At 69.0% G+C, this 56,596-nt stretch carries 48 protein-coding genes, 2 tRNA genes and 2 pseudogenes (2 of these 52 only partly in view); 19 read left to right on the plus strand and 33 right to left on the minus strand.

The window, feature by feature from the left end:
* Positions 1-1,237, minus strand: partial view of a 3-phosphoshikimate 1-carboxyvinyltransferase gene (gene aroA, locus NPA30_RS09200; protein ID WP_256802329.1) — the 5' portion only. Its footprint begins 110 nt before the window's first position; 1,237 of the gene's 1,347 nt are visible here — the first part of the coding sequence; the start codon lies at positions 1,235-1,237; its stop codon lies off the left edge, out of view.
* Between the two features lie 347 nt (positions 1,238-1,584).
* On the opposite strand from aroA, the gene NPA30_RS09205 reads away from it, so the two are divergent.
* Both NPA30_RS09205 and NPA30_RS09210 read left to right on the plus strand, forming a co-directional pair.
* Positions 1,585-1,980: a TIGR02300 family protein gene (locus NPA30_RS09205; RefSeq protein ID WP_256802330.1), complete on the plus strand. Its 396-nt coding sequence runs from the start codon at positions 1,585-1,587 to the stop codon at positions 1,978-1,980.
* Between the two features lie 161 nt (positions 1,981-2,141).
* Positions 2,142-2,217 (plus strand) — tRNA-Ala (locus NPA30_RS09210).
* Positions 2,218-2,330: 113 nt separating this feature from the next.
* Here NPA30_RS09210 and NPA30_RS09215 read toward each other — a convergent pair.
* A complete protein-coding gene (locus NPA30_RS09215; RefSeq protein WP_256802331.1) occupies positions 2,331-2,564 on the minus strand; it encodes a hypothetical protein in 234 nt (77 codons plus the stop codon).
* A gap of 450 nt (positions 2,565-3,014) precedes the next feature.
* Between NPA30_RS09215 and NPA30_RS09220 the strand changes: the two genes are divergently transcribed.
* Entirely contained in the window at positions 3,015-6,413 is a 3,399-nt protein-coding gene (locus NPA30_RS09220; RefSeq protein WP_256802332.1) for a hypothetical protein, read from the plus strand.
* Positions 6,414-6,655: 242 nt separating this feature from the next.
* Here NPA30_RS09220 and NPA30_RS09225 read toward each other — a convergent pair whose 3' ends face one another.
* The 4 genes from NPA30_RS09225 to NPA30_RS09240 all read right to left on the minus strand — a co-directional run bounded on the left by NPA30_RS09225 (position 6,656) and on the right by NPA30_RS09240 (position 8,688).
* The gene (locus NPA30_RS09225) at positions 6,656-7,273 is read right to left on the minus strand and encodes a ribonuclease D (RefSeq protein WP_256802333.1); all 618 of its coding nucleotides are present in this window, start codon (positions 7,271-7,273) and stop codon (positions 6,656-6,658) included.
* Positions 7,274-7,373: 100 nt separating this feature from the next.
* Positions 7,374-7,772, minus strand: coding sequence for a type II toxin-antitoxin system VapC family toxin (locus NPA30_RS09230; protein WP_256802334.1), 399 nt, complete (start codon positions 7,770-7,772; stop codon positions 7,374-7,376).
* The gene (locus NPA30_RS09235; RefSeq protein WP_256802335.1) at positions 7,772-7,972 is read right to left on the minus strand and encodes a type II toxin-antitoxin system VapB family antitoxin; all 201 of its coding nucleotides are present in this window, start codon (positions 7,970-7,972) and stop codon (positions 7,772-7,774) included. The genes NPA30_RS09230 and NPA30_RS09235 overlap by 1 nt, the downstream gene beginning before the upstream one ends.
* A 631-nt stretch (positions 7,973-8,603) precedes the next feature.
* Positions 8,604-8,688 (minus strand) — tRNA-Leu (locus tag NPA30_RS09240).
* A 248-nt stretch (positions 8,689-8,936) separates the two neighbouring features.
* Here NPA30_RS09240 and NPA30_RS09245 point away from each other — a divergent pair.
* Positions 8,937-9,935 (plus strand): complex I NDUFA9 subunit family protein, encoded by a 999-nt coding sequence (locus tag NPA30_RS09245; RefSeq protein ID WP_256802336.1) that lies wholly within the window; start codon positions 8,937-8,939, stop codon positions 9,933-9,935.
* 40 nt (positions 9,936-9,975) lie between these two features.
* Here the strand turns inward: NPA30_RS09245 and NPA30_RS09250 are convergent, their stop codons facing one another.
* Positions 9,976-10,863, minus strand: coding sequence for an undecaprenyl-diphosphate phosphatase (locus tag NPA30_RS09250; RefSeq protein ID WP_256802337.1), 888 nt, complete (start codon positions 10,861-10,863; stop codon positions 9,976-9,978).
* A gap of 288 nt (positions 10,864-11,151) precedes the next feature.
* Here NPA30_RS09250 and NPA30_RS09255 point away from each other — a divergent pair, with 288 nt between their 5' ends.
* The 5 genes from NPA30_RS09255 (at position 11,152) to NPA30_RS09275 (ending at position 14,757) form a co-directional block, all read left to right on the plus strand.
* Entirely contained in the window at positions 11,152-11,844 is a 693-nt protein-coding gene (locus tag NPA30_RS09255) for a glutathione S-transferase family protein (RefSeq protein ID WP_256802338.1), read from the plus strand.
* 14 nt (positions 11,845-11,858) lie between these two features.
* Complete coding sequence (gene queG / locus NPA30_RS09260) at positions 11,859-13,019, plus strand: tRNA epoxyqueuosine(34) reductase QueG (protein ID WP_256802339.1); 1,161 nt, start codon at positions 11,859-11,861, stop codon at positions 13,017-13,019.
* The gene (locus NPA30_RS09265; protein WP_256802340.1) at positions 13,016-13,318 is read left to right on the plus strand and encodes a hypothetical protein; all 303 of its coding nucleotides are present in this window, start codon (positions 13,016-13,018) and stop codon (positions 13,316-13,318) included. The genes queG and NPA30_RS09265 overlap by 4 nt, the downstream gene beginning before the upstream one ends.
* A 185-nt stretch (positions 13,319-13,503) precedes the next feature.
* A complete protein-coding gene (locus tag NPA30_RS09270) occupies positions 13,504-14,178 on the plus strand; it encodes an SDR family oxidoreductase (RefSeq protein ID WP_306228811.1) in 675 nt (224 codons plus the stop codon).
* A 189-nt stretch (positions 14,179-14,367) separates the two neighbouring features.
* Entirely contained in the window at positions 14,368-14,757 is a 390-nt protein-coding gene (locus tag NPA30_RS09275; protein WP_372338776.1) for a septal ring lytic transglycosylase RlpA family protein, read from the plus strand.
* A 318-nt stretch (positions 14,758-15,075) separates the two neighbouring features.
* On the opposite strand, the gene NPA30_RS09280 is transcribed toward NPA30_RS09275, so the two are convergent.
* The 4 genes from NPA30_RS09280 to NPA30_RS09295 all read right to left on the minus strand — a co-directional run bounded on the left by NPA30_RS09280 (position 15,076) and on the right by NPA30_RS09295 (position 19,688).
* Entirely contained in the window at positions 15,076-16,533 is a 1,458-nt protein-coding gene (locus tag NPA30_RS09280) for a RimK family protein (RefSeq protein WP_256802341.1), read from the minus strand.
* A 142-nt stretch (positions 16,534-16,675) separates the two neighbouring features.
* A complete protein-coding gene (locus NPA30_RS09285; protein ID WP_256802342.1) occupies positions 16,676-17,848 on the minus strand; it encodes a peptidase C39 family protein in 1,173 nt (390 codons plus the stop codon).
* 85 nt (positions 17,849-17,933) lie between these two features.
* Complete coding sequence (locus tag NPA30_RS09290) at positions 17,934-18,269, minus strand: HNH endonuclease (protein ID WP_256802343.1); 336 nt, start codon at positions 18,267-18,269, stop codon at positions 17,934-17,936.
* A gap of 21 nt (positions 18,270-18,290) precedes the next feature.
* The gene (locus NPA30_RS09295) at positions 18,291-19,688 is read right to left on the minus strand and encodes an MATE family efflux transporter (RefSeq protein WP_256802344.1); all 1,398 of its coding nucleotides are present in this window, start codon (positions 19,686-19,688) and stop codon (positions 18,291-18,293) included.
* Positions 19,689-19,893: 205 nt separating this feature from the next.
* Here NPA30_RS09295 and NPA30_RS09300 point away from each other — a divergent pair, with 205 nt between their 5' ends.
* The 6 genes and pseudogenes from NPA30_RS09300 to infB all read left to right on the plus strand — a co-directional run bounded on the left by NPA30_RS09300 (position 19,894) and on the right by infB (position 28,755).
* Positions 19,894-22,326: a putative bifunctional diguanylate cyclase/phosphodiesterase gene (locus tag NPA30_RS09300; protein ID WP_256802345.1), complete on the plus strand. Its 2,433-nt coding sequence runs from the start codon at positions 19,894-19,896 to the stop codon at positions 22,324-22,326.
* A gap of 254 nt (positions 22,327-22,580) precedes the next feature.
* The gene (gene rimP, locus NPA30_RS09305) at positions 22,581-23,174 is read left to right on the plus strand and encodes a ribosome maturation factor RimP (RefSeq protein WP_256802346.1); all 594 of its coding nucleotides are present in this window, start codon (positions 22,581-22,583) and stop codon (positions 23,172-23,174) included.
* Positions 23,175-23,297: 123 nt separating this feature from the next.
* Entirely contained in the window at positions 23,298-24,899 is a 1,602-nt protein-coding gene (gene nusA, locus NPA30_RS09310) for a transcription termination factor NusA (protein WP_256802347.1), read from the plus strand.
* Between the two features lie 29 nt (positions 24,900-24,928).
* Positions 24,929-25,600, plus strand: a complete 672-nt coding sequence (locus NPA30_RS09315) for an RNA-binding protein (protein ID WP_256802348.1) — start codon at positions 24,929-24,931, stop codon at positions 25,598-25,600.
* A pseudogene (locus NPA30_RS19655) lies at positions 25,597-25,707 on the plus strand (hypothetical protein); the annotation flags it as partial. The gene NPA30_RS09315 and the pseudogene NPA30_RS19655, both read left to right, overlap by 4 nt.
* Before the next feature lie 504 nt (positions 25,708-26,211).
* Entirely contained in the window at positions 26,212-28,755 is a 2,544-nt protein-coding gene (gene infB / locus NPA30_RS09320; RefSeq protein ID WP_407944103.1) for a translation initiation factor IF-2, read from the plus strand.
* 146 nt (positions 28,756-28,901) lie between these two features.
* On the opposite strand, the gene NPA30_RS09325 is transcribed toward infB, so the two are convergent.
* From NPA30_RS09325 to htpX, 10 genes are all read right to left on the minus strand, one after another.
* A complete protein-coding gene (locus NPA30_RS09325) occupies positions 28,902-30,245 on the minus strand; it encodes a DUF4153 domain-containing protein (RefSeq protein WP_372338784.1) in 1,344 nt (447 codons plus the stop codon).
* Between the two features lie 411 nt (positions 30,246-30,656).
* On the minus strand, positions 30,657-31,016 hold the full coding sequence (locus NPA30_RS09330; protein WP_256802351.1) for a winged helix-turn-helix domain-containing protein: 360 nt from the start codon (positions 31,014-31,016) through the stop codon (positions 30,657-30,659).
* Positions 31,009-31,620: a hypothetical protein gene (locus NPA30_RS09335; protein WP_256802352.1), complete on the minus strand. Its 612-nt coding sequence runs from the start codon at positions 31,618-31,620 to the stop codon at positions 31,009-31,011. Before NPA30_RS09335 ends, NPA30_RS09330 begins: the two co-directional genes overlap by 8 nt.
* Positions 31,621-31,732: 112 nt before the next feature.
* A complete protein-coding gene (locus tag NPA30_RS09340; RefSeq protein WP_256802423.1) occupies positions 31,733-32,401 on the minus strand; it encodes a DoxX-like family protein in 669 nt (222 codons plus the stop codon).
* Complete coding sequence (locus NPA30_RS09345; protein ID WP_256802353.1) at positions 32,401-33,123, minus strand: NAD-dependent epimerase/dehydratase family protein; 723 nt, start codon at positions 33,121-33,123, stop codon at positions 32,401-32,403. The genes NPA30_RS09340 and NPA30_RS09345 overlap by 1 nt, the downstream gene beginning before the upstream one ends.
* Positions 33,048-33,515 (minus strand): DUF2269 family protein, encoded by a 468-nt coding sequence (locus NPA30_RS09350; protein WP_256802354.1) that lies wholly within the window; start codon positions 33,513-33,515, stop codon positions 33,048-33,050. The genes NPA30_RS09345 and NPA30_RS09350 overlap by 76 nt, the downstream gene beginning before the upstream one ends.
* Before the next feature lie 11 nt (positions 33,516-33,526).
* Positions 33,527-35,143, minus strand: coding sequence for a bifunctional phosphoribosylaminoimidazolecarboxamide formyltransferase/IMP cyclohydrolase (gene purH, locus NPA30_RS09355; RefSeq protein WP_256802355.1), 1,617 nt, complete (start codon positions 35,141-35,143; stop codon positions 33,527-33,529).
* A gap of 175 nt (positions 35,144-35,318) precedes the next feature.
* Positions 35,319-37,013, minus strand: a complete 1,695-nt coding sequence (locus NPA30_RS09360) for a heparinase II/III family protein (RefSeq protein WP_256802356.1) — start codon at positions 37,011-37,013, stop codon at positions 35,319-35,321.
* Between the two features lie 172 nt (positions 37,014-37,185).
* Entirely contained in the window at positions 37,186-38,571 is a 1,386-nt protein-coding gene (locus tag NPA30_RS09365) for an RsmB/NOP family class I SAM-dependent RNA methyltransferase (protein ID WP_256802357.1), read from the minus strand.
* On the minus strand, positions 38,568-39,605 hold the full coding sequence (gene htpX / locus NPA30_RS09370; protein WP_256802358.1) for a zinc metalloprotease HtpX: 1,038 nt from the start codon (positions 39,603-39,605) through the stop codon (positions 38,568-38,570). Before htpX ends, NPA30_RS09365 begins: the two co-directional genes overlap by 4 nt.
* A 158-nt stretch (positions 39,606-39,763) precedes the next feature.
* Here htpX and NPA30_RS09375 point away from each other — a divergent pair, with 158 nt between their 5' ends.
* Both NPA30_RS09375 and NPA30_RS09380 read left to right on the plus strand, forming a co-directional pair.
* The gene (locus NPA30_RS09375; protein ID WP_256802359.1) at positions 39,764-39,997 is read left to right on the plus strand and encodes a DUF1674 domain-containing protein; all 234 of its coding nucleotides are present in this window, start codon (positions 39,764-39,766) and stop codon (positions 39,995-39,997) included.
* A gap of 222 nt (positions 39,998-40,219) precedes the next feature.
* Positions 40,220-40,735 (plus strand): thermonuclease family protein, encoded by a 516-nt coding sequence (locus NPA30_RS09380; protein WP_256802360.1) that lies wholly within the window; start codon positions 40,220-40,222, stop codon positions 40,733-40,735.
* Positions 40,736-41,192: 457 nt separating this feature from the next.
* On the opposite strand, the gene NPA30_RS09385 is transcribed toward NPA30_RS09380, so the two are convergent.
* From NPA30_RS09385 to NPA30_RS09425, 8 genes and pseudogenes are all read right to left on the minus strand, one after another.
* A complete protein-coding gene (locus NPA30_RS09385) occupies positions 41,193-42,728 on the minus strand; it encodes an ABC transporter substrate-binding protein (protein ID WP_256802361.1) in 1,536 nt (511 codons plus the stop codon).
* 185 nt (positions 42,729-42,913) lie between these two features.
* Entirely contained in the window at positions 42,914-44,230 is a 1,317-nt protein-coding gene (locus NPA30_RS09390) for a TRAP transporter large permease (protein WP_256802362.1), read from the minus strand.
* Positions 44,223-44,813, minus strand: coding sequence for a TRAP transporter small permease subunit (locus tag NPA30_RS09395; RefSeq protein ID WP_256802363.1), 591 nt, complete (start codon positions 44,811-44,813; stop codon positions 44,223-44,225). The genes NPA30_RS09390 and NPA30_RS09395 overlap by 8 nt, the downstream gene beginning before the upstream one ends.
* Before the next feature lie 64 nt (positions 44,814-44,877).
* Entirely contained in the window at positions 44,878-45,891 is a 1,014-nt protein-coding gene (locus tag NPA30_RS09400) for a TRAP transporter substrate-binding protein (RefSeq protein WP_256802364.1), read from the minus strand.
* A 194-nt stretch (positions 45,892-46,085) separates the two neighbouring features.
* The gene (locus tag NPA30_RS09405) at positions 46,086-47,459 is read right to left on the minus strand and encodes a lyase family protein (protein ID WP_256802365.1); all 1,374 of its coding nucleotides are present in this window, start codon (positions 47,457-47,459) and stop codon (positions 46,086-46,088) included.
* A 16-nt stretch (positions 47,460-47,475) separates the two neighbouring features.
* Positions 47,476-48,938 (minus strand): annotated as a pseudogene (locus tag NPA30_RS19680) (amino acid ABC transporter permease/ATP-binding protein).
* Positions 48,939-48,947: 9 nt separating this feature from the next.
* Positions 48,948-49,775 carry an ABC transporter substrate-binding protein gene (locus tag NPA30_RS09420; RefSeq protein WP_256802368.1) on the minus strand — a complete coding sequence of 276 codons (828 nt, stop codon included), beginning with the start codon at positions 49,773-49,775 and terminating at the stop codon, positions 48,948-48,950.
* 117 nt (positions 49,776-49,892) lie between these two features.
* On the minus strand, positions 49,893-50,801 hold the full coding sequence (locus NPA30_RS09425; protein ID WP_256802369.1) for a LysR substrate-binding domain-containing protein: 909 nt from the start codon (positions 50,799-50,801) through the stop codon (positions 49,893-49,895).
* A gap of 151 nt (positions 50,802-50,952) precedes the next feature.
* Between NPA30_RS09425 and NPA30_RS09430 the strand changes: the two genes are divergently transcribed.
* Entirely contained in the window at positions 50,953-51,363 is a 411-nt protein-coding gene (locus tag NPA30_RS09430; protein WP_256802370.1) for a DUF4260 domain-containing protein, read from the plus strand.
* 120 nt (positions 51,364-51,483) lie between these two features.
* Here NPA30_RS09430 and pnp read toward each other — a convergent pair whose 3' ends face one another.
* The 4 genes from pnp to rbfA form a co-directional block, all read right to left on the minus strand.
* On the minus strand, positions 51,484-53,622 hold the full coding sequence (gene pnp / locus NPA30_RS09435; RefSeq protein ID WP_256802371.1) for a polyribonucleotide nucleotidyltransferase: 2,139 nt from the start codon (positions 53,620-53,622) through the stop codon (positions 51,484-51,486).
* A gap of 307 nt (positions 53,623-53,929) precedes the next feature.
* Positions 53,930-54,199, minus strand: a complete 270-nt coding sequence (gene rpsO, locus NPA30_RS09440; protein WP_256802372.1) for a 30S ribosomal protein S15 — start codon at positions 54,197-54,199, stop codon at positions 53,930-53,932.
* Between the two features lie 169 nt (positions 54,200-54,368).
* Positions 54,369-55,352 (minus strand): tRNA pseudouridine(55) synthase TruB, encoded by a 984-nt coding sequence (gene truB, locus NPA30_RS09445; protein WP_256802373.1) that lies wholly within the window; start codon positions 55,350-55,352, stop codon positions 54,369-54,371.
* Entirely contained in the window at positions 55,352-55,780 is a 429-nt protein-coding gene (rbfA, locus tag NPA30_RS09450; RefSeq protein ID WP_256802374.1) for a 30S ribosome-binding factor RbfA, read from the minus strand. The genes truB and rbfA overlap by 1 nt, the downstream gene beginning before the upstream one ends.
* A gap of 298 nt (positions 55,781-56,078) precedes the next feature.
* On the opposite strand from rbfA, the gene NPA30_RS09455 reads away from it, so the two are divergent.
* Positions 56,079-56,596 carry the 5' portion of an acyloxyacyl hydrolase gene (locus NPA30_RS09455; protein ID WP_256802375.1) on the plus strand. Its footprint extends 67 nt past the window's final position, so the window shows 518 of its 585 coding nt (coding positions 1-518); the start codon lies at positions 56,079-56,081; its stop codon lies beyond the right edge, outside the window.

Genomic DNA, 56,596 nt, shown 5'->3' on the forward strand with positions numbered 1-56,596 from the left:
CGCCGAGCACCAGGAAGCTCATCGCGATGCGGTGATCGAGATGGGTGGCGACGGTGCCGCCGCCGAGGCCGCTGCCGTCGGGACGCCCGGTCACGCGCAGCCAGTCGCGCCCCTCCTCATGGGCGACGCCGTTGGCGGCGAGGCCCGCGGCGACCGCCGCCAGGCGGTCCGACTCCTTGACGCGCAGCTCGTCCAGCCCCTGCATCAGCGTCTCCCCCTCGGCGAAGCTCGCGGCCACCGCGAGCACCGGATACTCGTCGATCATGAAGGGCGCGCGCTCCGGCGGCACGGTCACCCCGCGCAGTGCCGAATGCCGGACCCGGAGGTCGGCGACGCTCTCGCCGCCGGCGTCGCGCTCGGCCAGCGTCTCGATCGAAGCACCCATCTCGAGCAGCGTCTGGATGAGGCCGGTCCGGGTCGGGTTCATCAGGACGTTGCGGATGACGATGTCCGATCCCGGCACGATCAGCGCGGCGACGAGCGGAAAGGCGGCCGAAGACGGATCGCCCGGCACCACCAGATGCTCGACGGCCGTCAGCCGTCCCTGGCCCTCCAGCCTGATGTGCCGGACGCCCGCCGCGTCGGTCTCCACCTCAAGCGTGGCGCCGAAGCCGGCGAGCATCTTCTCGGTGTGGTCGCGCGTCATCACCGGCTCGATCACCGTGGTGACGCCGGGCGCGTTCAGCCCGGCGAGCAGCACGGCCGACTTCACCTGTGCGGACGCCATCGGCACGCGGTATTCGATCGGCGCGGCGACCCGCGGCCCGTGGATCGACAGCGGCAGCCGGTCGCCGGACCGTGCGACGACCTGCACGCCCATCTGGCGCAGCGGGTCGAGGACGCGGCCCATCGGCCGCTTCGACAGCGAGGTGTCGCCGACGAAGGTGGCGCCGAAGTCATACGGTCCGACGAGGCCCATCGTCAGCCGGGCGCCGGTGCCGGCATTGCCGAAGTCGAGCGGCTCGGTGGGCTCCAGCAGGCAGCCGTTGCCGACGCCGTCGACCACCCAGCTCGCGCCGTCGCGGCGGATGCGCGCGCCCATCGCGGTCATCGCCCTGCCGGTCGCGATCACGTCCTCGCCCTCGAGCAGGCCGGTGATGCGGGTGGTGCCGGCGGCGAGGCCGCCGAACAGGAAGGCGCGGTGGGAGATCGACTTGTCGCCGGGCACGGTGACGGTGCCGCTCAGGGCAGGCGCCCGCGCCGAGCGCATCGGTCGGATCGTGCTTGCATGCGCCATCTTCCGTCTCCGTTTTCCGCTTTGCGGGCCGGTCTTGCGGCACTGCCCGCTCCGTTGCCGTCGCCGCCGACGATCCGCATGCGGGCCGGCTCGGACGGCGGCTTGCGTTAGCATGCGTCGGGCGGCTTCGTCACCACGCGTCAAGGGCCGGCGCAACGGCTTTGACAAGGGCCCGGCGAGTGCGTATGGACCAAAAAATCCCAGCGCAGCCTGCGATAGCGGCGACCCGCTGCTCCGCCCGACGCGCGGGGCGCAGGACCGTCTTCCGCGCCGGCGGCAGGCCGCAGGACGCGGCGGCCGTCAGGCCGGCGGGACGGGCGCGGCACCACAGGATTCACGAGGCGACGATGGCCAAACCCGAACTCGGCACCAAGCGCATCTGTCCGGAGACCGGACGCAAGTTTTACGACCTGAACAAGGACCCGGTCGTCTCCCCCTACACCGGCACGAGCTATCCGCGCAGCTTCTTCGAGAACGAGGTCTCGCGACCCGAGCCGGAGGACGAGGAGGAGCAGAACGAGGTCGATCTGGTCGAGGCCTCGGAGTCGCCCGAAACCATCTCCCTCTCGGACGTCGAGGACGAGGAGAAGAGCGGCAAGGACGATGATCTGCCCGATATCGACGATGACAGCGACGATGACGTCGACGACGCCAACGACGACACCTTCCTCGAGGAGGAGGACGAAGGCGACGACGATCTCGCCGACGTCATCGGCGGCGGCCGCGAGGACGACGAGGACTGATCGCGCGCGAGCCGCCGGCAGTTTTGCGGCCGGCTGGCGCATTCGGATCGGGACGTGAAGTTTTGACTTGATCTTGCCCGGCGGCTTCAGTAGAAGCCGCCGTCATGCAGCGAAGGCACCCCAAGCCCTTCGCTCCGAGCCGCCCGAAAGGGCGCTCACGTGGGGCCATAGCTCAGCTGGGAGAGCGCTACAATGGCATTGTAGAGGTCAGCGGTTCGATCCCGCTTGGCTCCACCATTTCCTTTCTCTCGCAGAACCCTCCGCTGAGTCTGCCACCGGGATCGTGCGCATCGGCATGTCCTGCGGATGGGCCAGGCTGGCGGTCGGCAGCCCCCTCGGACGCGCGAGCGTCAGAATTCGCCGTAGGCGTCGCGTGCCGCGTCGGCACTCGACTGGGCCTCCTTTGCGCTCGGCACCAGCACCATCGACGTGAAGGTGACGATCGGCGTGGCGGCCGCCTCCGGCGCCGTGGATGCCTCGCCTGTCGCCGGCGCCTCCGGCCGCCGCCAGGTCGCGCGCCATGTCGCGAGCGAACGGTCGCGTTGCGTCTTTTCGGCGAGATGGTGCTGAAGCTCGAGAGTCATCGAAGAGGGGATCCGGCGAAGTGGTTTCCTCTCTTGTCTGGCTGCGCTTTCAGGATGCGTTCAAATCGGAGAGGCAATTCGACAGATCAAAGAGACTTAGCTTTCACGTGAGTCAGAGGGTGTCGATACTCCGGCGAACAGGGGCAGCGGCTGCGGCGCGTGTCGGCCGGACCGAGGCACGCCGGCGCCCTGCGCTGCAGGGCACCGCCTCGCGAGGCGACGTTGGCCACTTGATCCGAAGCCGTCTATCCTTTTGGCGAAACAGTAATCGTGATCTTCGACTTCCGAGGCGGGCAGCGATACAATCCGCGTCTTGCAAATGGTCCGACATGCCTCTACGGTACATCCATGTAATGGGATGATGGAATCGCTCCTCTGACGACGGAGGCTGACGTGACCGCGACCGGCTCCGATGACACCTGCGCGTTTGTGGTTGACCGCCGACAGGCCATGAAGCTGCTGGGGGTCGGCGCCTTCGCAGCGCTCCTTCCGGACCCTTTCCACGCGACGGCGGCAGCGCAGCTGCCGCCCCTCGACTTTCTGAGCCCGGTCGCACTGGATGGTTCTCCGGCGCAAGCCTTCGCCAGCCACCGCGCCCGAGCCGCCGGGATCGCGCGCTACTTCGCCGCGACGCGGCCGCTTTCCAAGGTGGTCGGGCAGGCGAACGAGGACAACACGGTCGCCCTGATCGGTCACTTCCACGCGGTGCGCAGCGATCCCGCCTTCACGCCGCCCGGCGCTCCGGCTTCGGCGACCGAGGCCCCCGCCGCGTTGCGGCGGCTGCAGCGGGGCACCGGGCTCGTCGGCACCGACGGCGCCAGCACCAAGCGCGACTACGACATGGCGGTGAAGGGCCTGGTGACGCTCGCCTACAGGTATGGCGACCTCCTTGACGCGGGACAGCCGGGCAAGGCAGGTGTCGACGTCATCCTGGACGACCTGATGCCGGCGAGCCTGCAGGGCGGCCACCCGGCGGACATCGAGATCGTCGAGCAATCCTTTCTCGACATCGACACGCCGGAGACCGAAAACCATCTCCTGATGATCGAGAGCAGCCGGTATCTGATCAACCAGTTGCGGCTGGAGCGCACCGGCGACCGAACGTTCGACAATCGCACCAACGGACTGATGCGTTGGCTGCTCGACTATATGCAGCGGGTTCCGCGCTTCGATTTTCTGGAGTTCAACTCGCGCCCTTACGCCCGGCTCTCGCTGCACGCGCTCCTCAACCTCCAGGAGTTCGCCCGCGATCCGGAAATGCGGACCGCTGCGCAGATCCTGCTCGACTACACGATGATGAAGTTCGCCCTGTCGAGCAATCGCGGGCGGCGCGTCGGCCCGTTCCGCCGCCAGCAGCACCGGATCAACCACCAGGCCAACGGCCGGGACGACCTCTACGCCTCCAATGCCGACGAAGTCTGCGGCTTCTTCCTCGCCTCCACCGGCCTCGTTGAGCCGCACGACGCGCAGGCACCGGTGGCGATCCCGCTTCAGCAGGCCTTCAACGCGCTCTTGGGAGGCGCCTCGAGCTATCGCCCGCCGCCGGCCGCCTACACGCTGGCGCTCGACCGAAACACGCCGGCGTCGCTGCACCGCTTCTTCCATGGCCACCGGCCGCGGCTGCCGGCGGGCGAGGATGCCGATCCCGGCCTGGAGATCTACTACCACTCGCCCTCGTTCCTGCTGACGGCGGGTGGGCAGTTCCTGAACAGCGGGTATGGCAGCGACGAGGTCGACCTGTTCAGCAAGCAGGCATGGGAGCAGACCGCGCGTGCCCAGGCCACCACGCTGATCCCGACCCGAGCCGATACGCGCTTCCACGATCTTCTGCGCTTCGAGCCCTATCCGGACCCGCAGGTCGATCCCTATGCCGACGACCGCGACGATCCCGACTGCTATCACACCAAGGGCGTCAACATCGGCGTCACGCGCGGCTTCATGGCCGGAGCCAACCTGCGTCCGGCGGAAAAGAAGACCGTCCTTGAAGATTCAACCTCGGCCGCACCGGCGCTCGCGCTGCACGGCGACCGGCTGATGATCGCCTGGAAGGGGTCGGGCAACGACAACCTGAACGTGGCGACGGTGCAGGCGACATCGCTCCTCGGCATCGACGGCGTCGAGGGGATCCAGGACAAGACGGTTCTCGGCGAGACCAGCGACGCCGCACCTGCCATCGCCTCCGACGGCCGACGGCTGTTTCTCGCCTGGCGGGGCCATGGCAACGAGAAGCTGAACCTCGCCTTCAGCGAGGACTTCGGCGCAACTTGGAAAGGGAAGACCGTCTTCGGCGATACCAGCGATCATGCGCCCGCACTGGCCGTCCACGACAACCAGCTGTTCCTGGCCTGGACCGGGCGGGGCAACGAAAAGCTCAATCTCGCGAAGGCGATCCTCACCGGCAACACGGCGGGCGCGCTCAGCTTCGGCCTCGAAGACAAGCGCGTCCTCGGCGACACCAGCAGCACCGCACCGGCGCTCGCCTCGCACGGGGGCCGGCTGTTTCTCGCCTGGAAGGGCTCGGGGAACGACAACCTGAACCTGATGGCGAGTTCCGACGCGGGCGCCAGCTTCCAGGGCAAGCAGACCTTCGGCGAGACCAGCAGCCATGCCCCGGCGCTCGCCTCCAGCGGCGGCCGGCTGTGCATCGCGTGGAAGGGCTCGGGCAACGAGAACCTCAACGTCGCGAAGGTCGTGCTGATCGGCAACACGGCCGGCGGCTTCGGCATCGAAGGACTGACCGACAAGGTGACGCTGGGCGAGACCAGCACCGAGCCGCCGACGCTTGGCAGCTGGAACGGCTGCCTGTGTCTCGGCTGGAGGGGCGAGGGCGAAGAGCTCCTGAACCTGCGGATCTCGCGCGACGGTCTGTTCCGACCGCTCGGTCCCTGGATCTTCGCCGACCTGACGCCGCTCGGCTTCTACCTCGCGGCCTACCGGGTGCCGGTGACCCATCCGGACCAGCTCGTCGTGCCGCTCGACACGCTCGGCTTCGTTCACGTCGCGGAGAAGGCGGACATGGACCGTCGCCAGATCGATTTCGCGCGGTTCCGCACGTTGACGGAGCAGCGCAACGCCGGGCTGCCGCGATCCTTCGACTATGGCGGCTTCTACGAGTTCCAGAGCGCCGACGACCGCCGCTTCCGGATGTGGTTCGAGCTGACCGGAGCCAAGTACGCGCCGCGGGTGAGCGAAATCGGCGACCCGGAGGGCGATTTCACGACGCTGCCGCTGGTGTCCGGCGATGTCATGCGGTCCCCCGGCGGGCACGACGGGCGCATCGAGATCCAGGATCCGGCCGCCCCAGGATCTCCCCTGGTGCTGGACTACCGCGATGCTGCCAATCCGATCCGCATCGACACCAAGGTCAGCCAGCCGGGTCCCTGGATCGATCGGGTGCTCGCTCTGTTCACCTTCGCGCCGCGCTTGATACAGCTCTCGCAGCCCCTGGACATGCATGCGGCGCTGGCCGACGCCGCATTTCTCTATGACGAGATGCTGCGGCTGAACCCCGACGCGAACGGACCTCGATTGGCGCCAGGCGTCATCCAGGGGCTGGGTACGATCGGCATCGACTTCAGCGTCAGCGACGCCGACCTCAGGGAGTGGCTCGCCAATCCGGACTTCACACCCTATCCGGCGATCGCGGCGAAGCTCCTGTCGATGGGGCGGCGGCTGAAGGCGCCGGTCTATATCGACGTCGTCGCCTTCAACTACGAGAACACCCCTGGCGTCGCCTCGCCGCGCCAGATCTCCGACCTGCGGGACGACGTTCTGGCCGCGGCGCTGCTTGCGGCCTGGAACGTGCGCTATGGCGCGACGCTCACCGACGCGAACCAGATCTTCGCTTGATCCAGCCGGCTCTGCGCCACGCGGAGAGCGGGCGGCGCGGCTCGGTGGCCTGGCGCAGCGTGCGGCGAGTCGGTCGCGTGGGCAGCAGCACCTCGGCCTCGTAAGCTGGTCGCTGTTCCGTCCGCAGCCCCGTGCTGTGCGGGTCACGAGCCCGAAGGGGCTGCGGGAGAACGGTCCAGCGTGGGCGCTTCGGCCCAGACCGCGAAGATGCGGCGCGTGCCGGGCAGGCCGCGGCGAACGGCTCAGATCGAGTGCGAGAAGATGTCCTCGTCGGCCCAGCCCGCAAGATCGAGCTTTGCCCGCGTCGGCAGATAGGCGAAGGAGGCCTTCGCCAGACCGGTGCGACCCTCGCGCTCCAGGCGCTTCATCAGCTCGCCCATGATGTCGTGCAGATAGAGGACGTCGGAGGCGGCGTAGTCGATCTGCGCCTGGCTCAAGGTTTCGGCCGCCCAGTCGGAGGACTGCTGCTGCTTCGACATGTCCACGCCGATCAGCTCGCGCGCCAGATCCTTCAGCCCATGCCGGTCGGTGTAGGTGCGGGTGAGACGCGAGGCGATCTTGGTGCAGAAGATCGGCGTCGTCATCACGCCGAAGGCGTGGAACAGCGCGGCGATGTCGAAGCGGGCGTAGTGGAAGATCTTGGTCTTCGTCTCGTCCAGGAGCAGCCGGCAGAGATTGGGCGCCGCGGTCTGGCCCTTTGCGATCTGCACGAGGTCGGCGGTGCCGTCGCCGGGCGACAGCTGCACCACGCAGAGACGATCGCGCCGGGTGTCGAGCCCGAGTGTCTCCGTGTCGATGGCGACGGGACCGGTATAGGCGGAAAGGTCGGGCAGATCGCCCTTGTGCACGCGGATGGTCATGCGGCGTGTCTGCGCCCGCCCGCGGGGGAGGTCAAGCGCAATTAGGGCCGCCGGCCGTGCGCCCGCCGCCGCCGCCGCGCAAGGTCAGGCGGGGCGCCGCTCATGCCGCCTCGATGTCGGTCGCGGCGAACTTCGGCCCCTTGTAGAGGAGAGGCTGGCGATAGTAGCGGGCGCAGGCATAGGTGAAGCAGTCGCCCGTGTTGAGCCCGCCGCTCGCGCCGCGCCCACGTCCGAACCGGGCATAGGCGTCGAGGGCGAGGCCGGCCACCTGGGGCGGCATGGAGACCACCTGGATCGTCATGAGGTCGAGGAAGCGGCGGACTGCCTCCTCCGCCTCGGCCACCGCGAGCCCCAGATCGCGCGACACGGCGGCGACGGCCTCGTAGACGGCGATGGGGGAGGCGAAGCGCTTGTTCGAGGTCTGCAGGCGCGCGGCGAAGATGCGCGCCTCGTCCTCGTCTGTGAGCATGGCCATCAGCACCGACCCGTCGACGAACATCAGGCGCGCTCAGGCCGCGCGCGCGCCTGCAGATCGCGGCAGAACTCGGCGGCGAGATCGGCGAGCGAGGGCTTGGCCTTCTCCCGCTCGAGCTCGTGTTCGAGCGCGAGATGCACGGCCTCGGTCAGTCCGACCTTCTTGATCTCGGCGACCTTGCGGGCGAGCGCATCGGTCTCCGGGTTCTTGATGTGGAAGGGCATTCCGTCGCTCCCGCTGGTCTAGCAGGATAGATATACAAGGCTATCCGGATCCGCAAATACGGGCGTTGCACGCTGCGCTCGCGGGTTGTCGGTCTATCCAGCAACGATTGCCGTCTATCCGCTCGCCTGTATCGCGCGGCGGGATTCGGCCCGCTCCATCCCCCTCACCCGTCTCCGGCAAGGCATCGCCAACTGGAGTCACCGAGACAGCCCAACCCGCGGCCTCATCACCGCCCGAACGGCGGCCGCAACCCATACAGACGGTGAACCTCGATGGTCTATCGGCTCTGGATAGACGTCTGAGACGGGGGCTAGCCCGGCCGGTCTAGACGCCTGCCCGGCACGGCCTGCATCTGCCCCGTACAGGCTAGCGGACGGCCGGAGCACCCGCAGGATCGCGAGCTCGTATCGAGGCAACGCCGACGCACGTCCAGCCGCCATGGCGGATGCTCGCGACGAATCCGATTTTCATGATCTGCAAAGGATTTGCAAGCTCGCCGGGGGCGGCACGAGGATCGTGATGCGACCGGTGCGGGCTGTCGAAAGCGCGCAGGCGGGAGCTCAATGCTCAGACGCGTGCGGCGCGGCCGCCGAAGCCGCCACGCGCATGATCACTGTCGACTTGCGGGATTGGTGCCCAGGAAAGGACTCGAACCTTCACGCCTCGCGGCACACGGACCTGAACCGTGCGCGTCTACCAATTCCGCCACCTGGGCACGGCGGGGACCTTTAGTTTTATGAAGAGAGCGTGTCAACGGCCTTCTGCCGCTTCGTGCGGCGGCTGCGTCAGGGCGCTCCGTCGCCCCGCCGGCGGACGCTTGCAGCGGGTCGGTCAGCCGCCGCCAGGGGCGGGTCGCTCACTCCGCCGCGCCGGAACGGCAAAAGCCTTTCCGCCCGGCGCGTTTGCCGGTATTGAGACGCGAAATGACATGAGCGCGGACGGCACGACGAGAGGCGGCAGACGATGACGGTGGACAAGGACAGGCTGGTCACGGTGTTCGGCGGCACGGGCTTCCTCGGACGTTACGTCGTTCGGGCCCTGGCCAAGCGCGGGTTCCGGGTGCGTGTCGGCACCCGCCGGCCGGATCTCGCCTACCATCTGCAGCCGGCCGGCAACATGGGCCAGGTGCATCCGGTTCAGGCGAATCTGCGCTATCGCTGGTCGGTCGACCGGGCGGTGGAAGGCGCCGACCACGTCGTCAACCTCGTGGGGCTCCTCGCCGAATCGGGCCGGCAGAGCTTCCGTGCCTTGCATCTTGAGGGCGCGCGCGGCGTCGCCGAAGCCGCGAAGGCGATCGGGGCGGGGATGACGCAGGTGTCGGCGATCGGCGCGGACGCCGCGTCCGACAGCCTCTACGCCCGAACCAAGGCGGCGGGCGAGCAAGCCGTGCTCGAGACGCTGCCCGGCGCCTACGTGCTGCGCCCCTCGCTCCTGTTCGGGCCCGAGGACGACTTCTTCAACCGCTTCGCCGGGATGGCGCGCTTCGCCCCGGCGCTGCCGCTGATCGGCGGCGGCACGACCCACTTCCAGCCGGTCTACGTCAACGACGTCGCCGAGGCGATCGCCGAGACGGTGCAGGGCAAGGTGGCCGGCGGCACCATCTACGAGCTCGGAGGCCCGGAGATCCGGACCTTCCGTGAGCTGATGGAGGATATGCTCGAGGTCATCGACCGCAAGCGCGCGCTGATGAGCCTGCCCTTCGGCCTCGCGAGCCGACTGGCGAAACTCGCGCAATATGTCCCGGGCCAGCCGCTCACGCCCGACCAGGTGACGCAGCTGCGCCGCGACAACGTCGTCGCCGACGCCGCGATCGCGGAGGGGCGTACTCTGGCCGCCTTCGGCATCCGCCCGACATCGCTCGAGACGATCCTGCCGACCTATCTCGTGCGCTTCCGTCCGCTGGGCCAGTTCACCCGCGTCGGCACCGGCTCCGACGCCCAGGGGCCGACCGAGCTCGTCTGATCTCGGGGGCGCCGACCCGAAGCGAGGCAGGCCGTCCGGCTCACTCGGCGCGCGGCGCGCCGTGATCGGTGACGCGGTCGCCGCGCAGCGCCAGGTCGGCGTCGATCTCGTGCGGCTTCGGCGCCGGGCTCACGGTGAGGAGCAGTACGATCCCGACCAGGCCGACGCCGATCCGCCACCAGGCGAAGGGCGCAAAGCCGTGGCGCGAGACGAAATCGAGCAGCACCCGCACCACCACCACGGCCGCGACGAAGGCCGCGGCGAAGCCGATCGCGATCAGCCAGAGGTCCGACGAGGAAAGCAGGTCGCGGCTCTTGTAGAAGTCGTAGACGAAGGCACCGGCCATCGTCGGCATCGCCAGGAAGAAGGAGAACTCGGCGGCCGAGCGCTTGTCGGTGCCGAGGAGCAGCGCGCCGGCAATCGTCGATCCCGAGCGCGAGGTGCCCGGGATCAGAGCCAGGCACTGGAAGAACCCGATCTTCAGGCAGAGCGACAGCGGGTAGTCCATCACGTCGCGGTAGCGCACCTTCAGCGGCAGGCGGTCGATGACGAGGAGCAGGATCCCGCCGACCAGGAGCGCCACGCAGATCACCATCGGCGTCTCGAACAGGACGCGCTTGATGAAGTCATGCGCGATGACGCCGATGATCGCCGCCGGCAGGAAGGCGAGCGCGATGCCGGCGACGAACCGCCGGCTGCGCGGGCTGGAGGGCAGGCTGGTCGCCAGCTGCCAGAGCCGGGCAAAATAGACCACCACGATCGCCAGAACCGCGCCGAGCTGGATCACCACCTCGAAGACGTGGCCGGTGGAGCGGAAGCCGAGGAACTGGCCGAGCAGCAGGATGTGGCCGGTCGAGGAAACCGGCAGGAATTCGGTGAGGCCTTCGGTGAGGCCGAGAATGACGGCGTCGAGGGCGGAGTTCTGCATCGTCATCCCGGCTTAGCGTGCGTCGCGTGATCTACCGCGGTGGCGCTGACCTGAGGCTGTTTTGTGGCCGACCACCGGTCCTCCCGCCGAGCGAAGCTGGCTGCGGACGGCTTGCGTCGCCGGACACCCGGCCTATGTCGCTGACAGGAAGCAGCCCGCGAGACTGGGCGCTTTTAAGGATTTCCCAGTGGTTGCGGCGGGTTAGATGCCGTTAACCAGGCAGCGTCTAAAGTCGTCATGACCCTTCTCGAAGCCGGCTCGCGTATCCGGTCGGACACATCACACACGATGCTCAGGCTCCACCACCATCCCATGTCGACCGCCTCCCGCTTCGTGCGCCTCGTGCTCGGCGAATACGGCGAGCGCGCCGAGATGCTGGAGGAGCGGCCTTGGGAGCGGCGCAAGGAGTTTCTGGCGCTGAACCCGGCGGCGACGTTGCCGATCCTGATCGAGGACAACGGGCCGCCGATCGTCGGCGGCGTCGTCATCGGGGAGTATCTCGACGAGACCCGGGGTGCCTTCCAGCGCGACCGGCGGCTCTTGGCCGAGAAGCCGATCGAGCGGGCGGAGATGCGGCGCCTGACCGAGTGGTTTCTCCTCAAGCTCGAGGCGGAGGTGACGCGCTATCTGGTGCGCGAGCGGGTCTACAAGCTGGACATGCGGCCGGAGGAGGGCGGCGGCCCACCCGATGCCGCGGCGATTCGTGCCGCACGGGCCAACCTCAAGCATCACCTGCGCTATGTCGGCTGGCTCGCCGAGAGCCGCAACTGGCTCGCCGGCCCCCGCCTGTCCTATGCCGACTTCTCCGCCGCGGCCGCCTTCTCGATCCTCGACTATCTCGGCGAGATCGCCTGGGAGAAGGAGCCGGCCGCCAAGGAATGGTACGTGCGGATCAAGTCGCGCCCCTCCTTCCGGCCCTTCCTGACCGAGCGGGTGCGCGGCATTCCGCCGGTGCCGCATTACGCCGAACTCGACTTTTAGACTATTGAGGGGGCATGACCGCCCCGGCCCTTCCCCTCGCGCGGAACGCGCTGAAGGATTTCGTGTGCGAGGACGCCCGGCGCCTCGGCTTTGACGCCGTGGGCTTCGCTCTGGCCGAAACCGATGTCGTCCTCGGCGAGCGGCTCGACGCCTTCGTCGCCGCGGGCCTGCACGGGACGATGGACTGGCTGCCGGAGACGGCCGCACGCCGGCGCTCGGCGAAGGCCTTGTGGCCGCAGGTGCGCTCGATCGTGGTGCTCGGGCTGAACTACGGGCCTGAGGAGGACCCGCTGTCGATCCTGTCGCGGCCCGACCGGGGCGCCATCTCGGTCTATGCCCGCCACCGCGACTATCACGACGTGATCAAGGGCAAGCTGAAGGAACTGGCGTCGCGGCTTGTCGCCCGCGCGGGCGCGGGTCACGACGTGAAGGTCTTCGTCGACACCGCGCCGGTGATGGAAAAGCCGCTCGGCGAGACGGCAGGCCTTGGCTGGCAGGGCAAGCATACCAATCTCGTGAGCCGCGACTTCGGCTCCTGGCTGTTCCTCGGCTCGATCTTCACCACCATCCGCTTCGAGCCGGACAGGCCGGGCCGCGACCTGTGCGGCTCCTGCCGCGCCTGCCAGGATGCCTGTCCGACCGACGCCTTTCCGCAGCCCTACCGGCTCGATGCGCGCCGCTGCATCTCCTATCTCACGATCGAAACGAAGCGCGCCGTGCCGCGCGAGCTGCGGCCGGCCATCGGCAACCGGATCTATGGCTGCGACGACTGCCTCGCCGTCTGTCCATGGAACAAGTTCGCTGAGGCCGGGCGCGAGGCGAAGCTGCGGGCGCGCGAGGACCTTGGTGCGCCGCCGCTCGACCGCCTGCTGGCGCTCGACGATGCGGGCTTCCGGGCGCTCTTTTCCGGCTCGCCGATCAAGCGGATCGGGCGCGACAAGTTCGTCTCGAACTGCCTCATTGCGGCAGGAAACTCTGGAGAAGAAGGGCTCGTTCCGCTGGTGGAACGCTTGCTCGGCGACCCGGCGCCGGTCGTGCGGGCCATGGCCGTCTGGGCGCTCGCACGCCTCGACCCGCAACGCAGCCGCCTTGCTCGTCCGGCGCGGCTGGCCGACGAGGACGACACAGCCGTCTGCGCAGAGTGGGCGGCCATCGATGAAGGAGCGGAGCGATGACATCGCACTCGATACGAGAACACAACCGGACCTCTTACGAGAAGGCGTGCGCCGCGCTGCGCGGTGACGTCCGGCCGGCGACGGCTGTGGGCGCGACGGCGCTCGGCGCGGCGGCCGTCGGCGCGCTGTCGCTGGGCGGGCTCGCGCTGGGCGCAATCGCCGTCGGCGCGTTCGCCATCGGGCGCCTGTCGGTCGGGCGCGCCACGCTGAAGCAGGGCGACATCGGCCACCTGCGGATCGGCCATCTCGAGATCGGGGCCCTGACGTCGCTCGGCGGCAGAGCGAATGAGATGGCGTGACCATGCGGCTCTTCGTCTTCGGCTGTGGCTACTCGGCCTCGCATTTCATTCATCGCCTGCCCGCCGGCGCTCGTGCCGTCGGCGTAACGAGCCGCTCCGCGGACAAGCTCGAGCACTTTCGCGCCGATGGCATGCCGGCCTTCCGTTTCGATGGAGGGGACGCCGAGGCGGGCATTGCCGAAGCCTTGGCCGTCACCACGCATCTCCTGATCTCGATCGCGCCGGGCGAAGCCGGCGACCCGGTGCTCGCGACCCAGCGCTCCCGCGTTCTCGATCAGATGCCTGCCCTGCGCTGGATCGGGTATCTTTCGACGGTCGGGGTCTACGGCGATCATGGCGGCGCGTGGGTCGACGAGACTGGGCCTCTCAGACCGGTGTCGAAACGGTCGGTGCAGCGCGTCGAGGCCGAGGCCGGCTGGCAGGCGCTGGCGGATGCGCGCGACGTGCCGCTCGCGATCCTCAGGCTGTCCGGCATCTACGGCCCCGGGCGCAGCGCAATCGAAAATCTGCGAGCCGGCACCGCGCGGCGGCTGGTGAAGCCGGGCCAGGTGTTCAACCGCATCCACGTTGCCGACATCGCGGGCGCGCTCCGGCTCTTGTCGGCTCAGGCGCGCGGTGGCGTCTTCAACGTGACGGACGACGAGCCGGCACCGCCCCAGGATGTCGTGGCCTATGCGGCCGGCCTCCTCGGCATCGATCCCCCTGCGGAGATCGCATTTGACACGGCCGATCTCACGCCGATGGCACGTTCGTTCTACGGCGAGAACAAAAGGGTGCGGAACGAACGGCTAAAATCCGCCGGCTACGAATTTTTATTTCCGACTTATCGAGAAGGGCTGAAAAACGTTCTAACGCCCTGATTCGCGGGGGTTTCAGAGGAAGGTAACCGGCGGCGGAAGCGTACGCGGAACGCTTGCGGCAGGGAACCGTCACGTTTTTGCCAGAACCGACCATCAAACGCCCGAACCGGCGCGGGGTTCCGACGGGGGTTCCGAGGGGTCTGATCCAACCGATTCCCGCGCAAGTACAACGGGATAAGGTACGGACTATTGACCAAGACGACGCTCGTCGCCACGCTGCTGCTCGCTCTCAGTTCCGCCGTCACGCCGCCACTCGTCACACCCGCGGCCGCCAAAACCTCCTGCGGGGGCGCCTCCTGGTATGCGCTCAACTCGCGCACCGCCTCCGGCGAGATGATGAACCCGGACGCCATGACCGCCGCCCACCGCACGCTGGCACTCGGCACCCGCGTCAGGGTCACCAACCTCAAGAACGGCCGCACGGTGGTCGTGCGGATCAACGACCGGGGTCCGTTCATCAAGGGCCGGGTGATCGACCTGTCGCGCGGCGCTGCCCGCAAGCTCGGTTTCATCCAGGCCGGCCATACGCGGGTGCAGATCCAGCCGGCGGACAGCGACGGCGGCATCAGCTGCGCCTGATCACGCTGTTCGATGGCGGCGGCCGCAGGAGGAGATGGCCGCCGCAACCGCAGTCACCCAGCGCGTGCGGACCGTGGCCGAGATCGACGACGCGCTGAGCGGGCTCGCCGAAGGTCGGCTCGACAGGCGGGATCCGCTCCGAGATGCCCGCCCGGACTCGACCACTTGCGCATCGACCTCAACAAGGCGCTGGATCGTCTGGAGGCGGTGATCGGTCGGGTCCAGAGCTCGTCTGGAACGATCGGCGAGGCCATGACCGAGATCCCGGCCGCCCGACCGGTCGCTCGGCGTCGAGGCGAAGCCGCGCCGGTCTGTCCTTCAGCGCTCGATGCGGTCGATGAACCAGCGGGTGAGGCGGGTCCAGACCTCGTCCTTTTCGGCGAAGTCCTCGACCCCGTGCTCGAGGTTCGGATTGTCGTTGACCTCGATCAGGAACAGCCCGTCGCGGGTCTCCTTGAGATCGACACCGTAGAAGCCGTCGCCGATGCAGCGCGCCGCCCTGAGGCCGCAGTCGAGCACCTCAGGCGGCGCGTCGGGAAGGGTGAAGGCCTTGAAGCGGCCCTCGTCCGGCCGGCCGGGCCGGTCGTGATTGATGATCTGCCAGTGCGCCTTGGCCATCATGTACTGCACGGCAAAGAGCGGCTGTCCGCCAAGAACGCCGATCCGCCAGTCGAACTCGGTCGGCATGTATTTCTGCGCAATCAGGAGGTCGGTGTCCTCGAGCCAGGCGGTCGCAAGGGCCTCCAGCTCGGCGCGATCGGCGACACGCTTCACGCCGCGCGAGAACGAGCCGTCGGGGATCTTCAAGACCATCGGAAAGCCGAGGTCGTCGCAGGCGCGCTCGAAGTCCTCCTTGCCGCCGATCATCACCGAGGGCGGCGTGCCGACCCCGTTCGCCTCCATCAGCTCGTTCAGATAGACCTTGTTGGTGCAGCGGATCATCGAGATCGGGTCGTCGATGACGGGCATTCCCTCCTGCACCGCACGGCGGGCGAAGCGATAGGTGTGGTCGGAGATCGAGGTCGTCTCGCGGATGAACAGCGCATCGAAATTGGCGAGCCGCGGCAGATCCTTCCGCGTGATGGGCTCGACGTCGACGCCCATGCGGCCGGCGATCCGCGCCCAGTGCTTCAGACTGTCGACCGAGGAGGGCGGCAGCTGCTCCTTCGGATCGTAGAGGGTGGCGAAGGTATACTTAGCCGGCGTCTTCGCCTTGCCGGGCCGCCATTCGCGCGCCGTGTAGCGGGCGAGCGCGGCGTGCAGCCGGCTCGTCTCGACGGCGTCGAGCTTGCCGAGCGGGGCAAAGCCGATCTTGCGGATCTTCGGCACTTCGGTGTCGCTCTCGAGGGTGATCTCGAGCGCCGGGGCGCGGAACCAGTCGAACACCAGCTTGCCGAAGCGCTCGAGCTTCGGCTCGTCGCAGAAGCCGAAATAGATCCGGATCGGCGAGGCCGGCCGCTCGTCGGTCTTGCCGAAGGCTCGCGCCAGGACCGCGTCGAGCTCGGGCAGGGCGTTCTCGTAGAGCTTCTTCTCCGACAGGTCGATCATCGTCTCCACGGACGGCACGATGCGGTGGCCGCGGGCCTCGGCGAGCAGCGAGGCATAGTAGCCGCGGCTCTGATAGGCGTAGGTGCGCGAGAGGTTGATGATCTTCGGGCGCTGGCCTCGAAACAGCGCCGGACGCGCGATGTAGTCGCGGCTGGTCATGATCTTGTGCGGGGTCGCGGCATTGTCGAGGTCGGAGGGCCGGCCGACCAGTATGACCCATTGTGACATCGGTTCTCTCGAAATGCCGCCTCAGGAGACAAGGCGGAACGGCCGCGGGTGGGTCAGCGAAATCGGGTCGGCCATTGCAGCCAAATCATGGCGGCAGCGCGTGGCGCTGCACTTTATCGCGCCGACGGTCGAGGTGAAGAGTTCAGCCGCGTCGGCTGAGAAAAACCGCCGCCCGCAGGCCGATCTTGCCGAAGCGGGCGATGCGGTCGAAGGTGGCGTAGGGGATCGGCAGGCTGGCGGCGTCGGCGATCGTTTCGCCGCGCTCGTCCTCGACCCAAGGGTCGTGGATCACGATGTGCCGCCCGTCGTCGCCATGGGCCAGAACCCAGTGCGGCACCTTCTTGCCGAACATGTGGTAGCCGGAGATCAACACGACCGCGGTCTTGCCGGCGGCGATCGCTTCGCGGATGTCGGCGACGGTGAACGGACGGATCAGGACGGGAATACTATACGCCTCCGCCCGGGCTCGGAAATCTTCTTGGACGACGGCCATCACCTTCTGCTTTTCGGCGCTGCGCACGCTGTCGAGGAAGAGGCCGCCCGGCTCCGACACGTGGATCTCGGAGGCGAGCCCGAACTCGTGGGCGGCGACCGCCAGGCCGTAGGGATCGCAGCCGCCAGGCCCTGACATCATGAAGATCGTCGTCGCCTCGCGCCACAGGCGCAGCTCCAGCACCGGGCTCATCAGCGTGCCCGGCACGTCGCGCGCGAGCGCCATCATCAGGCAGCAGGCGCCGCAGGTGAAGTCGGTGGTCTGCTCGTAGTAGGGCACGCCGCCATCGAGCGGCAGGTCGCCGCGCAGCGTCTTCTCGAAGCGCAGCGCCGGCATGTGATCGGCGTAGTAGTCGAGGTAGCGCCCGATCGGCCGGAAGCCCTCGCTGCGATAGAGGCCGATGGCGCGGGTATTGTCCTCGCGCACCTCGAGCCGGAGCGCGATGCGGTCGCGCTCGAACGCCTCCCGTTCGACCGCTTTCAGGAGCGTCCGGCCGATGCCGCGGCCGCTCGATTCACGTGAAACGGCGAGCGAATAAAGCCGCGCGAGCGCCGTGCCGGCCCGGAACAGGAGTGCCCCGTAGCCAAGCAGCGCCGCTTCCTTGTCGCTCGTCTCGGCGAGCACGATGCTGGCACTCGGCGACTGCAGCAGCGCCCGGAAGGAGCGGCGCGAGATGCGGTCGGCGTCGAACACCGCATTCTCCAGCGCCACCAGGCGGTCGAGATCGGCGAGTGTCGCGAGCCGCAGGCGAATGGCCGTGGTCGGTGCGGTGGGCGCCGCGGCCGGTGAGGCAGGGGTAAGGGAACGCGCAGGGGATGCCATCGAATCGCTCCGCAGGTGAGCCCCTCTTCATACGCCCGGCGCAGACGGGTGGCGACCGGCCTCGCCGCCGCAGGATGGCACCGGCTCAGCGCCGGCCGCGCGTCGGGGCGTAGAAGTCGGGCGGCTTGCCGGCGATCCAGCGCAGGAACGGCTGCAGCTGCGGCACGTCGCTCAGGCGCTCGCCGGACGCCTCCAGCCGCGCCAGCTCGTGATTGGTGAATGTGGCGTGTAGGGTGCGGTGGCAGATCGGATGGACTGGCACCGTCGCCCGCCCGCCGCGGCTCTTGGGCAGCGGATGATGCCACTCGACCCGGCGCCCGAGCGGCCGGCCGCAGAGCCAGCAGGCGTTCGGCGTGTCGGCAGACGCTCGTTCCGCGGCCAGCGCCGCCAGCTCCTTCTCGCGCCACTTCGCTTTCGGCACGACCCCGTTTCCGTGTACCTGCTACCGGGTCATCAGGCCGAGCGCCTCGCGACGGTGGAAGCGCCAGTTGAGCACCACGGCAGCGATCGCGAGGCTGATGGCGAGGCCCCACCAGATGCCGCTCGCCCCCCAATGGGCGACGAAGCAGAGGAGATAGGCGGCCGGCAGCCCGATCAACCAGTAGCCGGTGACTGCCAGCAGCATCGGGGTGCGGGTGTCCTTCAGTCCGCGCAGCAGTCCGGCGCCGATCACCTGCAGCGCGTCGACGATCTGGAAGGCGGCGGCGATGCCGAGGAGGGGCACGGCGAAGAGCAGCACCTCGCCGGCATTCGGATTGCCCGGATCGAGATAGAGGCCGATCAGCCAGGCCGGTAGCGTCCAGAACAGGCTGGCGCACAGGAGCGCGATCACCGCGGCGACGGCGAGAACCACCGTCGCGCCGCGCGCCAGGCCGATCCGGTCGCCGCGCCCGTAGGCGAGCCCGACGCGGATGGTCGCGGCGTTGGACAGGCCGAGCGGGATCATGAAGGCGGTCGACGCGAGCTGCAGCGCGATGCCGTGCGCGGCGAGTGCGATGGTGCCGAGCCAGCCCATCATGATCGAGGCGGCGTAGAAGAGCCCGACTTCCGCGACGATGGACGCACCGATCGGCCAGCCGAGCCGCAGCACCTCGCCGAGCGCCGGCCAGTCGGGCCGCCAGAAGCGTGCATAGAGCTCGTACTTGCGCAGCGCCGGCCGGGTCAGCGTGTAGGCGAGGAGCATCAGGAAGATCGCGACATGCGTGCCGAGCGAGGCCGCCGCGGCGCCGACCACGCCGAATGCCGGGGCGCCGAAGCGGCCGAAGATCAGCGCGTAGTCGAGGACACCGTTGAGGAGGGCGCCGGCGGCCGTCGCCCAGAGCACCACATGGGCGCGCGACAGCACGGCGAGATAGGAGCGCAGCACCATCAGGAGCAGCGCCGGCAGCATGCCCCATTGCAGCACCCGCATGTAGGCGCCGGCGAGTGCGGCCGTCTCGGGTTCCTGCCGGAGCCAGACGAGGATCGTCTCGGTGTGCCAGAGCGGGATCTGGACGAGGAGCGCGTAGGCCGACAGGAGCCAGATGCCCATGCGGACCGAGCGGCGCACGCCGCGGGGGTCGCCGCGTCCCTCGGCGTCGGCTGCGAGCGGCATGACGGCATGGGCGAAGCCCGAGCCGAACATCCAGACGAGGAAGAAGAGCTGCGTCGCGAGCAGACCGGCGGCGAGCTCGCGTGCGCCGAGCCAGCCCATCATCACCGTGTCGGTGACGTTGATCGCCGTCTGCGCCAGCTGCGCCCCGACCAGCGGCAAGCCGAGGGCGAGCGTGGCGCGAAGGTGCGAGCCCCAGCTCTCGGCCTTCGCGCGCGCCGGCGCGGCTTCGAGCTCGGTACTGGACATCGTCGCCTCCGCTGGACACGCGGCGCCGCCGCCCGAGCGCTTTAGGAAGCCCGGCAAGGCTTGTCCAGCGGCGAGTGCCGGCGAGCGCTCAAGGCGAGCGGCTCCACGTTCCGAACGGTAAGATCATGGCAACAAATGTACAGTAGAGCTTAACAGTCGAGGCAAAATTGCCTTGATCACGTCGAGGAGCACCGCCGGAGCGACGATGTCCCTGCGCAGCAAGCTGATCGCATGCGGGCTGGTGTTCGCGCTGATCGCGATCGCCTTCGGCATCTCGCTGCACCGTGCCCAGCTCGAATCGCAGGCACGGGCCGACCGCACCTACCGCGACGCCCTCGACCTCCTCGTGCATCTGCAGACCGCCAAGATCGACACGGCGGTGATCCACAGCCGCTATGCCGAACTCGTCACGCTCGCACCCAGCAACGATCCCGTCGCTCCGGTCGACGCGTCGACGGTCGTCGAGGGGCTCGACGCGATCGTCGAGCATCTGCGCGCGATGCGCGACCAGCCGCTGCTGGCCGCCTCCGCCGAGGAGATCGAGCGGTTGTATTATCCGCTGACGCGGCTGCGCGCCGGGATGGGGCGGATCAGCCAGCGCATGCTCCTGCGTGAGCTCGAGCGCATCTCCGACAGCCTCGACAGCATCGCCGGCGATGTCCGCCGCGAGTTCGCGGGACTGGACGAACGCCATCGCAGGGACATCGAGACCGCTGCCCGCCGGGGTTGGCTTCTGCTCGGCGCGGCGATGCTGATCGCCTTTGTCGGGGTCTTCTTCCTCCTGCGCGACATCGTTCGGGCGCTCGGCGCAGCCGTCGAGTCGATCCGCGACATGACGCGCGGACGGATGGAGCCGACGACCACCGAGGCCGGCTCCAGCGAGATCCGCGAGCTCTTCGCCGCGCTGCGCGAGATGCAGTTGCACTGGCAGAAGACGGTCAAGACGATGCGCTCGGACACGCAGAGGCTCGACCGGCGCCTGAGCCTGCAGCAGAGCCGGTTCGAGGCCGCGCTCAACAACATGACGCAGGCGCTCTGCATGCTGGACGGCCAGTTCAACCTCGTCATCTACAATCACGCCTTCGCTCGCCTGTTCGGCGACGTGCCGCTCGGGACCCCGGCCGGCGACCTCCTTCTGGACCAGCGCTTCCGTCAGGTTCTGCGGCCGGACGAGACGGCCGAGTTCGAGTATCAGCGGCCCGATGGCGGGATCCTCAGCGTGCGCCGGCGCGGCCTGCGCGAGCGGGGCCTGCTGATCACGCTCGAAGACGTGACCGAGCTGCACAAGGTCGCCGAGCGGGCCGATCGCCTGGCGAGCCATGACGCGCTTACCGACGTCGCCAACCGGCGCGCCTTCCGGCGCCGGCTCGAGCAGGTGCTGGCCGAGCCGGAGACGGCCTTCGCCGTCTTCGCGCTCGACATCAAGGCCTTCCGCCAGATCAACGACGCCTACGGCCTGCCGGTCGGCGACGCACTGCTGCAGCGGGTGGCCGACATCCTCGAGCACTGCGTCGGCGCGGGGGACATGGTGGCCCGCTTCGGTGGCGACGAGTTCGCCGTGCTGCAGGCGAGCGGACCGCAGCCGGAGGCGGCGAACGAGCTGGCGGGCGCGATCGTCGCGGCCTTCGCCGAGCCGCTCGTGGCCGCCGGCCGAGAGGTGCAGGTGGACGTCGCGATCGGCATCGCGGCCTTCGGCGGCCGGTTCGAGACAACTTCGGCCGATCCGGACGAACTGCTGCAGGACTGCGAACTCGCCCTGTCGCGCGCCAAGGCGAGCCCGCGCAGCGCCTTCTGCTTCTTCTCGCCCTACATGCGCGAGGAGGTCAGCCGCCGCCGGGCGCTGGAGACCGATCTCGCCTCGGCGCTCGAGCGCGGCGAGCTGGAGCTCCACTACCAGCCCCTCGTCGACACGGCCCGGCGGGCGGTCTGCGGCTTCGAGGCGCTGCTGCGCTGGCGCCACCCCGAGCGCGGGCTGATCGCGCCGGGCGTCTTCGTGCCGCTCGCCGAAGAGCTGGGGCTGATCCAGGCGATCGGCACTTGGGCGCTCGAGAGCGCCTGCCGTCAGGCGGCCGACTGGCCGGCCCACATGTCGATCGCCGTCAACGTGTCGCCGCTGCAGGTGCGCAGCCGCAACCTGCCCGCCCGGGTCGAGGCGGCGCTGGCAGCCTCCGGGCTGCGGCCGGACCGCCTGCAGATCGAGGTGACCGAATCGCTGCTCCTCGACGACACCGAGAACGTACGCCGCACCCTCGGCGCGCTGCGGACGCTGGGCGTTGTCGTGGCGATGGACGATTTTGGCACCGGCTATTCCTCGCTCGCCTATCTCAGCCGCTTCTCCTTCAGCAAGATCAAGATCGACCAGTCCTTCGTCCGACGCCTGGAGGTCGCCGAGAACCTCGCCGTGGTGCGGGCCGTGATCGGCCTCGGCAAGGCCCTCGGCATTCCGGTGATCGCCGAGGGCGTCGAGACGGAGGCCCAGATGCGGCTGCTCATCGCCGAGGGCTGCAGCGAGATGCAGGGCTACCTCTTCTCCAAGCCCCGGCCGGCGGGCGACCTGCCGAAGATGCTCGCCGAGATCGACGCGGCCTGGGCGAAGCGGATGCCGCCGCCGGCGACCGAGCGTGAGGCCCGCAGCTGAGTCGTCGGACACGGCGCCCGGGCGCGGTCGAACGATGATCGGAGGCTGCGATCGATCTCGGTCTTGATGCGCGGGGCCCGAGCCTGTATAGGAGCTTCAAATTCTCTGCGATGCGATCGTGAGAGTGGGTCCTGCCGGTCCCGCTCTTTTTTGTTATCGGGGTCCGGTGTAGGCGCTCGGCGCGCCGCGGGGATGGTCGCAGAAGCCAGGCCGGCGCCTTCGGCGCCCGGTCGCAGACGACGTATCGGAGCCCCGTGACGGACGACGCGCGCATCATCATCGAAGACGGCCTCGAGGCCCGCATCGCGGCCATCGTGGAGCCGGTCCTGGAGCAGCTCGGCTACCGGCTGGTGCGGGTGCGCATCTCCGGACTGAACGGCATGACCCTGCAGATCATGGCCGAGCGGCCGGACGGGACGATGTCGATCGAAGACTGCGAGGCGGCGAGCCGCGCCATCTCGCCGGTCCTTGACGTCGAGGATCCGATCGAGCGCGAGTACAATCTAGAAATGTCCTCGCCGGGGATCGACCGGCCGCTGGTGCGCCGCTCGGACTTCAAGACCTGGGCCGGCCATCTCCTGAAGCTGGAGACCAGCCGCATCGTCGACGGGCGCAAGCGCTATCGCGGCACCGTGGTCGACGTGGGCGAGGACGGCATCACGCTCGACCGCGACCAGCCGGCACCGAACGAGGCGGCACGCGTCGACATCGCCTTCGACGCCATCGCCGATGCCCGCCTGATCCTGACCGACGCACTCGTCGAGGCCTCGCTGAAGGCCGACAAGGCGGCGCGCCGGGGGGACTACAGCGGCGACAACGACAACACCGCCGACGAGGCGGACGATTGAGGACACGGGATCCGGCGCAAGGGTGCGCCGGTTTCCGCCGAGGCCGGTCCGGCGCAGCGCCGGGCCGACCCATCGGGCCGCAGGGCGCCACGCGGCGCAGCGGCCTCTGACCAGGAGACCAACATGGCAGTCAGTGCGAACAGGCTCGAGCTTCTGCAGATCGCGGATGCCGTCGCGCGCGAAAAATCGATCGATCGCGAGATCGTCATCGGCGCGATGGCCGACGCCATCCAGAAGGCCGCGCGCTCCCGCTACGGGCAGGACACCAACATCCGCGTCGACATCAACACCAAGACCGGCGAGATGAAGCTGCAGCGCCTGCTCGAGGTCGTCGAGGACGTCGAGGACCCGGCGACGCAGATCTATCTCGAGCTCGCCCGCGACAAGAATCCCGACGCCGAGATCGGCGACTTCATCGCCGAGCAGCTGCCGCCGATGGACTTCGGCCGCATCGCCGCCCAGTCCGCCAAGCAGGTGATCGTACAGAAGGTGCGCGACGCCGAGCGCGACCGGCAGTTCGAGGAGTTCAAGGACCGCGTCGGCGAGATCGTCAACGGCACCGTCAAGCGTGTCGAATACGGCAACGTCATCGTCGACCTCGGCCGCGGCGAGGGCATCATCCGCCGCGACGAGCAGATCCCGCGCGAGCTGTTCCGCTATGGCGACCGCGTGCGCGCCTATGTCTACGACGTGCGCCGCGAGCAGCGGGGCCCGCAGATCTTCCTGTCGCGCACCCACCCGCAGTTCATGGCCAAGCTCTTCACCATGGAAGTGCCGGAGATCTACGACGGCATCATCGAGATCAAGTCGGTCGCCCGCGATCCGGGCTCGCGCGCCAAGATCGCCGTGATCTCGCGCGACTCCTCGGTCGATCCGGTCGGCGCCTGCGTCGGCATGCGCGGCTCGCGCGTGCAGGCGGTCGTCGGCGAGCTGCAGGGCGAGAAGATCGACATCATTCCGTGGTCGCCGGACGCCGCCTCCTTCCTCGTCAACGCCTTGCAGCCGGCGGAAGTCGCCAAGGTGGTGCTCGACGAGGACGCCGAGCGCATTGAAGTCGTGGTGCCGGATGACCAATTGTCTCTGGCGATCGGCCGCCGCGGCCAGAACGTGCGTCTGGCTTCGCAGCTCACCGGCTGGGACATCGACATCCTCACCGAGCAGGAAGAGTCGGAGCGTCGCCAGAAGGAGTTCGTCGAGCGGTCGAACCTCTTCATGGAGGCGCTCAACGTCGACGAGATGGTCGGCCAGGTGCTGGCCTCCGAGGGCTTCTCGACCGTCGAGGAGCTCGCCTATGTCGACCGCGACGAGATTGCCGCGATCGAGGGCTTCGACGACGACACGGCGGAAGAGATCCAGGCGCGCGCCAACTCCTACCTGGAGGCCCGCGAGGCCGAGTTCGACGCCAAGCGCAAGGAACTGGGCGTCGCGGACGAGCTGCGCGACATTTCCGGGCTGACGACCGAGATGCTGGTCGCGCTCGGCGAGGACGGCGTGAAGAGCCTGGACGACTTCGCGGGCTGCGCCGCCGACGATCTCGTCGGCTGGAGCGAGCGCAAGGACGGTGAGACCAAGCGCTTCACCGGCGCCCTGTCGGCCTTCGACGTGAGCCGGGCCGACGCCGAGGCGATGATCATGGAAGCCCGCCGCAAGGTCGGCTGGATCGAGGACGAGCCGGAGGCCGAGGACGAGGCCTTCGCCGACGAGGAAGAGGCGCTGCAGGACTAGGCGGCGACGGCAGGGGAGACGGGCGCGCGATGGAGGCCGGCGAGGCAATCGGCGAGGCGGAGCTGGAGGCGGCGGTGAACGGGCGCATGTGCATCGTGTCGCGCAAGAGCCTGCCGGCGGACGCGCTGATCCGCTTCGTGCTCGGGCCGGATGGCGCGGTGGTGGCCGATCTGCGCCGCCGCCTGCCCGGTCGGGGCGCCCATGTGGAGGCCCGGCGCGAGACGGTCGAACTCGCCGTCAGGCGCAACCTCTTCGCCCGGGCGCTGAAGGCGTCGGTGAAGGCGCCGACCGAGCTCGGCGCCGAGGTCGACGGGCTGCTCGCCCGGCATGCGCTGGGGGCCCTCGGCCTTGCGCGCAAGGCGGGTGAACTGGTGACCGGCTCGGCCAAGGTCGAGGCGGCATTGCGCTCGGGGCGGGCGCTGGCGCTGGTGCAGGCGAAGGAGGCCTCGCCGGATGGTCTGCGCAAGGTCGCGGCCCTCTGTCGGGGCGGCGAAATCGAGGTTCTGCGTCCGTTTACCTCCGGGGAAATGGACTTGGCCCTCGGCGGGGTGAATGTGGTACATGCTGCCGTTCTTGCCGGTCACGCCGGCGCGGCGGCCCTCAAGCGCCTCGAGGCGCTGACGACGTATCGGGGCGCCAGTCCCGGCGACGAGTTTGATGGGCGCGGGCCTTTACCCGTGCAGGAAGCGGAAGCGGAATGAGCGATACGAAATCCGGCGACGAGAAGACGCTGAGCGTCAACACCAAGAAGACGCTGACCCTCAAGCGGGGCGGCGTCGAGCAGAGCACCGTGCGGCAGAACTTCTCGCATGGGCGCTCCAAGAGTGTCGTCGTCGAAACCAAGAAGCGGCGCATCGCGCGCCCGGAGGACGTCAAGGAGCCGACGCCGGCGCCGACGGTCGCGGCTGGGCTGAAGCCGCGTCCAGCCGCGCCGACCCCGGCCGCAGGCGCTTCGGCGCCGCAGCCCGCACCGGCCGCAGCCCGTCCCGCCACCCCGGCCCCGGCAGCGCCTGCACCTGCGCCCGCTGCTGAGATGGCGCCGGCGCCCGCCGCGCCGGTGACGCCGCCGGCGGCTGCCGCGCCGCAGGTCGAGGCAAAGGCGCCCGAGACCGCAGCGCCTGCCGCACCGGCTTCCACCCCGACTCCGGCTCCCGCCGCTGAGGCCCCCGCGCCGACGCCGGCTCCCGCACCCGTGGAGGCGAAGGCGCCCGAGCCGGTCGCCGCGGCGCCGGCAGCGCCGGTTTCCAGCGAGGCTGCGCCGTCCGCACCGGCCGCGCCCCGCCAGGAGCCGCCGCGCGCCGCGACGCCGACCGTGGCGGCTCGCCCAGCCGCGACGTCCACCGCCGCTCCCGCCGCGCGGTCGCCGGCCCCCGCCGCTCCGCGCCCTGGCAGTGCCACGGGCACCGGCCGCGCCGAGACCGCGGGTCGCGGCGCCCCGTCGCAGGCGGGCCGTCCGGGCGGTGCGCCGCAGGGTCGGCCCGGCGGCCGTGACGATCGGCGTCCCGCGTCGCAGCCCGGCGGCCGCCAGCCGCGCGGCGCGGTGCTGAGCGACCTGTCGTCGCGTGAGATGGATGCCCGTCGCCGCGCGCTCGAGCTCGCCAAGCAGCGCGAGGCCGAGGATCGCCGCCTGTTCCTCGAGGCCGAGGCCCGGCGCATCTCCGAGGAGGAGCGCCGCCTGCGCGAACGCGAGGAGAGCGAGCGTCGTCAGGCCGAGGAGGTCGCGCGGGTCGCGGCGGAGGCCGAGGCCAAGCGCCGCGCCGAGCAGGACGCCGCGCGCCGGTCGCCGACCGCTGCCCCCACTGCAGAGAGCGCACTGGCCGCCGCCGGCCGCATCGTCGGCCGCCCCGGCGAGGGCGAGGAGGACGAGTCCCGTCCGCGCACCGGCGCGACGGCGCGCCGCGGTGCCCCGCGCACGGCCGAGGCCGCCCGTCCGGCGCGCACGCCGCGCAGCGGCGACGACGACCGTCGCCGTGGCAAGCTGACGCTCGACAAGGCTCTGTCGGGCGACGAGGGTGCCCGCGGGCGCTCGCTGTCGTCGATGCGTCGCCGCCAGGAGAAGTTCAAGCGCTCGCAGCAGAGCCAGCAGCGAGAGAAGATTGCACGCGAAGTGATCCTACCCGAGACCATCACCATCCAGGAGCTCGCCAACCGCATGTCGGAGCGAGCCGTCGACGTCATCAAGTTCCTGATGCAGCAGGGACAGATGATGAAGCCGGGCGACGTCGTCGATGCCGATCTCGCCGAACTGATCGCGGCCGAATTCGGCCACACCGTCAAGCGCGTCGCCGCCTCGGACGTCGAGGAGGGCATCTTCGGCGTCGCCGACAATCCGGAGCACCTGCAGTCGCGCCCGCCGGTCGTCACCATCATGGGCCATGTCGACCACGGCAAGACCTCGCTGCTCGACGCGATCCGCCACGCCAACGTCGTGTCCGGCGAGGCCGGCGGCATCACCCAGCACATCGGCGCCTACCAGGTCGAGCAGGACGGTCGAAAGATCACCTTCATCGACACCCCGGGCCACGCCGCCTTCACCGCGATGCGGGCCCGCGGCGCCCAGGCGACCGACATCGCGGTGCTGGTCGTCGCGGCCGACGACAGCGTGATGCCGCAGACGATCGAGTCGATCAGCCATGCCAAGGCGGCCGGCGTGCCGATCATCGTGGCGATCAACAAGATCGACAAGCACGAGGCCAAGCCCGACCGGGTGCGCCAGCAGCTGCTCCAGCACGACGTCTTCGTTGAATCGATGGGCGGTGAGGTGCTCGACGTCGAGGTGTCGGCCACCAAGGGCACCGGTCTCGACAAGCTGCTCGAGGCCATCATCCTGCAGTCCGAGATCCTCGAGCTGAAGGCCGATCCGGAGCGCACCGCCGAGGGCGTCGTCATCGAGGCGCAGCTCGACCGCGGCCGCGGTCCCGTCGCGACCGTTCTCGTCCAGTCCGGCACGCTGCGAACCGGCGACATCATCATCGCCGGCGACCAGTGGGGCAAGGTGCGCGCCCTGGTGAACGACCGCAGCGAGCAGCTCAAGGAGGCCACGCCGGCGACGCCGGTCGAGGTGCTCGGCATGGCCGGTACGCCCCAGGCGGGCGACCGCTTCGCCGTTGTCGAAAGCGAGGCGCGGGCGCGCGAGATCGCCGAGTATCGCCAGCGGCTCGCCCGCGAGAAGGCGATCGCCAAGTCGGCCGGCCAGCGCGGCTCGCTCGAGCAGATGATGAGCCAGCTTCAGAACACCGGTCTCAAGCTGTTCCCGCTGGTCGTCAAGGGCGACGTGCAGGGCTCGGTCGAGGCGATCCAGAGCGCGCTCGAATCGCTCGGCAACGAGGAGGTGCAGGCGCGCGTGGTTCATTCGGGCGCCGGTGCCATCACCGAGTCCGACATCTCGCTGGCCTCGGCCTCCGAGGCGGCGATCATCGGCTTTAACGTGCGCGCCAACAAGCAGGCGCGCGACCAGGCCGAGCGCGAGGGTATCGAGATCCGCTACTACAACATCATCTACGACCTCGTGGATGACGTGAAGCAGGCGCTCTCCGGCATGCTCTCGCCCGAGCGGCGCGAGACCTTCCTCGGCAATGCCGAGATCCTGGAGGTGTTCAACATCTCCAAGGTCGGCAAGGTCGCGGGCTGCCGCGTGGTCGACGGCAAGGTGGAGCGTGGTGCCGGCGTGCGCCTCATCCGCGACAACGTCGTCATCCACGAGGGCAAGCTGTCCACCCTCAAGCGCTTCAAGGACGAGGTGTCCGAGGTGCCGATGGGCCAGGAGTGCGGCATGGCCTTCGAGCGCTACGAGGACATGCGCGTCGGCGACGTCATCGAGTGCTTCCGCGTTGAGCACGTGGCGCGCTCGCTCTGAGACGAACACGAACGGCGGCTTCGGCCGCCGTTCCCTTTTGCACCTTGCCGAGGTGAGTGCGCATGAAGGTCGCCTTCGGGTGGCGCCGCCGAGGGGTCAGCGAGCTGAGGACGGTCACCGGCGCTGGCGCCGCGCATCCGGTCGGATCAGGGCGCTCTAACGAGCGGCGACCCTCCATACGACGCTCCTGTCGGATCGGCGTGCAGATACTGCGAAAGTCGCCACCTGCGAAAGCTCCAGTTGCGCCAGTCTCCGGAACGCGCCAGGTAGGCTCGAGCGAGGCGGTCGCGTAGATTGCGCGCCTGAAGCGCTCTTGAGCGGGCAAACCCGTCCGGTAGCGCGCGTGGCTCGCCCGCCAGCAGATGATCGAGATAGTCGTCGAGCGCCGGGATCGCCGAGGGACCGAGTGAGCCGAAGTGGCTGATGTCGAGGGGCATTCCCTGCCCCGTCAGTTCGCGGCTGTGTTTCACGTTGAACCGCGCAATCATCGCGTTGGTATCGATGAAGCAGGATCCCGCGAAAACGACTCCGAGGACGGTCAGGTTCGCTGCGACCAGCCAGCGGTTCGACCGCCGACAAGCGATCTGCAGGCAAATCAAAACGAGACCTGCAGCAACGAGCCCCATCCAGGCGAAGGCTGCAAGACGCCATTGGGTCAGCGCGTAGACGTCGACATAGAGATCGAGGCGCAGCATTGCCGAGACGACGAGGACCACGTTCTGCCCGATCCAGAGGTAGACGAGGATTCTCGTCCGGCGGTCGACGCTCGCGGTGGCATCAGGGCGAAAGGCCAGGATGACGAACGCGGCTGCCAGCAGCGCCGCCGCGACCAGCGTATATGCGCCGCGATGCGCATAGTCGGCATAGCTGACGCCCGGAGGAAGCCGCATCCCGCCCCAGAGATACGTGGCATCGAGCCCGGTCTGAACCGCGAATACGACGTTGAAGAGGAGGAGTGCCCGCAGGATCGCGGCTGGCCCGCAGAGGGATTGCAATCGAAGGGACGATACGCGGACCCTCGCCGCCACCGCATCAGGCTGTGATGAAAGTGTGGACGTGCCCCTCCCGAGCAGACGCGGCCTCAGGAAGGGCCAGACCAAACCGCACACGAGAATCCAGAAGAGGACTCTCGCCGGATCGACCTGCGTGAGGAGACGCGAAGGATAGAGCGCCGCCAACCCTTTTTCGATGATCGGATTGCCTGCGCCAAGAAGCGTCAGAAAGCCGAGGCTGAGGATGAGGGGCATGATCCAGACCAGCCAGGCGCGAGCATTGGCCGCCGATCGCGTGCCGCGTCGCAAAGTTCGCTGCCGGACCCGGAGGCGATCGCGCAGTTCGAGCAGACCTGCGATCGGTAGGGCCGCGAGAAAGGTTCCGAGCGCCGGGAGCGCCCCGAGGCCGGACGGAAGACGTCGGCTGGCCGCCAAAGCGAAGCCGGCAAGGCCGGTCACGGCCAGGATCGACGACCTCCAGTCGACCGTCTCGACCATCGCGACGAGCGATACCACGAGCAGGAATGCGAACCGGAGGGAATGCCAGCGGAGGCGGGTTCCGTTGCAGAGCGCGGCGGCAAAGGCCACCATTCCTATGAACAGAGGTGCGGACAGGCCGCTCCACCCGTAGGGCGTGTCGAAGAACAGGTCATCGGCGGTGATCGTCAGCACGAGTGCGGCGATCGCATAGCGTGACAGCGCGGGCCGGAACGGTGTGGCACTGTTGATCAGCTGTCGGGGCATGACGGCGAGCGGGATTCGCACGGCGGTTTCCTCGTACACGGGACGGATGGGTTGGACCAAGCGGCGACGGTTGAAGTCAGCCTGCCAAAGCGGCGCACGCGACGTCGAAGCCAGATCCACAAGTTCTTTGCATCGCAAAGTAGACAAGCAAATCGAGGGAGGTCGTCAGACGCCCTTTGGTGCGAGCGAGATGTCGGGCGCAAGCTCAGCGGCTTCCGCTGCGTTCCGGACGACCTCTTCGAGCACGGCAAGATAGTCGAGAAAACGCTGCCGGCCCTCCGCCGTCAGACGGCATTGCGTCAGCGGTCGCTTTCCCTCGAAGCTCTTCTCGATCCGCACGATTCCCGCCTCCTCGAGCACCTGAAGATGGCGGCTGAGATTGCCGTCGGTCAGGCCGCAGAGCTTCTTGAGATCCGTGAAGGCCAGTCCTTTCGGTCGGCCGACGAGAGAGGTCATGATGCCAAGTCGCGCCTTCTCGTGGATGAGGCGGTCGAGGCCCTGATAGGAGAAAGGCGCTTCAGGCATCTCTGCCTCCGGCGACTGCATGGAAGGCGAGGCCGCAGATGAACTGCCCGATGCCGAAGGGGATGCCCATCGCCCACGGCGAAGGGATGTCGGCGCCGACGCTCGCAAGGAGCGCGGCGAAGCCGGAGAGGAAATACCAGGCGCCGGCGATCGCCATCCCGGTCGGAAACGAGCGCAATCCTGCGAAGATGCCGAGCGCGATGAGGATCTGCCAGAGCCCGGGCAGCATCCAGATCGCCTCCGGCACGAGCCGATAGACCAAGGCGGCCAAGCCGGCACCCGCGATGCCGGCGGGCAGGAATTGAAGCACCGCATTGGCGATCATCGCATCGGCCAGGCCACCATGCCGACGGCGCGACCGGCCGATCATTTCACCGCCGATGATCGCCGCGCAGATGAACGCAACGCCGATCCAGGTCGCGAAATAGCCGAGCGACGTGGTCCGGAGATCGGGCGCCACCCACGCCTGCAACGCCGCCGTCAGCAGCGCCAGCAAGCCCGTGCCGGCGAGCGCCAAGGGGCCGAGACCGCGAAAGATCGTACCCTCGGCGATGCGTTCGCGGATCTCGCTGATCTCTGCAAGGGCTCTCTCGTAATCCTGCATCACTCTAGCTTTGCAATACAAAGAATACGCTTTTGTAGAGAGAATGGCGCGACGAAGCAAGAGCGCCGCTCGACTGACGGTCGGCCGTGTGACCGAGTCGATCATGTGCCGCTCAACGATCCTCCAGGATCGCGAGGGCGACGAGCATCAGGAGCACCGCGGGAGCGATCTTCACCAGCGGCCCGAGCGGATCCAGCCAGAGCGCCGGCGTCAGCACCGTCGCGGCTCCAGCATAGGCAATCGCCAGCACGGTACCGGCCACCAGCCCGCGTCCGCAGGTCCGGCGAAACGCGATCGCGAGCCCGATCAGGACGTCGAGAAGGCTGGTGGCGATGGTCAGTGCTGTCGCCGGCAGACGGGGAAGACCGAGGGCTGCGATGATCGACGTCGCCGCCTCCAGCGCGGCGGTGAGCGCGATCAGCCCGGTGCCGATCCAGAACAGCGACAGAACCGTCAGGATCGGGCCCTTCAAGAGATAGAGCCGGCCGAACCAGCGCTCCTGAACGGTCGAGGGCAGCGCTGCGACGACGGCGGCCGCCGGCTGCGGCCGGATGCCGGTCTCCGCCGACCATGCCGTGGGGTTGCCGGTTACGCCCCGGCGCAGTTCGGCGAGTGCCGTGCTGCGGATCGGGGGACGCCAGCCGAGCCGCGCGACCGCATCACCGCAGAGGCTGCCGAGCCGCAGCAGGAGACCGGGGAGCGCCGCCCGTCGACGCGGTCCGCCGAAGTGCGTTCCGAGCGCATTCACCACCGCGCCGACCGTCGTCGGGTCGGGTTCCATCACGTCCCAGGTTGCCGCGACGTCGCGACGGCCGGCGCGCCAGTCGTCCGCCGCCCATGCCACGGTGCGAGCGATGTGGTGACGGATGTGACCGCGAAGGGGCGCGCCGCAAGCGACGGCGGCAGGGCGAACGGGAGCATGGCCAAGGCTCGCATCAAGGCGCTGCCGCCGAAAGCCGCGTCGGCCAGCACGAAGCCCGGTCGCAGGATGAGATGCGGCACGCCGGACCGCTGGATGATGCTCTCGCCAACGCGCTTGGTCCGGCTGAAGGCGGTGCGATCGTCGCCGGGGCTGCCGGGCACGGACAGATGGATGAGGAGGCCTGGGTGTGCGCGCATTGCCGCGGTCAGCCGTTCGACGAACCCGACATGCGCGGCCTCGCCCGTACCGCGGCCGCTGTCCTGCAGGACGCCGATGCAGTTGACGACGACCTTGGCCCGGGTGCGATCGAGGAGCGCGCACAACTCCGGCTCGGCCAGTGCGACCAGCGGCGCAGCGATTCGCGCCGCGCCGAAACGAGCCGCCTGCGCGGGTGAGAAGTGCCGCGCCGCCGCGACGACCAGGCGGCCGTCGCGCGCCAGCCAGTCCGCGACCGCCTCGCCGATCAGGCCCGAAGCTCCGAGGACCAGGATCGTCGGGTCCCGGCTCACGGCTTTGCCACCATCAGCCACAGGATGGCGATCACCGCACCGAAGCCTGGAATCCCGCAGACGAACCACCATCGGAACAGCCGGTGATAGGCGGCCGGCAGCGGTGCGCCGTTGGCGGCCGCCGTGCGCGCGAGATCGCGCATCCGGATCTGCATCCACACCACCGGCAGCCAGAAGGCGCCGGCAATCGCATAGAGGATGAGCGCGAGGCCGAGCCAGCCGTGGGTGAGAGAGAGGTCGAGCTGCTGCGCCAGGAGGTAGCCCGTCACCGGCTGGGCGATCACCGCGCTTGCCGTGAAAAGGAGATCGGCGAGCACCACCACGCTGGCAGTGCGGGCGACGAAGCTCGCATCGCGGCTGAGATGGGCCATCAGCATGAAGAAGGCGATGCCCATGCCGGTGCCGAGGATCACCACGGCGCCGAGGATGTGCAGAAAGCGCAGGACCAGGTAGGCGTCCGGCACGATGCGTGGCGTCAGTGGCGGAAGTGGCGCATGCCGGTGAAGACCATCGCGATGCCGGCGTCGTCGGCGGCCTTGATCACCTCGTCGTCGCGCATCGAGCCGCCCGGCTGGATCACCGCCGTGGCGCCGGCCTCGACCGCCGAGAGCAGGCCGTCGGCGAACGGGAAGAAGGCGTCGGACGCGACCGCCGAGCCCTTGGTCAGCGGCTCGGCGAGGCCCGCGGCCTTCGCGGCTTCGCCCGCCTTCAGAGCGGCGATGCGGGCCGAGTCGACGCGGCTCATCTGGCCGGCGCCGATGCCGACCGTCGCGCCGTCCTTGGCATAGACGATGGCGTTCGACTTGACGTGCTTGGCGACGCGGAAGGCAAAGCGCAGGTCCGCGAGCTCGCGCTCGGAGGGCGCGCGCCTGGTCGCCACCTTGAGGTCGAGATCGTCCACCACGCCCGCATCGCGCGACTGGACGAGGAGGCCCCCGGCCACCGACTTCACCAGCCGGCCGGGCGCACGCGGGTCCGGCAGGCCGCCGGTGAGGAGCAGACGGAGGTTCTTCTTGCCCGCGACGAGGGCGATGGCCGCCTCGTCGGCATCCGGCGCGATGATCACCTCGGTGAAGATCTTGACGATCTCCTCGGCCGCGGCCGCGTCGAGCGTGCGATTCAGGGCGACGATGCCGCCGAAGGCCGAGACCGGGTCGCAGGCGAGCGCTCGGGCATAGGCTTCGGCGAGGCTCGCGCCCTCCGCGACGCCGCAGGGGTTGGCGTGCTTGATGATGGCGACCGCCGCCGTGCGCGCCGGATCGAACTCGCCGACGAGCTCGAAGGCGGCGTCGGTGTCGTTGATGTTGTTGTAGGACAGCTCCTTGCCCTGCAGCTGGCGCGCCGTCGCCACCCCCGGCCGGCTCGCACCGGTGCGGTAGAAGGCGGCCGACTGGTGCGGATTCTCGCCGTAGCGCAGGGTCTGCGACAGGGCGCCGGCAACGCTGATCCAGTCGGGCGCGGACTCGCCGAGCGTCTCGGCGAACCAGCCGGAGATCGCTGCGTCATAGGCGGCGGTGCGGGCAAAGGCTTTGGCGGCAAGCGCGCGGCGCAGCGCAAAGCCGGTCTTGCCGCCGTCGGCCCGCAGCGCCTCGAGCACGCGCGGATAGTCGGCCGGATCGGTGATCGTGGTGAGGTAGGCGTGATTCTTGGCGGCGGCGCGGATCATCGCCGGTCCGCCGATGTCGATGTTCTCGACCGCCGTGGCATAGTCGGCGCCGCCGGCGACCGTCGCCTCGAACGGGTAGAGGTTGACGACGAGGAGGTCGATGCCGGCGATGCCGTGTTCGTCCATCGCCTTGGCGTGCTCGGGATCCTGGCGGATGCCGAGAAGGCCGCCATGGACACCCGGATGCAGCGTCTTCACCCGGCCGCCCATGATTTCGGGAAACCCGGTGAGATCCGACACGTCCTTGACCGGCAGCCCTGCCGTCTCGAGCGCCTGGCGCGTGCCGCCGGTGGAGACGAGCTCGATGCCGAGTTCGACGAGGGCGCGGGCGAAGTCGACGATCCCCGTCTTGTCCGAGACCGACAGGAGCGCGCGGCCGACCGACACGGTGTCCGGGGCGGGGAAGGTGCTGGCGGAAACGGCCATCTCGAAAGCGTCCTTGCGGCGTCGCGGCCCGCGCGGCGCGGGCGAGGGGAGAACAGGCAGAGCCCGCGCGAGTGCTTTCGCAGCGGGCGCCGCTTCTGTAGCCCCATGCTCCCGGCAAGACAACGCCGCCGCCTCTGGCGCTTGAGGCGCCCGCCCGACCAGCGGTTCGTGCGGCTCAGTGCTCCGGACCGTCGCGCCGGAACGACCATTCCAGCACCGGCTCCTGGTAGGGGTCGAAGGCGATGGCGAGCTGCAGCGTCCGGCGGGCACCGCCGCTGGCAGCGAAGAACACGCTGTCCTCGATCTCGGCGAGGTGGTTGGCAGTGAAGTGCCAGACCTGCTCCCGGGTGGCGAGACGCACCGCGCGCCCCACCCGGCTGACATGGACGCTCGGATGCAGGTGGAAGCGCGCCACCGCCTCGACCGCATGCCCCTGCGGCGGGCGTGCCGCACGTCCGTGCGCCCCGAGGAGGCGATCGACGCCCTGCACAAGTCGGCCGTCGCGCGACAGGAAGATCGAGCGCTCGTGCTTCAGGCCGAAGGGGGCGAGATAGCCGTCGTGGCCGGCGGTGAAGCCCTGGCCGTCGTCGCCGTCCTCGCGGGCGACGGACACCTTGTCCGGGCCGGCGATCAGCGGCGTGCCGAGGAAGCGCTCGATGAGGTCGGAGCTCGCAAAGCGCGAGGAGGAGCGGTCGCCGATGGTAATCGTGGAATGGGCGGCCGTCGCCCGGGCGAAGCGCCGCCACTGCGCCTCGTCGGGCGCGGGTGCGCCGCAGTTGACGACGATGCGCGAGCGGCCGGACGACAGCTCGAAGGCGAGCGTGCCGGCATGTGCCTCGCCGGACAGATGCGGTGCCGGCGGCGCGCCGGTGTCGGCGATCAGCACCGTGCCGCCGCCGGCGAGCCGCTGGTAGCCGGACTGGCGCGCGAAGCTGATCGGCTCGCCCAGCGTTTCGTCGTAGCGCAGGAGCGCGGTCATCAGCTGAAGTTCGGAGACGCTGGCGCCGTTGAACAGGGCGAGCGTGCCGTCGACATGCCGGAAGAAGCGCAGCGTCGGCAGCATCCGGTCGATCGCCGAGAAGACGCCCTTCGGCACCGGGTGCGACTGGTTGGAGAAGGTCTGGCGCAGCGGCAGGAGCAGCGCGGCGATCTCGGGGATCACCGCCGGGTTGCGCGAGACGTGGCCGCCGTCCGGAAAGATCTGCTGGTTCAGCTCGTCGTTCAGCGCCCGGGCGGCGCTGCGCATCTGGCCGCCGCCGGTCGGCAGGCACAGCGACGCGAAGGCGAGCGCGATGCGGGCGCGCAGCCGGGGCAGCCCCTCCGGCGCCTCGCCGACGATCGAGCGGAGATAGCGCGTCTGACGGCAGAGGCTCTTCAGGAAGCGTCGGTAGAAGGCGTAGTCGGCGCCGTCGAGGATCGTCGGCGAGTGCGCCATCCAGGCGACGATGCGGCGCGCGGTGACTTCGGGATCGTAACCGAGACCGCCGACGCCGTTGCCGCGCGTTGCGATCCACTCGCTGACGAGCGAGCGGGCATTGCCGGCGGCGAGCGCGTCGCCGCACTCGGCCAGATGACGCAGCCATTCGAAGCTCTGCAGCTCGACCGCCCAGGCGCGCGTCGGCGGGATCACCTGGAAGGGCGAGCGGCCCGCGGCCTCCACCAGCTCGCCAGCGAAGTAGAAGCGGCCGGCATAGATGTCCTCGGCAAGGATCGGATCGCCGCGCCGCAGGTCCGGCGGGGCCACCAGCAGGCGTTCGGCGGTGGTGGCGGGCAGCAGCCAGCGATGCAGCGAGCCCGCGCGCAGATGCCGGCGGGCGCGTCGCCACGCCTCTTTCATCAGCAGCGCCGCCAGCCGCGGCTTGTCCGCCATTTGCGCCGTCACGCCCACACCGCCCTCTCTCCCCCCGGCCTTTGCCGATGAGCCGCGCCCGATCAGCGTCGACGGCCGAGTGTCAGCGAGTATGGTAAATGCTCAGTTAAGACCCGGCGACGACCGCCATAGTGATCACAGAGCTAACGTCGCGCAACTTATGATTCAGTGCTCAGGCGACGCGCCTGAACCGCGCAGCGAAGAACCCGTCGAGCCCGGAGAGGGCAGGGTCACCGAGATCGAGCATCGCGGGCGTCGTTCGCAGCATTCCCGTCGGCGAGACCGCCTCGGCGAGCCCCATGACCTCGTCCGGGGCGACCGGATCGAGCGCGAAGTGACGGTGCTCGGCGAGGAACGCGTCCGCCACGGCCTCGCCCTCGATCGGGTCGAGCGAGCAGTTGGAGAAGATCAGGCGGCCGCCGGGCGCGGTGAGTTTGGCGGCATCGGCGAGGAGGCGGGCCTGGACCGCCGCGAGCTTCTCGATCTCGGCGGGGGACTTGGTGAAGGCGACGTCGGGATGACGGCGCAGCGTGCCGGTGGAGGAGCAGGGCGCATCGAGGAGCACGGCGTCGAAGAGGGCCGGCGCTCGGAGGGTCGAGAGATCGCCCTGGACCAGCTGCGCCGTCAGCCCGAGCCGTTCCAGATTGGCGCGCAGACGCCGCAGGCGGGAGACGGAAATCTCGACGGCCGTGACCTCGGCGCCGGCCAGCGCGAGCTGGGCCGTCTTGCCGCCGGGCGCGGCACACAGATCGGCGGCCCGCTTGCCGGCCAAATCGCCGAACAGACGCGCCGGCAAGGCTGCCGCCGCGTCCTGCACCCACCATTCGCCCTCTGCGAAGCCTTCGAGCTCGGTCACCGGACCGCCATTGCCGGGAAGCCGCACCGAGCCGGTCGGCAGCAGGCGGCCCCCGAGCCGCTCGGCCCAGAGCGCCGGGTCCCGCTTGACCGTCAGGTCGAGCGGCGGCGGCAGGCGATGCGCGGCGGCGATGCGTGCCGCGGCGTCGTTGCCGTAGGCCGCCACCAGTCGCTCGTAGAGCCAGGCCGGGCAGTCGAGCCGGGAATCGCCATATCGGATGACGAGGGCGTCGCGCTCGCGCGACAGGCGGCGCAGCACGGCATTGACCATGCCGGCGTAGCGCCGGTTGCGCGGATCGGCATTGGCCGATTCGACGGCGAGGTCGACGGCCGCCGAATCCGGTACGCCGAGATGCAGGATCTGCGTCGCGCCGACATGCAGGAGATGGCGCAGCGCCGCGGCCCTGGCCGGCAGCGGACGGTCGAGGCAGGCGTCGAGCATCGCCGCGATCGAGCCGTGGAAGCGCAGCGCCGACAGGAGGATCGCCTTCACCAGCGCCTGGTCGCGCGCTTCGAGCGCCCGGAGCCCGGGCTGGCCGTGCGCTGGATCGGTCAGGCCGTCGGCCGAGGTGCCGGTCTCGAGCACCGCACCCAGCAGCTTTGCCGCGATCTGTCGTGCCGCGAGTCCTGGCCGCTCGACGGCCGCTCGCGGCGGCTGCTCGTTGGAACCCGCGCGGCGTCCGGCGAAGGCGCCGCGGCTCAACCCCAGGGACCCCGGCGGGTCGAGGGGCCGGTGGGACGGGCCGGCGAACCGCCGGCGGTAGGCGGCGCAGGTCGCCGCCAGTCCGGGCGCGTCCGATTGGCCGTCGCCGACCAGGGGCCCTCGAAGGCGGGCTGCGGCACCGCCTCGGCCGGTCCGGCCATCCGCGAGCCGGATGCCGCGCAGGCGGCCGTCGCCATCTCCTCCAGCGCCGCGATGCGGTTGCCGGTGTCTGGATGGGTGGAGAACAGGCTGTCCATGCCGCGGCCGGTGAGCGGGTTGACGATGAACATGTGCGCCGTCGCCGGATTGCGCTCGGCGTCGTAGTTCACCGTCCGCCCCGCGGCGCTGGCGATCTTGGCGAGCGCCGAAGCGAGCCACAGCGGGTTGCCGCAGATCTCGGCGCCGCGACGGTCGGCGGCATACTCCCGCGTCCGGCTGATCGCCATCTGCACCAGCATGGCGGCGAACGGCGCGACGAGGAGCGCGACCAGCGTTCCGATGGCCCCGAACGGGTTGTTGTTGTCGCGATTGCCGCCCAGGCCGCCGAAGAAGAAGGCGAAGTTGCCGAGCATTGAGATCGCGCCCGCAAGCGTCGCGGTCAGCGTCATGGTCAGCGTGTCGCGATGTTCGACGTGGGCGAGCTCGTGCGCCATCACGCCGGCGACCTCCTCGGGCGTCAGCCGGCGCAGGAGGCCGGTGCTGGCGGCGACGGCGGCGTTGGCGGGGTTGCGCCCGGTGGCAAAGGCGTTCGGCTGGTCGCTGTCGATGACGAAGGTGCGCGGCATCGGCAGTCCGGCCGCATGTGACAGTTGGCGGACGATCCCGACCAACTCGGGCGCGCTGCCCTCGTCCACCTCGCGCGCCCCGTACATGCGCAGGACCAGCTTGTCGGCGTTCCAGTAGGAGAAGAAGTTCATGCCGGCGGCGATGACCAGGGCGATCAGCAGGCCGCCGCGGCCGCCGAGGAGGAAGCCGACGGCCATGAACAAGGCGGTCAGGAAGGCGATCAGCATCGCCGTCTTGATCAGGTTCATCGCGGGTCCGGTCCTCTCGTTGCGGCGGCCAGGCCGCTTCCGCGTCGAGATTTGGTGTTTCCGTGCCGCCGCTTCAATCCGGCGACGGACGACATAGCGCTTTCTCCTCGCCACGGCCCGCCTTATCTGAGGCGCAGAAGCGAGCCGCGGAGACGGGCATGGAAGAGAGTGAGAACGGCGGCCACGCGGCTGGCGCGCCGGGGGCCGAAAGCCGGGGGGCGGACGGGCGCGCTCTCACTCCGGCCGCGCGCCGCGCCTTGGCGGAGGCCGAGGAGCGACGCCGGCGGTCACCGGGGGAAACCCATCCGGTGCCGGAGGTCGACGGCCGCAAAGGGCCTGAACCGGTCCGCTACGGCGACTGGGAGAAGAACGGGATCATCTCCGACTTCTGAGCCGGAAGCGCGACGTGTGCCGGCGCTGTCGCCTTACCGCGTAAATAATCTAGGGTTGTAGGATTTCCATCTGCTACCAGGCGCTTCGCTTGGGACCCCCGCGCCATTGATATCGACGGCCGCAGCGTACCGCGCGTCGTAAGGCGCAATAAGCGTCGCCACGGAGCCCGGCCGGCCCGAGGTCTATAGGAAAATCGTCCTTTTCGGTTTATGCTGTACCGCATGATGATTCGCTCGGCCGCTTCCCTCTCGATTTTAGGTTGTGCCATCGTGGCGCTCTTCGGCGTCGGGTTGAGCGCCCAGGCCGCCGATGACGATCGGCTGGAGCGCATCCAGGGCCCGGTCGCCGCGCAGGTGGTCAAGGTCCGGGACGGCGACACCGTCGAGGTGGAGGCCTTCGTCTGGCCGCAGCAGACCGTGCACATCGCGGTGCGGCTGCGCGGGGTGGATGCGCCCGAGCTGCATGGCAAATGCGAGGCTGAAAAGGCCGCGGCACAGGTGGCCAAGCAGCGGCTCGCCGATCTCGTCGGCGATGGTGCCGTCCAGCTGACCGACATCTCGGGCGACAAGTATTTCGGCCGCGTCCTTGCCGACATCGGTCTGTCGGGCGGCGAGAGCTTCAACGCCCAGCTCCTGAAGGAAGGCCTCGTCGAGCGCTACGGCGGCGGCAAGCGGCGCGACTGGTGCGACCAGACGAGCGAGGCCGCGCCGATGCCGTTGCCGCGCAAACGCAGCTGACGCTCTGCCAAGGCCCATCCAGAGGGTCTGCGCAATCGGCGCAGGCGTCGGTCGCTTTCGACGAGCGGCTGGCCGGTCACGATTGCGTCAGCCCGGCACCGGGAACCGCCTCTATACGGCGAGGCCCACGAGCACGGCGCCGGACGACGGCTGCAGGCGGCCTGTGACAGCATTCGCGATCCACCGCTTTGGCCGGCGATCGCATGGTTTATCAGACGTTAACGTCGTTAACGGATCGTTAACCTTTTGCGTGCCATTCTCGGTTCGTCAAACGAGCGGCTTCCCGAAAACGACGCGGTCTCACAAGCGTCGGGGGAACGAGCACACAAGACGGGCGTGGCAGTCGAGGGGTGATGCCACGCCCGCATCCTCTCCAAATCATGATGGCGACGATGCGCCGAAGGCGCACGCACGAGGCCGGGTTTCGCCGGCCTGAAGCACGTCCGCGCCCTCGCCGTCAGTTCGCGCCGCCGACCGTCACGCCCTGCAGGCGCACCAGCCCGTCCGGAAAGGGCGTGAAGCCCGTCACCGTGCTGCGTAGCGCATAGAGCGAGGTGTAGTGGTAGAGGACGATGTGCGGCAGGTCGGTCAGGTAGATGTCGACCGCCTGGTCGTAGAGCGACTTGCGCTCCTTCTCGTCGGTGCTCTGACGCGCCTTGGAAAGGAGGGCGTCGAGATCCTTGTTGCAGTAGTGGCCCCAGTTGAGAAAGCCGTCGCAGGCCGCCCAGGGCGACACGTTCGCGTCGGGATCCGGCCGGCCGCTCCAGATCGCCATCGTGGCCTGATAGTTGCCCTTGCTCGAGTCGGCGGCGAGCGTTGCGGACTCCACCGTCTGCAGCTTCACGTCGAAGCCGGCCTCGCCCGCCATTGCCTGGATCAGCTGCCCGACCTGCTGGGACACCGGGCTGTTGGCGACGGTGAGGGTGAAGGAGGGGCTGGGCGTCCCGGCCTCGGCGAGCAGCGCCTTGGCCTTCTCGACGTCGCGGGCCGGCACCGGATGGGCGTCGTCCCAGTAGGTGCTGCCCGGCATCTCGTGCTGGTTGCTCGGCTTGAACAGGTCCTCGTAGACGACCTGGTTCAGCGCCTCGCGATCGAGCGACAGTTCGAACGCCTGGCGCACCTTGGCCGACGTGCCCAGCGGATTGTCGGCCTGCGCCCCATTGGCGACGTTGATCGACAGGAGGTCGTAGGCGATCGACGGCCCCTCCACGAAGGTGAGGTTGGCGTCGCCCTTCACGGCCGGGATGTCGGGTGCGGAGAGCCGCTCGATCATGTCGAGATCGCCCGAGCGCAGGTTGACGAGCCGAACGGTGTCGTCCGGGATCGGCAGGTAGCTCAGGTGGTCGATCGAGATCGCATCCTTGTCCCAGTAGTCGGCGAAGCGCTCGAGCTTGATGCTGTCCTGCGCCACCCGACTGACGAACGCGAAGGGGCCGGCACAGACGGGATGATCGCCGATCTTCTCGCCCGCGGCCTTCACCGCCTTCGGCGACATCATCATGCCCGCCCGGTCGGCGAGGACGCCGATCAGCGGCGCATAGGCCTCCGACAGATGCAGGCGCACCGTGGCGGGATCGACGACCTCGACGCTGTCGACCGGCTTCAGCTCGCTCTTGCGCTTCGAGATCGGATCGCTGCGATAGCGCTCGAGGTTGAACTTCACCGCCTCGGCGTCCATCGACTCGCCGTCCTGGAACGTCACCCCGTCGCGCAGCGTGAGCGTCAGCGTCTTGCCGGCGTCCGACCAGTCCCACGCGGTTGCGAGCTGCGGCCGGAAGCCGCCGTCCTTCGTCGTGTCGATCAGCTTGTCGCAGAGTGCGGCGAAGACCATGCGGCCGGCGACCGAGGTTCCCTGCGCCGGATCGAGGACGTCGGGATCGGCCCGCAGCCCGATGCGCAGGTCGGCGGCATTGGCGGCGGTGCCGGCTGTGACGCCGCCGAGGAGTGCAAGAAGGCAGGAGGACAGAGCGGCGCGCTGCGCGATGGAGGCCATGACAGGTCCTTTCGAGGCGGGGCGGTACCCGACTGTTATAGGAAGCTGGCACAGCTGTGCGCAATGCGCAGGCCTGTAGAGATATTGTGCACATGCTGCCGGGGCTGGGCAGCCTGTACGATACGGCGCTTGGGCGAAGGGAAACACGGCGGATACCGACCCTGCCGCTGCAGGGCCGGATCGTCCTATCGGTACCAGAGCGCCAGTTCGGGGAAGATCAGGACGAGCGCCAACGCGAGGATCTGCAACCCGATGAAGGGCAGCAGCGACCTGAAGATCGTGCCGAGGCCGATGTCGGGCGGCGCCACGCTCTTCAGGTAGAAGGCGGCGGGTCCGAACGGCGGCGACAGGAACGACACCTGCATGTTCAGCGCGAACAGCACGCCGAACCAGATCGGGTCGTAGCCGAGCGTCTTCACGATCGGCGCGAAGATCGGGATCGTCAACAGCGCGATGCCGACCCAGTCGAGGAACATGCCGAGGACACCGAGGATCAGCATCATCACGAGGATGACGACGATCGGCGTGTCGGAGACGCCGAGCAGCAGCTCCTTGATGAAGTTGATGCCGCCCATCAAGTTGTAGACGCCGATCAGCGCCGTGGCGCCGACGCCGATCCAGACGATCATGCCGCAGGTGCGCAGCGTCTGCATCGAGGCGTCCATCAGCATCTTCAGGCTGAACTCGCCGCGCACGAGCGTCGACAGGATGACTCCGACGACACCGATCGCCGACGCTTCGGTCACCGAGGCGATGCCGCCATAGATCGAGCCGAGCACGAAGACGACCACGATCAGCGGCAGGATGAGGCCCTTCAAGAGCCGCAGCTTCTCCTTCAGCGGCACCACCTCGTCCTGCGCCGGCACCGGCGCCTTGTGCGGCTGGATCAGGCCGGTGATCACCACATAGGCGGCGTAGAGCGCCGCGAGCATCAGGCCCGGGAGGAACGATGCGGTGAAGAGCTCGGAGATCGAGACGTTGGCCGACAGGCCGTAGATGATGAGCACGATGGAGGGCGGGATCATCGTGCCGAGCGCGCCGCCGGCGCAGACGATGCCGATCGCGAGGTGCTTGTCGTAGCCGAGGCGCAGCATCTGCGGCAGGGCCAGGAGGCCGAGCAGCACGATCTCGCCGCCGATGATGCCCGACATGGCGGCCAGGATCACCGCGACGATCAGCGTCTGCACGCCGAGGCCGCCGCGGATGCGGCCGGCGAACAGCCGCATCGCGTCGAACAGGTCGCGCGCGATCCCCGAGCGGTCGAGGATCGAGGCCATCAGCACGAACATCGGCACGGAGACGAAGACGTACTGCATGATGAAGGAGTAGATGCGCGTCGTCACGATCGGCACGGCCATCGGGCCGAACCAGCCGAACGCGAAGGTCAGCGCGACGAGGATCGTCACGAAGGCGAGCGGCATGCCCGTGACGAGGAGCGCGAGCAGCATGGCGAACATCGCCACGCTGCCGCCGCCGATGCCGAGCGCCTGGAGGTCAAGCATCGTCGAAGCGTCCTTCGCCCACGGGGCCGTGATGGGCGTCGACCCCGGCATCGCGCCGCGCATGGCGCAGTGCCTGCAGCAGGAACTGCAGGCACATCAGGCAGAGCACGACGAACAGCACCGACTTCACGATCGCGGGCGTTGGCGGGTTCCAGGCGCTGCCGCTGGTCTCGAGGCGGAACTGGCCGCCCGGGGTGTAGAAGGCCTTGTAGGCGAGGCTCCAGGCCGCCCAGGCCATCATCGCGCAGGCCGCGGCGCCGACGAGGCTGATGACGACGTCGAGGATGCGGCGCACGCGCGGCGAGACGTGGTCGTAGAGAAGCACGACGCGAATGTGCCGGTCGGTGCCGAGGCAGTAGGCGCCGCCGAAGGCGAAGCAGAGCGCGGTCAGTGCCGTCGTCGTCTCGTGCACCCAGATCGTCGGTGCATCGAAGACGTAGCGCATCACGACTTCGTAGAAGCTGAAGGCGACGATCAGGAGGAAGGCGACGGCGAAGGGACGGCCGAGCGGCAGCAGCAGCGCCGAGAGGGGGTCCTGCGGGACGTCCCGCACCTCCTCGCGCGCCTCGGTTTCGAGACTCATGACTGACTGATCCCCGTGCGGCGGCCGGACGGGGGTGCCCGGCCGCCTGTTCGTGTGGCGGCGCTTAGAGGCGGCCTTCCTTCTTCAGGTAGGCGGTCAACGTGTCATAGACCTTCTGGGCGTTCTCGGAACGCTCGGCATAGGTCTTCCACTGCTCCTGGCCGATCTGGCGGAACTTCTTCTTTTCTTCTTCCGACCAGGAGTGGATCGTCACGTCGCCGCGCTGGCGCAGCTTCTCGGCGACCTCCTCGTCGCGCGAGCGGACGCGCTCGGCGAGGTGATCGGCGTACCACTTGACCGAGTCGGTCAGCATCTGCCGGTCCTCGTCGGACATCGCGTCCCACTTGGCCTTGTTGATCGACACCTCGTTCAGCGGCAGCGAGTGGAAGCCCGGCCAGATCGGGTTCTTGGCGACGTCGTTGAGGCCCATCGAATCGTTGGTGGCGAGCGTCGTGGCGTCGGCCGCGTCGATCACGCCCTTGTCGAGCGAGGTGAAGACCTCCGACTGCGGCAGGTTCACCGGCGCGGCGCCGGCGGCGGCGAAGGCCGACTGCACCATGCCCTCCGGGGCGCGGATCTTGACGCCCTTGAGGTCGGCGACGCCGTCGATCGGGATCTTCGACGGAATGGCCTCGGCGGTCTGCGCGGCCGGGCCGATGAACTGGACGCCGTAGGGGTTGAGGATCTCGTTGTAGAGCTTCGTGCCGCCGCCGTCGTCGAAGAAGGCGCGCAGCTCTTCCGGCGTGGAGTAGGCGCCGACCGGATTGCCGATCAGGGCGAAGCCCGGGTCCTTGCCGGTGAAGTAGGAGCTGTCGGTGATGTGGCCGTCGAGGATGCCCGAGCCGACCGCGTCCAGCGTCTCGTTGTATTCGACGATCGAGCCGACCGGCAGCATCTCGACGTTGATGCGTCCGTTCGAGACCTCGCTGAGGTGCTTGGCCCACTCCTGCTGCACGCCGAAGGAGACGGTGCCGGAGTTGTCGCTCGACTGGAACTTGAGGTCGAAGGTCTCCTGCGCATAGGCCGCCGTCGACAAGAGACCGGCCGCGAGCGTCGCGGCCAGAAGCCGTGTGATCATGATGTTCCTCCCATCGTGTCTGCCGGAGCGGACGGGCCGCCCTCGAGGCTGTGGCGGATCTCCCAACCCGCATGCGGCGCACGCTGTCACGAAGCGCGCAGGAAGATCAAGGCTGACATGGGAGAAAGGTGGCGCCGGCGGCGTTATCCAGAGGCGGGAGGGCGCGTTGCCGGCAAAAGCGCCGGCTGGACGGCTCAGTCGACCGTGCCGCCGGCGAGGACGCCGAAGGCGCGGCCCGCCATCTCGCGGGCAAGGCCGGCGCTCAGCCCGACATAGCCGGCCGGGTCGAGCGACGCGTGGATCGTGGCCGCGGGAACGCCGGCGACGTCCGGTGACGCGAGGATCGTGTTGGCCAGCGGCCTGCCGTCCGCCACCGCCTCGGCGACGGCGTGGTGCACGAGGTCGTGCGCCCGCGTCCGCCCGATCGTCGGGGCGAGGGCCATCATCAGGTTTTCCGAGGCGAGCAGCGGGCCATTGATCGCGACGTTTGCGGCCATCCGCGCCGGATCGAGGTCCAGTTCATCGAGGAGTGCGGCGAAGCGGTCGAGCAGCTCGAAGCCGAGCGGGCAGGCCTCGCCGGCGAGCGCTCCGATCATCAGGTTGTTGGCGCCGTCGCCCTCGAACCCCGGCTGCATCGCCTCCAGCGCGAGGGGCACCTGGGCGCGCACCCTGGCGGCCAGCGCGAGGACGCGCACGACGCTCTTCGGGTTGACCTTGTGCGGCATCGTGCTCGAGCCGACGACGTCGGCGTCCAGCGCCTCGGCCGCCTCGCCGAACTCGTCGGCCATCATGGTGTAGAGGTCGCGGGCGATCTTCGACACCGTACCGCTGACGAGCGCGAGCAGCAGGGCGTACTCGGCCGTGCAGTCGAGCGCGGCGCGCGAGGGAACGGTGTAGTGGCCGAGGCTAAGCCGGGCAGCGAGCCGCCGGTTCAGCTCCGGGCCGGCCGCACCGACGGCGTGCATTGCGCCGACCGCGCCGCCCCACTGCGCCCGGAACACCCGCGGCGCGGCCTCGGCGAAGCGGTCGCGGTGGCGCAGCCACTCCTCGATCCAGCCGGCGGCCTTGAAGCCGAAGGTGATCGGCAGCGCATGGCGCAGGTTGGTGCGCGCCACCGTCAGCGTCTCCGCATGGGTCTCGGCGAGAGAGGCGAGCTGCCGAAGAACGGCATCGAAGCGGGCCATCAGGCCGGCATGGGCACGCTGCATCTGCAGCGCAAGGCCGGTCTGCATGACGTTCTGCGTGGTCGCGCCCCAGTGGACATAGCCGCCGGCATCGCCCGCGCAGGCGGCGGCCAGCAGCCGCACCAGCGAGACGACCGGCGCGCGGGTGCGCTCGATGTCGGCGGCGAGCGCGGCTTCGCCGAGGATGTCGAGTTCGGCGTTGGCGCAAATCTCGGCCGCCGCCGCCGCCGGAACGATGCCGAGCTCGGCCTGCGTCTCGGCGAGCGCCGCCTCCACCTCGAGCCAGGAGCTCCAGAGCGCGCGGCGCGAGAACAGCGCCGTCACCTCGGCCAGGGTGAGGCTCGCCGCCGCGGAGGCGGCCGGCTGCTCATTCGGGTCCGTCATGAAGGGCCGCCTTTCTTCACAGAACCTGGTCGAGGAAGTGCGTCAGGCGCGGGCTCTCCGGCGCGTCGAACAGCCGGTCGGGCGGCCCGTGCTCGACGATGCGGCCCTGGTCCATGAACACGACCTGCCCTGCCACCTCGCGCGCGAAGCGCATCTCGTGGGTGACCACCAGCATGGTGATGCCGGAGGCGGCGAGATCGCGCATGACGCCGAGGATGCCCTTCACGAGCTCGGGATCGAGCGCCGAGGTCGCCTCGTCGAACAGCATCACCTCCGGCTTCATCGCCAGCGCCCGGGCGATCGCGACCCGCTGCTGCTGGCCGCCGGAGAGGGCGGAGGGGCGCCGCCGCTCGAAGCCCTTGAGGCCGACCGCGTCGAGCTGTTCGAGCGCCAGCGCCTCGGCCTCCGGTCGCTTCATCCGGCGGACCTTGCGCAGCGCCAGCGTGACGTTGTCGAGGACGCTGAGATGGCTGAACAGGTTGAAGTGCTGGAACACCATGCCGATGCGGGTGCGCAGCGCGTCGAGATCGGTCGACGGCGCGGTGATCTCGGTGCCTTCGACGAAGATCTTGCCGCGCTGCGGGCGCTCGAGCAGGTTGGTGCAGCGCAGCAGCGTCGATTTGCCGGAGCCGGAGGGCCCGATGATGCAGGTCGTCAGGCCGCGCGGGATGTCGAGCGTGATGTCGTGCAGCACCTGGTGCGCGCCGAAGAACTTGTCGACCGCCTCGAAGCGGACGCCGGGGACGTGGGGCTCGCGCATCAGCGTTGGCTCCCGGGTGCCGCCCGCATGCTCCGGTCCCAGGCGTTGACCGCGTAGGTCATGGGCACGGTGAGGGCGAGATAGAGGATGCCGGCCGCGGTCAGCGGCGACAGGTTGGCGCTGTTGATCGCCCAGTCCTGCGCGATCGAGAAGATCTCGCGCTGCGAGGTCGTGAGGCCGAGCAGGAAGACCAGCGACGTGCCCTTGATGACCAGGATGAACTGGCCGGTCAGCGGCGGCAGCACGCGGCGGATGCCCTGCGGCAGGACGATGTAGACGAAGGTCTTCGCCCCGCTCATGCCGAGCGTGCGGGCCGCCTCGACCTGGCCGCGCTCGACGCTCTGCAGGCCGGCGCGGAAGATCTCGGCCATGTAGGCGCCCTCGATCAGCCCGATGGCCAGCGCGGCATAGGCATAGGTGTCACGCCCGAAGATCGACAGGCCGGCGAGCGGCAGGCCCTGGCCGATCAGGTAGATGGTCAGGACGTGCGGCAGCCCGCGCAGGATGTCGACATAGGTCCGGCAGGGAAAGCGGATCAGCCGGCGCGGCGCCATCAGGCCGGTGGCGACGAAGAGGCCGACGACCATGCCGATCAGCGAAGCGAGGATCGACAGCAGCAGCGTGTTGGGCAGGCCGGTGACGATCAGCGTCCCGAAGGCCTGCCCCATGATCTGCGGATCGAAGAACGTGTCGAGGATCCGCTGGAGACCGATCGGCATCGGGCCGCGTCACTTCTGCTCGGGATGCGGCATGCCGGGATATTCGGCATACATGTCCTCGGGGATCTCCACCGAGGGCGGGTTCCACTTCGTCCACAGCCGGGTGTAGGTGCCGTCCTTCATCAGCTTGTCGATGGCATCGTCGAGCGCCTTCAGGAGCTCCGGGTTGGTCTTGGCCACCGGGAAGGCGGCGATGCCGCTGGTGACGGCCTGCGAGGCCATCAGCTCGGCCTGCTGCTGCACCAGCCGGTCGGCGGTGGCAAGGCCGGTGAAGAGGCCGTCGACCTGTCCGGCGAGCAGCGCGTTGAGGCTGGCTGCGACGTTGGGGAACTCGCGCACGGTGACGTCCGGCGCGATCTTGTTGAGGAGCGGGATCAGGGCGCTGCCGCGCGTCACCGCGACGGTCTTGCCGCCGGCGGCCTGCACCTTGTCGATCGGCGCTTCCTTGCGGCTGACGAGGCGCGCCTCGCCGTAGCCGACCGGCGTCGTGAAATCGACCATCGCCTCGCGCTCGGGCGTCACCAGGACGCCGAAGGCGGCGGTGTCGTACTGCTCGTTCTTGACCGCCGGGACCATGCTCTCGAAGTTGGTCGAGACGAACTCGACCTCCTTGCCGAGCTCCTTACCGATCGCCTGGGCGAACTCGACGATGTAGCCGGTCGGCTTTCCGTTCTCGATGAACGACACCGGCTTGTCGTCGGTGCGGTAGGCGACGGTCAACTGGCCGGAGACGACCGTCTTGAGATCGGCGGCGGCGGCCGGCGATCCGGACAGTGCGGCAAGGGCGAGACAGGACAAGGCGGCCAGCGTTGTCCGGCGCGTCGATACGATAGGCATCTGCGATCCTCCCGATGTGTCGTGCAGCGGACGCGCCGCTATGCGGCAGGGTCCGGTCCATCCTCCGCCGGTGACCGTAGCGGAAACACGCGGGCGACCAATCCGAAAGACGATGTGTTACGATAGGCTCGTCTTATCAGTCAGGCGTCGCGCCGTCGCGACGAGGGCACGGAACGCCGGCGCGGTGTCGCTGCGGCGATAGAGGAGGTGCAGCTCCGTCGTCGGGCCCTCGCTGAGGCGCCGATAGGTGACGCCGGGGAGGGCGAGCCGGGACGCCGTCTGCGGCACGAGCGCAACGCCGAGCCCGGCCGCGACGAGGCAGAGCATGGTGGCGATCTGCGGCACCGTCTGTGCCACCCGCGGTTCGAAGCCGGCGGCGCGGCAGGCTTCCGTCGTCAGCAGCCGCAGCCCGCCGCTCGACTGGTGCAGGTACTGGATGAAGGGCCGGTCGGCGACGTCGGCAAGACGGCAGGCCACGCCCGCCGGACCGGCGCTCGCCTCGTCCACCGCCAGCACCATCGGCTCGCGCGCCAGCACGAGGCCGGCGATCTCGGTGTCGAGCCCCGGCAGCGGCGAGCGGGCGATGCCGAAGTCGAGGACGTGCTCGCGCAGCTCCCGCAGCTGCTGCACCGCCGGCCGCTGGTCGAGCTGCAGCGTCACCGCCGGCCGGATCGCGGCGAGCTCGCGCATCAGTGCCCCGAACACGGGGTGGAGCGCCGCCGAGCCGACATAGCCGCCGGTCAGCATGCGGCTGTCCTGGCGTCCCGCGGCCGAGCCGATCTGCTCCGCCCGCCGCGCTTGCTCAAGTGTCGCGCGCGCCTCGGGCAGCAGCGCCGCCCCGGTCGAGGTCAGCTCCACCCGGCGTCGGGTGCGGTCGAAGAGCGGCGCGCCGAGCTGGGTCTCCAGCGCCTGCACCAGCTGGCTCAGCGCCGGCTGGCTGATGCCGAGCCGCTCTGCCGCCCGGCCGAAGTGCTGCAGCTCCGCGGCGGCGAGGAAGGCGCGCCAGTGACGCAGTTCGACGGGCAAGGTCCGATCTCCTGGTGCGTTGCGCCGGGGCGCGCGTCATACGTCACGCATCGCGTTTCAAGATGGCCCGAAAGCATGTGGCAGTCGGCCGACGGACTGGCTACTTAACGCCGGCGGGCGCTCCGCCCGAAGCAGACATGTGGTGGCGAGAATGATGGTTCCGGGACGAGTGGAGGACTGGCCGCGCCGGCTTCTGCGCATCGAGGCAGCCGCGCTGTTCCTCGCCGCGTTGGTCGGCTATTCCTGGACCAGTAAATCCTGGTGGCTCTTTGCCATCCTGTTTCTCGCCCCGGATCTCGGCATGGCCGGCTATCTCGCCGGTCCGCGGCCGGGCGCTGCAATCTACAATCTCGTGCATACGACCACCCTCCCGCTGCTCCTGAGCCTCAGCGCGTTCGCATTGGGCGACCGTCTGCCGGCAGCGCTCGGCATGATCTGGCTCGCCCATATCGGCTTCGACCGCGCGCTCGGCTACGGCCTGAAATATCCGGGCGGTTTCAGTCTCACCCATCTCGGCGCGAAGGCCGGACGGGCGGAGGCCGGGACCGGCCAGGGAGCCTGACCGGCCGAAGGTCCGGCCGAGCATCCATCATAAAGGAAAACCCCGGCGCATCGCACCGGGGCTCTATGTCCTGCGGGTGCCGGCGCACGCGGCGCCGGCTGATGCGTCACAGGATGCGGCTTACGCCGCGTCCTCCTCGGCCTTGTCCTTCTTGAGCTCCTCGCCGGTCGCCTGGTCGACGACCTTCATGGAGAGGCGCACCTTGCCGCGCTCGTCGAAGCCCATCAGCTTGACCCAGACCTTCTGGCCTTCCTTGACGACGTCGGTCGTCTTGGCGACGCGGTCGGCCGCGAGCTGCGAGATGTGCACGAGGCCATCGCGCGAGCCGAAGAAGTTGACGAAGGCGCCGAACTCGACGGTCTTCACGACGGTGCCCTCGTAGATCTCGCCGATCTCGGGCTCGGCCACGATCGAGTGGATCCACTTCTTGGCCGCCTCGATCTCCTTGCCGGAGGAGGAGGCGATCTTCACGGTGCCGTCGTCCTCGATGTTGATCTTGGCGCCGGTCTTCTCGACGATCTCGCGGATCACCTTACCGCCCGAGCCGATCACGTCGCGGATCTTGTCGGTCGGGATCTGCATCACCTCGATGCGCGGCGCGAACTCGCCGAGTTCGCCGCGGCTGGTCGAGAGGGCCTTTGCCATCTCGCCGAGGATGTGCAGGCGGCCGTCCTTGGCCTGGCCGAGGGCGATCTGCATGATCTCCTCGGTGATGCCCTGGATCTTGATGTCCATCTGCAGCGAGGTGATGCCGTTCTCGGTGCCCGCGACCTTGAAGTCCATGTCGCCGAGATGGTCCTCGTCGCCGAGGATGTCGGAGAGGACCGCGAAGCGCTCTTCTTCCTTGATCAGGCCCATGGCGATGCCGGCCACCGGCTTGGCGAGCGGCACGCCCGCATCCATCAGCGCCAGCGAGGTGCCGCAGACGGTCGCCATCGAGGACGAGCCGTTCGACTCGGTGATCTCGGAGACGGCGCGCAGCGTGTAGGGGAACTGCTCCTTGGCCGGCAGCATCGGATGGATGGCGCGCCAGGCGAGCTTGCCGTGGCCGATCTCGCGGCGGCCGGGCGAGCCCATGCGGCCGGTCTCGCCGACCGAGTAGGGCGGGAAGTTGTAGTGGAGGAGGAAGGTCTCCTTGTAGGTCCCGGTCAGGGAGTCGACGAACTGCTCGTCCTCGCCGGTGCCGAGCGTCGCGACGACCAGCGCCTGCGTCTCGCCGCGGGTGAACAGCGCCGAGCCGTGGGTGCGCGGCAGGACGCCGACCTGCGCCTCGATCGCGCGGACCGTCTTCAGGTCACGCCCGTCGATGCGGCTGCCGGTGTCGAGGATGTTCCAGCGGACCACCTTGGCCTGGAGCTCCTTGAAGACCGTGCCGACCTGTTCCTTCGTCCAGGCGGTGCTCTCGGCACCCTCCGGCAGGAAGTGCGCGGTCACCTTGGCCTTGGCGGCGTCGACCGCGGCGTAGCGGGCCTGCTTGTCGGTGATCTTGTAGGCTTCGGAGAGATCGTTCTGGACGACGCCGAGCATCTCGGTCTCGAGCGCCGAGAGGTCCGTCACCTTGTGCTCGCGCGGCTCCTTGGCGGCATGCTCGGCGAGCTTGATGATCGCGTCGATCACCGGCTGGAAGCCGCGATGGCCGAACATCACCGCGCCGAGCATGATGTCCTCGGGCAGCTCGGACGCCTCGGACTCGACCATCAGCACGGCCGAATCGGTGCCGGCGACGACGAGGTCCAGCTTGGACTCCGGCATCTCGTCGACATGCGGGTTCAGCTTGTACTCGCCGTTGATGTAGCCGACGCGCGCGCCGCCGATCGGGCCCATGAAGGGCACGCCGGACAGCGTCAGCGCCGCCGAGGCTGCGACCATCGCCAGCACGTCGGGGTTGTTCTCGAGGTCATGCTGGAGAACGGTAACGACGACCTGCGTGTCGTTCTTGTAGCCCTCCGCGAAGAGCGGGCGGATCGGCCGGTCGATGAGGCGCGAGACCAGCGTCTCGTTCTCGGACGGACGGCCCTCGCGCTTGAAGTAGCCGCCGGGGATCTTGCCGGCCGCGAAGGCCTTCTCCTGGTAGTTGACCGTCAGCGGGAAGAAGTCGAAGCCCGCCTTCGGCTGCTTCTCGGAGACGACGGTCGCGAGCACGGTGCTCTCGCCGTAGCTGGCGAGCACGGCGCCGTCGGCCTGACGGGCGATCTTGCCGGTTTCGAGGGTGAGCGTGCGCCCACCCCATTCGATCTCGACCTTGTGGGTATTGAACATGTGCGTGTGCCTTTCGGGCTCCGCGGCCGTCGGGACGACGGGCAGGCGGAGCGGTCGCGTTGTGCGGGAGCGCGCCACGGGCAAGACGACGGGAGGCTTCGCAGGAGCGCTCGGCGCTCCGGATGGCATGTCGGCCGGCGGACGGAAAGGCCCGCGGCGTCGGCCGGGAAGTCTCCGGCAATCCTGCCCCATGACCGTTCCGGCGGGGCTGCCGGCACCATGCCGGCGTCGAAGGGAACGGCGCATCAGCGCGCACGTCCCGGAGACGGCCGGCGGATCGCGAGGACGCCGCCGACCGAAATCTTGCTTAGCGGCGCAGCTCGAGCCGGCCGATGAGAGCCTGGTAGCGCGCCTCTTCCTTGCCCTTGAGGTAATCGAGCAGGCGGCGGCGCTGCGACACGAGCTTCAGAAGGCCACGGCGCGAGTGGTTGTCCTTCTTGTGCGACTTGAAGTGCTCGGTCAGGTTCGAGATGCGCTCCGACAGGATGGCGACCTGCACTTCAGGCGAACCGGTGTCGCCTTCCTTGGTCGCGTATTCCTTCATGAGCTCGGCCTTGCGCTCAGGCGTGATCGACATCGGGATTCCCTTTCTGTTGTCATGTGAGGGTCGGGCCGCCCCAGAGCCGGGATGTCGTCCAGCCGGGGCCGTTGAACGCCGGCAGGCACCACGGCCGGCCGACGTTGCGCGGCATATATTCCAAAAACCGCGCGATGACCAGAGCGTCTGATCGGCGGGCGTCGCAGCGTCAACCGCGGCTGAACACCCGCTTCGGCTTGAACGCGCCTTCCTCGATCGCGCCGAGCGCGATCAGCCGGCCGAGGCCGACCGCATAGGCCTCCTCGCAGAAGGCCGGCGCGTCTCGGCCGCGCAGCAGCACCGGGTTGCCGGACAGCACGCGGCCGGCCTGCTCGTCGTTCAGCATCACCTCGTAGAGGTTGCCGAGCGCCGCCTCGGTGTCGAGGAGACAGGCGTCGAGACCGGCGAACTCGACGACCCGCGGCTTCAGCCCCTCGGCCAGCGCCGCCTCGTCGAGCACCTCCCGCCCGTCGTCGGCGACGGCCTCCAGCTCGGCGAGGGTCACCATGTCGCTCTCGTCGAAGCAGCCGACGGTCAGGCGACGAAGATCGGTGACGTGACCGTAGCAGCCGAGATCGCGGCCGAGGTCGCGAGCGATCGAGCGCACATAGGTGCCCTTGCCGCATTCGGCCTCGAACACGGCGCTCGCCTCGTCCGGCGTCTCGACGAGGTCGAGGCGGTGGATGCTGACGGTCCGCGCCACCATCTCGATCGCCTCGCCCTCGCGCGCGAGGTCATAGGCGCGCTCGCCGTCGATCTTGATGGCCGAGAAGGTCGGCGGCACCTGGCTGATCTCGCCGCGGTAGTCGTCGAGACGGTCGAGGATGTCCTCGCGGGTGGGGCGCCGGTCGCTGGTGTGGACCGCCGGGCCCTCGGTGTCGTCGGTCGTGGTCTCCACGCCCCAGCGCACGGTGAAGCGGTATACCTTGCGCCCGTCCATGACGAAGGGCACCGTCTTCGTCGCGTCGCCGAGCGCGATCGGCAGCATGCCGGACGCGAGCGGGTCCAGCGTGCCGGCATGGCCGGCCTTCTGCGCGAAGAACAGCCATTTCAGCTTCGACACGGCGTCGGTCGAGCCGAGGCCCTTCGGCTTGTCGAGGATCACCCAGCCGGAGACAGGCCGGCCCTTGGGCTTCTTGCCGCGCCGCGCCATCAGTTCGTCTCCTCGCCTTCGGCAGACCCGTCGCCCGTCCCGCCTTCGAGATCGCGGGCGACCTCCGGCGAGCGCAGCAGTGCGTCGATGCGGGCATAATTGTCGAAGGAAGTGTCGGGCCGGAAGCGCACCTCCGGCATGTACTTCATCTGCTTCAGCGCCGGTCCGAGCCGCCCGCGGATGAAGCGGGCGTTGCGGTTGAGCGCCTCGACGAAGGGCTCGACCTCCTCCTGGCCCAGCACCGAGACATAGGCGGTGCCGAGCTTCAGGTCGGGGGTCATCCGCACCTCTGTCACCGAGACCACCGCGGTCTCCAGCAGCGGATCGCGGATCTCCCCGCGCTGCAGCACCTGCGTCAGCGCATGCCGCACCGTCTCGCCCACGGAGAGCTGTCGCTGCGAGGGTCCCTTGCTTGCGTGTTTCGCCACGTCGGACTTTCATTCGGTTGCGCGAAAGCCGGCAGCGGGTCGCCGCGTCTCGTCGCGATTGTAGAGTCTGGCTTTGAAGAAGGCGCGCCCATAGCAGATCGACGGACGGATGGCGACAGGCGCGCCGCGAAATTCCTGCGCAAGTCGCCGGCCATCCCGAAGCGGGCTGCCCCGAAAGCGTCGCCGATCTGCCATAGTCGTGACCAAAACGTCTACGGAGCGATTGTGCGCAATGCACGCTCCATGCTTCATGAGCCCGGTCGCACCCGGCGACGACTGTGATTCCGAGGCATCGACGATGTTCAAAACGCTGCGCGCGGCCCTTCTTCTGGCCCTGGCGACGACCGCACTGGCGGGCACGGCGACGGCGCAGGAGCGCCATCTGATCGGCAACTTCGGCGAGATCGGCAAGAACGCCGACTTCTGGGAAATCCGGATGGGCATCGCCGCCTACGACACCGGCTTCTTCTCGACCCACGAGACCGATGGTGCGACGATCAACGGCGAGCTGGTGTTCCCCTCGCCCGATTTTCTCTACGCGATCGGCTCGCCGCGCCCCTATATCGGCTTCGACGCCGGCATCGCCGATCACCCGATCCACTTCTTCTATGCCGGTCTGAACTGGGAAACCTACTTCACCGACCGGATCTACCTGTCGAACAGCCTCGGCGGCTCGATCAACACCGCCAAGAATCTCGACGATCCGAAGGACTACAAGGCGCTCGGCTGCAACGTCCTGTTCCATCTCGGGATCGGCGTCGGCTACGACTTCACTCGGAACTTTACCGGCCAGCTCTATGCCGACCACTTCTCCAA

This window comes from Mangrovibrevibacter kandeliae, from assembly GCF_024519155.1.
GTDB lineage: Bacteria > Pseudomonadota > Alphaproteobacteria > Rhizobiales > Rhizobiaceae > Mangrovibrevibacter > Mangrovibrevibacter kandeliae.

What these genes read in the sequence shown, in the direction of transcription:
- NPA30_RS09255 (WP_256802338.1), top strand. Translation starts at nt 11,152, where the DNA reads ATGCTCAGGCTCCACCACCATCCCATGTCGACCGCCTCCCGCTTCGTG.
- NPA30_RS09230 (WP_256802334.1), bottom strand. Translation starts at nt 7,772, where the DNA reads ATGTTCGTCGACGGGTCGGTGCTGATGGCCATGCTCACAGACGAGGAC.
- NPA30_RS09400 (WP_256802364.1), bottom strand. Translation starts at nt 45,891, where the DNA reads ATGATCACACGGCTTCTGGCCGCGACGCTCGCGGCCGGTCTCTTGTCG.
- NPA30_RS09380 (WP_256802360.1), top strand. Translation starts at nt 40,220, where the DNA reads ATGATGATTCGCTCGGCCGCTTCCCTCTCGATTTTAGGTTGTGCCATC.
- rpsO (WP_256802372.1), bottom strand. Translation starts at nt 54,199, where the DNA reads ATGTCGATCACGCCTGAGCGCAAGGCCGAGCTCATGAAGGAATACGCG.
- NPA30_RS09335 (WP_256802352.1), bottom strand. Translation starts at nt 31,620, where the DNA reads ATGCAGGATTACGAGAGAGCCCTTGCAGAGATCAGCGAGATCCGCGAA.
- nusA (WP_256802347.1), top strand. Translation starts at nt 23,298, where the DNA reads ATGGCAGTCAGTGCGAACAGGCTCGAGCTTCTGCAGATCGCGGATGCC.
- purH (WP_256802355.1), bottom strand. Translation starts at nt 35,143, where the DNA reads ATGGCCGTTTCCGCCAGCACCTTCCCCGCCCCGGACACCGTGTCGGTC.
- NPA30_RS09420 (WP_256802368.1), bottom strand. Translation starts at nt 49,775, where the DNA reads ATGCCTATCGTATCGACGCGCCGGACAACGCTGGCCGCCTTGTCCTGT.
- NPA30_RS09325 (WP_372338784.1), bottom strand. Translation starts at nt 30,245, where the DNA reads ATGGTCGAGACGGTCGACTGGAGGTCGTCGATCCTGGCCGTGACCGGC.
- NPA30_RS09235 (WP_256802335.1), bottom strand. Translation starts at nt 7,972, where the DNA reads ATGCCCTTCCACATCAAGAACCCGGAGACCGATGCGCTCGCCCGCAAG.
- NPA30_RS09360 (WP_256802356.1), bottom strand. Translation starts at nt 37,013, where the DNA reads ATGGCGGACAAGCCGCGGCTGGCGGCGCTGCTGATGAAAGAGGCGTGG.
- NPA30_RS09280 (WP_256802341.1), bottom strand. Translation starts at nt 16,533, where the DNA reads ATGTCACAATGGGTCATACTGGTCGGCCGGCCCTCCGACCTCGACAAT.
- NPA30_RS09285 (WP_256802342.1), bottom strand. Translation starts at nt 17,848, where the DNA reads ATGGCATCCCCTGCGCGTTCCCTTACCCCTGCCTCACCGGCCGCGGCG.
- NPA30_RS09375 (WP_256802359.1), top strand. Translation starts at nt 39,764, where the DNA reads ATGGAAGAGAGTGAGAACGGCGGCCACGCGGCTGGCGCGCCGGGGGCC.
- queG (WP_256802339.1), top strand. Translation starts at nt 11,859, where the DNA reads ATGACCGCCCCGGCCCTTCCCCTCGCGCGGAACGCGCTGAAGGATTTC.
- NPA30_RS09205 (WP_256802330.1), top strand. Translation starts at nt 1,585, where the DNA reads ATGGCCAAACCCGAACTCGGCACCAAGCGCATCTGTCCGGAGACCGGA.
- NPA30_RS09330 (WP_256802351.1), bottom strand. Translation starts at nt 31,016, where the DNA reads ATGCCTGAAGCGCCTTTCTCCTATCAGGGCCTCGACCGCCTCATCCAC.
- NPA30_RS09295 (WP_256802344.1), bottom strand. Translation starts at nt 19,688, where the DNA reads ATGTCCAGTACCGAGCTCGAAGCCGCGCCGGCGCGCGCGAAGGCCGAG.
- NPA30_RS09430 (WP_256802370.1), top strand. Translation starts at nt 50,953, where the DNA reads ATGATGGTTCCGGGACGAGTGGAGGACTGGCCGCGCCGGCTTCTGCGC.
- NPA30_RS09225 (WP_256802333.1), bottom strand. Translation starts at nt 7,273, where the DNA reads ATGACCATCCGCGTGCACAAGGGCGATCTGCCCGACCTTTCCGCCTAT.
- NPA30_RS09345 (WP_256802353.1), bottom strand. Translation starts at nt 33,123, where the DNA reads ATGGTGGTTCGTCTGCGGGATTCCAGGCTTCGGTGCGGTGATCGCCAT.
- NPA30_RS09215 (WP_256802331.1), bottom strand. Translation starts at nt 2,564, where the DNA reads ATGACTCTCGAGCTTCAGCACCATCTCGCCGAAAAGACGCAACGCGAC.
- NPA30_RS09390 (WP_256802362.1), bottom strand. Translation starts at nt 44,230, where the DNA reads ATGCTTGACCTCCAGGCGCTCGGCATCGGCGGCGGCAGCGTGGCGATG.
- NPA30_RS09340 (WP_256802423.1), bottom strand. Translation starts at nt 32,401, where the DNA reads ATGGAACCCGACCCGACGACGGTCGGCGCGGTGGTGAATGCGCTCGGA.
- pnp (WP_256802371.1), bottom strand. Translation starts at nt 53,622, where the DNA reads ATGTTCAATACCCACAAGGTCGAGATCGAATGGGGTGGGCGCACGCTC.
- NPA30_RS09405 (WP_256802365.1), bottom strand. Translation starts at nt 47,459, where the DNA reads ATGACGGACCCGAATGAGCAGCCGGCCGCCTCCGCGGCGGCGAGCCTC.
- truB (WP_256802373.1), bottom strand. Translation starts at nt 55,352, where the DNA reads ATGGCGCGGCGCGGCAAGAAGCCCAAGGGCCGGCCTGTCTCCGGCTGG.
- NPA30_RS09395 (WP_256802363.1), bottom strand. Translation starts at nt 44,813, where the DNA reads ATGAGTCTCGAAACCGAGGCGCGCGAGGAGGTGCGGGACGTCCCGCAG.
- NPA30_RS09300 (WP_256802345.1), top strand. Translation starts at nt 19,894, where the DNA reads ATGTCCCTGCGCAGCAAGCTGATCGCATGCGGGCTGGTGTTCGCGCTG.
- NPA30_RS09385 (WP_256802361.1), bottom strand. Translation starts at nt 42,728, where the DNA reads ATGGCCTCCATCGCGCAGCGCGCCGCTCTGTCCTCCTGCCTTCTTGCA.
- NPA30_RS09265 (WP_256802340.1), top strand. Translation starts at nt 13,016, where the DNA reads ATGACATCGCACTCGATACGAGAACACAACCGGACCTCTTACGAGAAG.
- NPA30_RS09220 (WP_256802332.1), top strand. Translation starts at nt 3,015, where the DNA reads ATGAAGCTGCTGGGGGTCGGCGCCTTCGCAGCGCTCCTTCCGGACCCT.
- htpX (WP_256802358.1), bottom strand. Translation starts at nt 39,605, where the DNA reads ATGAACCTGATCAAGACGGCGATGCTGATCGCCTTCCTGACCGCCTTG.
- NPA30_RS09315 (WP_256802348.1), top strand. Translation starts at nt 24,929, where the DNA reads ATGGAGGCCGGCGAGGCAATCGGCGAGGCGGAGCTGGAGGCGGCGGTG.
- NPA30_RS09245 (WP_256802336.1), top strand. Translation starts at nt 8,937, where the DNA reads ATGACGGTGGACAAGGACAGGCTGGTCACGGTGTTCGGCGGCACGGGC.
- NPA30_RS09250 (WP_256802337.1), bottom strand. Translation starts at nt 10,863, where the DNA reads ATGCAGAACTCCGCCCTCGACGCCGTCATTCTCGGCCTCACCGAAGGC.